General features: G+C 43.1%; 40 protein-coding genes (2 of these 40 cut by a window edge). 13 read left to right on the forward strand and 27 right to left on the reverse strand.

The window, feature by feature from the left end:
• The 3 genes from AHMF7605_RS06475 to AHMF7605_RS06485 form a co-directional block, all read right to left on the reverse strand.
• Positions 1-1,967, reverse strand: the 5' portion of a protein-coding gene (locus AHMF7605_RS06475) for a glycoside hydrolase family 31 protein (protein ID WP_106927579.1). The gene continues 181 nt to the left of window position 1, outside the view; 1,967 of the gene's 2,148 nt are visible here — the first part of the coding sequence; its start codon is at positions 1,965-1,967; the stop codon falls past the left edge of the window.
• Positions 1,968-2,187: 220 nt separating this feature from the next.
• On the reverse strand, positions 2,188-3,546 hold the full coding sequence (locus AHMF7605_RS06480; RefSeq protein WP_106927581.1) for a Gfo/Idh/MocA family protein: 1,359 nt from the start codon (positions 3,544-3,546) through the stop codon (positions 2,188-2,190).
• A gap of 185 nt (positions 3,547-3,731) precedes the next feature.
• Entirely contained in the window at positions 3,732-4,829 is a 1,098-nt protein-coding gene (locus tag AHMF7605_RS06485) for a mevalonate kinase family protein (protein ID WP_106927583.1), read from the reverse strand.
• A gap of 293 nt (positions 4,830-5,122) precedes the next feature.
• Between AHMF7605_RS06485 and AHMF7605_RS06495 the strand changes: the two genes are divergently transcribed.
• Both AHMF7605_RS06495 and AHMF7605_RS06500 read left to right on the forward strand, forming a co-directional pair.
• Positions 5,123-6,127: a LacI family DNA-binding transcriptional regulator gene (locus AHMF7605_RS06495; RefSeq protein ID WP_106927587.1), complete on the forward strand. Its 1,005-nt coding sequence runs from the start codon at positions 5,123-5,125 to the stop codon at positions 6,125-6,127.
• A 244-nt stretch (positions 6,128-6,371) separates the two neighbouring features.
• Positions 6,372-7,337, forward strand: a complete 966-nt coding sequence (locus tag AHMF7605_RS06500) for an NADP-dependent oxidoreductase (protein WP_106927589.1) — start codon at positions 6,372-6,374, stop codon at positions 7,335-7,337.
• Between the two features lie 128 nt (positions 7,338-7,465).
• Here AHMF7605_RS06500 and AHMF7605_RS06505 read toward each other — a convergent pair whose 3' ends face one another.
• From AHMF7605_RS06505 to AHMF7605_RS06540, 8 genes are all read right to left on the reverse strand, one after another.
• Positions 7,466-8,110 (reverse strand): NAD(P)H-dependent oxidoreductase, encoded by a 645-nt coding sequence (locus tag AHMF7605_RS06505; RefSeq protein ID WP_106927591.1) that lies wholly within the window; start codon positions 8,108-8,110, stop codon positions 7,466-7,468.
• 210 nt (positions 8,111-8,320) lie between these two features.
• Positions 8,321-9,154 carry an FkbM family methyltransferase gene (locus tag AHMF7605_RS06510; protein WP_106927593.1) on the reverse strand — a complete coding sequence of 278 codons (834 nt, stop codon included), beginning with the start codon at positions 9,152-9,154 and terminating at the stop codon, positions 8,321-8,323.
• A gap of 542 nt (positions 9,155-9,696) precedes the next feature.
• The gene (locus AHMF7605_RS06515; RefSeq protein ID WP_106927595.1) at positions 9,697-11,229 is read right to left on the reverse strand and encodes a sodium:solute symporter; all 1,533 of its coding nucleotides are present in this window, start codon (positions 11,227-11,229) and stop codon (positions 9,697-9,699) included.
• Positions 11,226-12,167 (reverse strand): dihydrodipicolinate synthase family protein, encoded by a 942-nt coding sequence (locus tag AHMF7605_RS06520; protein ID WP_106927597.1) that lies wholly within the window; start codon positions 12,165-12,167, stop codon positions 11,226-11,228. Before AHMF7605_RS06520 ends, AHMF7605_RS06515 begins: the two co-directional genes overlap by 4 nt.
• Positions 12,168-12,233: 66 nt before the next feature.
• Entirely contained in the window at positions 12,234-13,274 is a 1,041-nt protein-coding gene (locus AHMF7605_RS06525) for a sialidase family protein (protein ID WP_106927599.1), read from the reverse strand.
• Between the two features lie 117 nt (positions 13,275-13,391).
• Positions 13,392-14,867 (reverse strand): IPT/TIG domain-containing protein, encoded by a 1,476-nt coding sequence (locus tag AHMF7605_RS06530; protein WP_158267460.1) that lies wholly within the window; start codon positions 14,865-14,867, stop codon positions 13,392-13,394.
• Positions 14,868-14,990: 123 nt separating this feature from the next.
• Entirely contained in the window at positions 14,991-15,590 is a 600-nt protein-coding gene (locus tag AHMF7605_RS06535) for a hypothetical protein (RefSeq protein WP_106927603.1), read from the reverse strand.
• On the reverse strand, positions 15,587-16,864 hold the full coding sequence (locus AHMF7605_RS06540) for a hypothetical protein (RefSeq protein ID WP_158267461.1): 1,278 nt from the start codon (positions 16,862-16,864) through the stop codon (positions 15,587-15,589). The genes AHMF7605_RS06535 and AHMF7605_RS06540 overlap by 4 nt, the downstream gene beginning before the upstream one ends.
• Before the next feature lie 351 nt (positions 16,865-17,215).
• Between AHMF7605_RS06540 and AHMF7605_RS06545 the strand changes: the two genes are divergently transcribed.
• A complete protein-coding gene (locus AHMF7605_RS06545) occupies positions 17,216-18,853 on the forward strand; it encodes a M28 family peptidase (RefSeq protein WP_106933370.1) in 1,638 nt (545 codons plus the stop codon).
• A gap of 361 nt (positions 18,854-19,214) precedes the next feature.
• Here the strand turns inward: AHMF7605_RS06545 and AHMF7605_RS06550 are convergent, their stop codons facing one another.
• Positions 19,215-19,874 (reverse strand): PepSY-like domain-containing protein, encoded by a 660-nt coding sequence (locus AHMF7605_RS06550; RefSeq protein WP_106927607.1) that lies wholly within the window; start codon positions 19,872-19,874, stop codon positions 19,215-19,217.
• Between the two features lie 636 nt (positions 19,875-20,510).
• On the opposite strand from AHMF7605_RS06550, the gene AHMF7605_RS06555 reads away from it, so the two are divergent.
• From AHMF7605_RS06555 to AHMF7605_RS06565, 3 genes are read left to right on the forward strand one after another with little or no spacing between them, the layout of a single operon-like run.
• Positions 20,511-21,104 carry an RNA polymerase sigma factor gene (locus AHMF7605_RS06555; RefSeq protein ID WP_106927609.1) on the forward strand — a complete coding sequence of 198 codons (594 nt, stop codon included), beginning with the start codon at positions 20,511-20,513 and terminating at the stop codon, positions 21,102-21,104.
• The gene (locus AHMF7605_RS06560) at positions 21,085-22,449 is read left to right on the forward strand and encodes a porin family protein (RefSeq protein WP_106927611.1); all 1,365 of its coding nucleotides are present in this window, start codon (positions 21,085-21,087) and stop codon (positions 22,447-22,449) included. The genes AHMF7605_RS06555 and AHMF7605_RS06560 overlap by 20 nt, the downstream gene beginning before the upstream one ends.
• A 47-nt stretch (positions 22,450-22,496) precedes the next feature.
• Positions 22,497-23,252 (forward strand): DUF6503 family protein, encoded by a 756-nt coding sequence (locus AHMF7605_RS06565; protein WP_106927613.1) that lies wholly within the window; start codon positions 22,497-22,499, stop codon positions 23,250-23,252.
• A gap of 467 nt (positions 23,253-23,719) precedes the next feature.
• On the opposite strand, the gene AHMF7605_RS06575 is transcribed toward AHMF7605_RS06565, so the two are convergent.
• Complete coding sequence (locus tag AHMF7605_RS06575) at positions 23,720-26,473, reverse strand: TonB-dependent receptor (protein ID WP_106927617.1); 2,754 nt, start codon at positions 26,471-26,473, stop codon at positions 23,720-23,722.
• A 64-nt stretch (positions 26,474-26,537) separates the two neighbouring features.
• Positions 26,538-26,891: a winged helix-turn-helix domain-containing protein gene (locus tag AHMF7605_RS06580; RefSeq protein ID WP_106927619.1), complete on the reverse strand. Its 354-nt coding sequence runs from the start codon at positions 26,889-26,891 to the stop codon at positions 26,538-26,540.
• 508 nt (positions 26,892-27,399) lie between these two features.
• Here AHMF7605_RS06580 and AHMF7605_RS06585 point away from each other — a divergent pair.
• Together AHMF7605_RS06585 and AHMF7605_RS06590 are read left to right on the forward strand one after the other, a co-directional pair.
• Positions 27,400-29,166, forward strand: coding sequence for a chloride channel protein (locus AHMF7605_RS06585; protein WP_106927621.1), 1,767 nt, complete (start codon positions 27,400-27,402; stop codon positions 29,164-29,166).
• Between the two features lie 437 nt (positions 29,167-29,603).
• Positions 29,604-30,347, forward strand: coding sequence for an endonuclease (locus tag AHMF7605_RS06590; protein ID WP_106927623.1), 744 nt, complete (start codon positions 29,604-29,606; stop codon positions 30,345-30,347).
• Between the two features lie 140 nt (positions 30,348-30,487).
• On the opposite strand, the gene AHMF7605_RS06595 is transcribed toward AHMF7605_RS06590, so the two are convergent.
• On the reverse strand, positions 30,488-30,718 hold the full coding sequence (locus AHMF7605_RS06595) for a hypothetical protein (protein WP_106927625.1): 231 nt from the start codon (positions 30,716-30,718) through the stop codon (positions 30,488-30,490).
• A 306-nt stretch (positions 30,719-31,024) separates the two neighbouring features.
• On the opposite strand from AHMF7605_RS06595, the gene AHMF7605_RS06600 reads away from it, so the two are divergent.
• The gene (locus tag AHMF7605_RS06600) at positions 31,025-31,306 is read left to right on the forward strand and encodes a hypothetical protein (protein ID WP_106927627.1); all 282 of its coding nucleotides are present in this window, start codon (positions 31,025-31,027) and stop codon (positions 31,304-31,306) included.
• A gap of 256 nt (positions 31,307-31,562) precedes the next feature.
• On the opposite strand, the gene AHMF7605_RS06605 is transcribed toward AHMF7605_RS06600, so the two are convergent.
• On the reverse strand, positions 31,563-33,386 hold the full coding sequence (locus tag AHMF7605_RS06605; RefSeq protein ID WP_106927629.1) for a glycoside hydrolase family 2 protein: 1,824 nt from the start codon (positions 33,384-33,386) through the stop codon (positions 31,563-31,565).
• 233 nt (positions 33,387-33,619) lie between these two features.
• Positions 33,620-34,006 (reverse strand): methionine-R-sulfoxide reductase, encoded by a 387-nt coding sequence (locus AHMF7605_RS06610; RefSeq protein WP_106927631.1) that lies wholly within the window; start codon positions 34,004-34,006, stop codon positions 33,620-33,622.
• A gap of 341 nt (positions 34,007-34,347) precedes the next feature.
• On the opposite strand from AHMF7605_RS06610, the gene AHMF7605_RS06615 reads away from it, so the two are divergent.
• Positions 34,348-35,607 (forward strand): peroxiredoxin family protein, encoded by a 1,260-nt coding sequence (locus AHMF7605_RS06615; RefSeq protein ID WP_106927633.1) that lies wholly within the window; start codon positions 34,348-34,350, stop codon positions 35,605-35,607.
• 72 nt (positions 35,608-35,679) lie between these two features.
• Positions 35,680-36,780, forward strand: coding sequence for an acyltransferase family protein (locus AHMF7605_RS06620; RefSeq protein WP_106927635.1), 1,101 nt, complete (start codon positions 35,680-35,682; stop codon positions 36,778-36,780).
• Positions 36,781-36,875: 95 nt separating this feature from the next.
• Here AHMF7605_RS06620 and AHMF7605_RS06625 read toward each other — a convergent pair whose 3' ends face one another.
• Both AHMF7605_RS06625 and AHMF7605_RS06630 read right to left on the reverse strand, forming a co-directional pair.
• Complete coding sequence (locus tag AHMF7605_RS06625) at positions 36,876-37,853, reverse strand: polyprenyl synthetase family protein (protein ID WP_106927637.1); 978 nt, start codon at positions 37,851-37,853, stop codon at positions 36,876-36,878.
• 278 nt (positions 37,854-38,131) lie between these two features.
• Positions 38,132-39,484: a PQQ-dependent sugar dehydrogenase gene (locus tag AHMF7605_RS06630; RefSeq protein WP_106927639.1), complete on the reverse strand. Its 1,353-nt coding sequence runs from the start codon at positions 39,482-39,484 to the stop codon at positions 38,132-38,134.
• A 481-nt stretch (positions 39,485-39,965) separates the two neighbouring features.
• On the opposite strand from AHMF7605_RS06630, the gene AHMF7605_RS06635 reads away from it, so the two are divergent.
• A complete protein-coding gene (locus AHMF7605_RS06635; RefSeq protein ID WP_317046504.1) occupies positions 39,966-41,399 on the forward strand; it encodes a glycerol-3-phosphate dehydrogenase/oxidase in 1,434 nt (477 codons plus the stop codon).
• 201 nt (positions 41,400-41,600) lie between these two features.
• On the opposite strand, the gene AHMF7605_RS06640 is transcribed toward AHMF7605_RS06635, so the two are convergent.
• The 8 genes from AHMF7605_RS06640 to dnaB form a co-directional block, all read right to left on the reverse strand.
• Positions 41,601-42,308 (reverse strand): 3-keto-disaccharide hydrolase, encoded by a 708-nt coding sequence (locus AHMF7605_RS06640; protein WP_106927641.1) that lies wholly within the window; start codon positions 42,306-42,308, stop codon positions 41,601-41,603.
• A gap of 283 nt (positions 42,309-42,591) precedes the next feature.
• Positions 42,592-43,356 (reverse strand): formylglycine-generating enzyme family protein, encoded by a 765-nt coding sequence (locus AHMF7605_RS06645; protein ID WP_106933371.1) that lies wholly within the window; start codon positions 43,354-43,356, stop codon positions 42,592-42,594.
• Between the two features lie 552 nt (positions 43,357-43,908).
• Positions 43,909-46,164: a DUF7133 domain-containing protein gene (locus AHMF7605_RS06655; protein WP_233218965.1), complete on the reverse strand. Its 2,256-nt coding sequence runs from the start codon at positions 46,162-46,164 to the stop codon at positions 43,909-43,911.
• A 538-nt stretch (positions 46,165-46,702) separates the two neighbouring features.
• Positions 46,703-48,052: a glucoamylase family protein gene (locus tag AHMF7605_RS06660; RefSeq protein ID WP_106927647.1), complete on the reverse strand. Its 1,350-nt coding sequence runs from the start codon at positions 48,050-48,052 to the stop codon at positions 46,703-46,705.
• Between the two features lie 18 nt (positions 48,053-48,070).
• Positions 48,071-49,681: a glucoamylase family protein gene (locus AHMF7605_RS06665; protein ID WP_106927648.1), complete on the reverse strand. Its 1,611-nt coding sequence runs from the start codon at positions 49,679-49,681 to the stop codon at positions 48,071-48,073.
• Positions 49,682-49,751: 70 nt separating this feature from the next.
• Positions 49,752-51,218 carry a RagB/SusD family nutrient uptake outer membrane protein gene (locus tag AHMF7605_RS06670; protein ID WP_106927650.1) on the reverse strand — a complete coding sequence of 489 codons (1,467 nt, stop codon included), beginning with the start codon at positions 51,216-51,218 and terminating at the stop codon, positions 49,752-49,754.
• Positions 51,219-51,235: 17 nt separating this feature from the next.
• Positions 51,236-54,208 carry a SusC/RagA family TonB-linked outer membrane protein gene (locus tag AHMF7605_RS06675; RefSeq protein ID WP_106927652.1) on the reverse strand — a complete coding sequence of 991 codons (2,973 nt, stop codon included), beginning with the start codon at positions 54,206-54,208 and terminating at the stop codon, positions 51,236-51,238.
• A 452-nt stretch (positions 54,209-54,660) separates the two neighbouring features.
• Positions 54,661-56,232, reverse strand: a complete 1,572-nt coding sequence (gene dnaB / locus AHMF7605_RS06680; RefSeq protein ID WP_106927654.1) for a replicative DNA helicase — start codon at positions 56,230-56,232, stop codon at positions 54,661-54,663.
• A 199-nt stretch (positions 56,233-56,431) separates the two neighbouring features.
• Between dnaB and AHMF7605_RS06685 the strand changes: the two genes are divergently transcribed.
• Positions 56,432-57,671: the 5' portion of a UDP-N-acetylmuramate--L-alanine ligase gene (locus AHMF7605_RS06685; protein WP_106927656.1), read on the forward strand. It continues 140 nt past the right edge of the window; only the first 1,240 of its 1,380 coding nucleotides appear in the window; it begins with the start codon at positions 56,432-56,434; the stop codon falls past the right edge of the window.

A 57,671-nucleotide genomic window follows, 5' to 3' on the forward strand; every position in this document is an offset into this window, starting at 1 on the left:
CTACCTTCCTTCTCTCCGTAATGCCGGATGGTAAGAGGTAATACCGTTGCTTTAGTGGGGCTATGTAAAGCTGGTGGAATAAGCGGGATAATGCCGCCGTCTTTTACAAAAAGCGGCATTTTATTCCTCTCCGGCGTAACTCGAATTACTTCCCCGGCACCGGCCAATTTCCCGGAGTAAAAATCAAACCATTTGCCCGGCGGTAAAATAACTTTCCGGCTTTTTTCCCCGGCAAAAAGCGGAGCCACCAGTAAATAATCACCCAACATATACTGGTCTTTCATGTCTTCTTTCAGCGCCAAACCGTAAGGATTATCGGTGGAGTTTAAGGCAGCCTTTTCCGATTTAGCGGCAAAAGAAAAACCTTCTACCAGGTTCATGGCTCGTATGGGTGGCTTTCCTTCATAGTGGTACTGCGCAAACGTGGTGTATAAATACGGTAGTAATTGCATCCGGAGTAACATTACTTGTTTTATTGGTTCGGCCACTGCCGGGTACGTCCAGGGCTTGGTACCATCCGCCCAGGCGTTTAGCATGGCCATCGGTGAAAAACATACCGTTTGCATCCGACGCAGCCATTCTTCGTCGGTTTTAGAAGAACGGGCTTCGGGAGTCCACAAAACCCCGATAAAAGAACTGTTGCACAATGCCGTAATAAAATCGCGGTGATCGTAATAATCATTATAGATAACAAAGGGTAAATTAGAAGCCCCCGCATTAGAAGCCCGCACCAAACCGTAGGTACGCGTATTCTGTTCCCGAAACCAACCATCCACCATTTTCTGAAATTTCAAGCCGTAAATCTGCCGCATTTGCTCGGCGGGTATACCCGACGGAAAAGTTGCTACATCCGGCCAAAGCCATTTATCATAGCCATCTACCTCATCTACTTTATACCCGGCTACTCCCATTTTTAAATGTTCGGCCGTAAATAGTTTTCTGTATAAGTCCTGAACGGGCTTTAAAGTAAAATCGGGTACCAAACCAACCCATACGGTATGCGAAGCAGTATAAGGTTTAATTACTTCATAAACCGGAGATTTAGAACCTGGGTAAGGGTTAATCCATAAATTAACGCGAATATTCTTTTTTAATAACTCGTTTAAGAATGGTTTAGGCTGCGGAAAACGGGTTTTATCCCACACGAAGGAATTCGGATAAGAGGTGCTTTGCCAACCCGGTTCCAAGCCTACAAAACTTAATGGATAGCCCTTGCTCTCAAAAGCAGTTACTTCTTCCAGAATTTGTTCGTCGGTAAATAAAGTAGGTGTTCGATGGGTAAAACCCAAGCCCCATTTAGGCGGCAAAGTACCTCCACCGTTGAACAAATTATAGCGCTGCACTACTTCTAAGGCGTTTTTACCGGCAAATAGGTAAACTTTCACGCCCTTAGCCGGCACCAAAACTTCTACCGCGTCCGAATACGGCTGCGCTTCCCAACCAGCCTGAGGATCGTTCCGATTTCGTTCGGGTGGAAAATCTTTGCTATCCGTCCGGACGCTAGTTCCGGCATAAACCGTAAGGTAACGCGCCGAGTTTACCAGGATGCCGTAGCCTTTATCGGACACATAAAAAGGAACCGGCGCGTGCGTGCGGCCATCGTCTTGGCCATTATAATGGTCCACGTGCAGGTTTTTGATGGTTCCTCGTTGCTGAACGGTTTTAAAATTCAACCCTAAACCAAATAATTGTTCTTCTTTCTGTAAGGGAAAGTGCAGGTAGGTCTTACCATCCGTCACTTCGGCCTTGCTTGATTTTATTTGCTCCGGAAAAAGAGGCTTACCTAACTTTTGCAGCGCATCCGTACGGGGTTTCGTTTCGGCTATCTGCAATAAGTCAATTCCTTCGGGATCACCAATAATTGATTCCCAAACGCCGGGTGTAATTTCTCGCCAATTTAATTCCTGTTTTTGGGCGTAAACGGTAGTAATGCAAAAAATAATCAGAAGGAAGACTAGTTTTTTCATGAAAGAAAGCCTAAACAGTAAAATTAAAAAGCTTTTTAGCTACGCTGAATGCAAGAAAATTAATGGATAAAGTTAGTGTAAAATAAAACTGTCCTTCCAAAAACTATACTGCTGAATGGCAATATAGATTTTTGGAAGGACAGATAATCAGCTAGTTTTAATTTTATTCTTCCGGGATGAAGAAAAATTTAATAATTAGATCAATTTCAGAAATCACAAATCAAACTGCAAAAACCGGTTTCCGGTTTTTCCATTTGCCGCGGGTAAAATCCGGAATCGGAATAGAGGCGGAATTCTGAGCAATGGATTGTTCCGATAAAGGACTAATGGCCGACCACGCCGCGGCATCGTACACATCAATGGGTGGGGCTGTCTTGTTCCGGACGGCTTCCACAAAATCCCGCATCACGAAATAATCCATTCCGCCGTGGCCGGCGCCTTCGGCTTCTTTCTCGAATTGCTGCCAAAATTTATGGTCGTATTTTTTCATGTACTCGGTATCTGGTTCCCACTCATCGTTGGTTTTGCTCACTTTCTCGATGTAAATTTTGTCGCCATCATCCATCCAGAGGCCGTTGGTGCCTTGCACCCGGAAGCCCAAAGAATACGGGCGCGGCAAGTTGGTATCGTGGGTAATTAAAATGGTTTCGCCGTTAGCGCATTTTATCATGGTTTGCACGATATCGCCCAGCTTAAATTTCACTTTGGCATTCGGGTGGTTTTCGCCGCCGTTATCGACAATGTATTTATGCAAGCCCAAACTTTTGGTAGCCATAGAAGTTAAGTACAAAAACTGGTTGCCCCGGTTAATGTTAATCATTTCGGCAACTGGTCCCAGGCCGTGGGTCGGATACAAATCGCCGTTACGGTCAACGGAGTGTTGCGTCCGCCATTTGGCTTCGCTAAAGGCTTTAGGCCCAAATTCTACCCCTACGCCGGCCGGTTGTTTTCCGTCGTTAAATTTAATACCCCGTAAGTCGTGCTGGTAACCGCATTGCAGGTGCACTATCTCCCCGAATAAGTTTTGGCGCACCATATTCAAAACGGCCATTACATCGCGACGGTAACACACATTTTCGAGAATCATACAATGCGCACCCGTTTTTTCGAAGGTATCCACCAAAGCCCATGATTCTTCTAGTTTCACCGTAGCCGACACTTCTACCCCCGCGTATTTACGGGCATTCATGGCAGCAAGCGCCATGGGCACGTGCCATTCCCAGGGAGTAGCAATAATGACCCCGTCCACATCATCGCGCTTTACTAAGTTCTCGAAATCATGATCGTTTTTACCGTAAACTTTGGCTTCTTTGTGGCCTGCTTCGCGTAATATTTTTTGAGTGGCTGCAATAGCTGCCGGATCAATATCGCAAATGGCGGTTATAGTTACTCCCGGGAAAGCCAAAGCATTATGCACATGATTGCGACCCCGCAAACCCACTCCAATAAATCCTAAACGTACTTTAGGAGCCGCTTTTTGGGCTAATAAACCCGAAGGTAAAAAACTGGTGGCCGCTGTAGCCGCTAAAACCGTGGAACTCTTCCGGATAAATTCTCGCCGGTTAACAAAATTTGTCATTTGTTTGCAGATAATTTAAGTTTAAAATTGGTCCAATGAGAGTTTAGTTTCCATTGAACCTACTTGCGGATGTATTCTGATTCTATCTGGAGCCAAGTGGAGGTTACGTACAAATTTGCTCCATTCCTTTTGGCTTCCGGCGGTCATCAAACCTGACATGGTTATACGTAATAATTAGATTTAGCTCAAACTTCCTTTACCACTGGGGCTGTAAGGGGTTCTAACCTAGTACCTTCATCAACAGTAATAATATAAGCTTTACCGCCTTGCTGCTCAATGGCTTCTACTACTGCTTCGGGTTGCTCGGGCGCGTACGCAAACATACAGCCGCCGCCGCCCGAACCATTAATTTTGGCCCCTAGGGCACCAGCCCGTAGCGCTGCTTCAATCATAGCGTTTATTTTAGGGGTAGACACTCCTTTAGCATCCCGCAAATTATCCTGGTGTTGGTTTAACAAGCTACCGAGCGCCTCCGAATCTAATTTCCCTTGTTTTAGCAATTGTTTGGCTTCGCGCAAGATATCCCGATCCGATAAATTACTTTTAAAAAGTAACATTTCGTCATCCGTCAGCACCGAATGGTACTCGGGCGCACTGCTTAAAGGAGTTACGTGCAAATCAAAACCCGGATGGTACGCTTTAATTTTCCGGAGCGCCTCTAGCATACCAAATTTTACTCTTTTTAAAATATTTAAAGTATCTTTTGGTTGTTGAGAATCGCCTAAAACAAAGGTACCGAGCGAGGGCCGGAACGTTTCGACGTAAATTTTAGGTTGCGATTCCAGGTAAATAATATTCCCCATGGCCGTGGAATAATGATCCATCATGCCGCCGGGTTCGCCAAATTCCAGCACTTCGGCCTGGTAAGCCAGCTCCCCAATTTCAGCCTGCGACTTTTGGATGGGTTGATCGGCGGTTTGTAAAAGAAAATTTATCCAGGAAACCTGTAAAGCCGAAGAACTCGAAGTACCCGAATTAATGGGAATATTCCCCCGCACCGTTACCTCCAAGCCCCGCGAAAAACTAATTTTTTCCTGTCGTTGAATAATATTTATAGCACTCCGGAAATAATCGCGCGGTTTTTCATACGTAAGCTCGGGGGCTAAATCGAAAACTTCCTGGTCATTAATATCCGGTAAATGCAGCAGTATTTTTTTATCCGGTCGATGCTGACCCGTCAAAAAAATCCGTCGGGAAATAGCGGCGGCAATAACCGGTAAGCCCAGGTAATCCTGGTGTTCTCCGAACAAGCAAATCCGGCCGGGAGTAGAAACACGGATCATATTATTTGAATCAGGAGTGAACAACAATTTCGTAGCTTTAAGATTTAGTTTAACCTAGCCAAAAACAGCCTGGCCGGTATTCTGAACGTGAATAGATTTGTTGAATATAAATATAATCCCGTATTTATTCAAGAGAAGGCTGCCGGTAAAAGCTATTCGATGAGCTTAATGAAGGCTATCGGGCTGTGCAACCGATTGCGCAAATTACGGCAAAAGGAAAGTATTTTTGATTTACTAGCTTTATTGCCCGGAAGGCTGTATTTTTAAACAATCATCCTTTTACTCCCTCTGCTATGGCCAATCATACCCCTACCATGAAAGAAATTGCCAAACATTTGGGGGTGTCGGTTACAACGGTTTCCCGGGCTTTGCAAAACCATCCGCGGATTGGCTTACGTACCCGCGAACAAGTACACGCTTGGGTACAAAAAATAGGGTACGTTCCTAACTCGACGGCCATTTATTTAAAGAAGAAGTGCACTTTTAATATTGGGGTGGTATTGCCTTTTTTAACCGAGCAGTTTTTTTCGCTGGCCATTTCCGGCATTGAAGATACCACCATGAGCCACGGCTACAGCGTATTGGTCGTGCAATCCCGGAATAATTTTGAGCGGGAACGAACCGCTATCACCTCACTCATTAAACACGGGGTAGATGGGATAATTGTATCGGTAGCTTCGGAAACGCAAACTTACCTGCACCTCGACGAAGCCCAGAAACACGGGGTTCCGGTAGTATTATTTGACAGGGTAATTAAGCGGGCTCCCAACAGCTGCGTGTATTCCGATATTGTGGTGGGAGCTTACGAGGCCATTGCTTTTCTGATTGCCCGCGGTCTTACCCGGATTGCTTTATTAAACGGCCCGAACACTTTGCAGGCCACCGAAGAACGTTTGAAAGGCTACGTGAAAGCTTTGCAGGAACACCAGATTTCAATTAACATTCACTACATTAAAAGTGTGAACCTTACTAAGGAAGATACCATCCGGAAAACGCACGAATTATTAAACTTACCCGAAGTACCACAAGCCATTTTGGCCTTTCATGATTACGTGGCGTTGGATGCCATGCAAGTTTGTAAAGAACGGGGTTTGCACATTAATAAAGATATTTCGTTCGTTAGCTTTTCTAATCTTTCTTTTTGCTCTTACCTCGACCACCCTCCTATTGCTTCCATTGAACAGTTTCCGTACGAAATGGGCGAGAAAGCCGCTCAAATTTTAATGAACGCCCTCTCGCATCCGGAAACAGCTACCCGGCAGGAAGTAGTAATTAAATCGAAGCTGGTGCAACGTTAGGAAAGCACGCACTCATTAATACGCAACAAAGCTCGCTGGCCTGAAATCAACATACGAACCCTTTGCTGCATCAGCACCTTTGATCAGAAAAAGGAATTAGCTTCACCAATAAACATTTATTTATCTTTTAGGTTAGAGTTTAAATTCTAACAACTTAGATTGGGTGTTAGAATCTATCATTTAGAAACTAATAAAATAGTGTGCTGTAACTTTGCCAAGATATTCTAAACGGAAAATTGAAACTATGAAAGCAATTATTACCACCGCTCCGGGTGGCGTCGAAAACTTAAAATTACAAGAAGTAGAAAAGCCCCAACCAGGACCCAACGAGGTGCTGATTAAGGTTTTGGCGCTAAGTGTAAATCCAGTGGATGTTAAGACCAGAAAAGGAGGTACTTTTTATAACCAGCTGAACGAAGAGCCTCCGGTAATTCTCGGATGGGACATTTCGGGTACGGTAGCTGCTATCGGCAGTGCGGTTACGGAGTGGCAAGAAGGCGACGAAGTATTTGGCATGATTAACTTTCCCGGCAAAGGCCGGGCTTACGCCGAATACGTGCTTGCTCCGGCCAATCATTTAGCGCGTAAACCGCAAAACATTACCCATGCCCAGGCCGCTGCCACCACCTTGGCGGCCCTAACGGCGTACCAGGTACTGGTGCACGAAGCAAAGCTTCAAAGCGGTCAGCATTTGCTCCTGCACGCCGCCGCCGGGGGAGTAGGTCATTTTGCGGTACAAATAGCCAAACATTTGGGAGCAACGGTAAGTGGTACAGCTTCGGCAGCAAATGCTTCTTTTATAAAAGAATTAGGCGTAGACTACCCGATTGACTACAAGGCCCAACCTCTCGAAGAAGCTGTAAAAGAAGTAGATTTAGTTTTTGACCCAGTGGGCGGTGAAACTACCGCCACATCTATTAATTTGTTAAAAAAAAGCGGTATTCTAGTCTCGATTGTGGGAGGAGTAAAAGAACATTTAACCAGCCAGATCAATGAAAAAGGCATTTCGGCCAAGAACTACCTGGTGCATTCCAGCGGTGCCGACATGGCAGCACTGGCCCGCTGGCTGGAACAAGGCATGTTAAAACCCGTGATTGAACACCAATTTAAGTTTGAAGAAATGGCAAAAGCCCACGCACAGATTGAAACCGGCCGAACCCGGGGCAAGGTGGTAGTAATTTTAACAGATGAAATTGTTCCTTCTTCTTAACTAAAGAGCAAGCACAAGGAAAAATATCTTGTTCTTGCGGAGGAAATAAGCAAGAAAGTACGCAAGAGTATCCATACTAAAGGAAAGCCTGGTCTCTCCTATCTTGATACTTATGCTTTTTTTATAACTTAAAGAAATCTGGGAGAATTTAAATCTAAGTTTCCGGTCGCCGGCCATTCTCCATCCGGAATTTTAAGGGTGACATGGGGCCAGGAAACCCATACATCAGGCGGCAAGGAGGTGGCTTTAACTAAATTTTTAAGGACAATTTCCAGGTCCTCTACCCGCCAAACATCTTCGTTGGGGTCATCCACTTGCCCTTTAGAGGCTGAAATGGCCTCCTGCCCTACTCGGGATACCACTAAAGTGGAACACGGTGGACTCCAACAACCCAACCCGGAAAAAACCGATTGTATTCTGGACGCAACATCTGCTCCTCCAACAGAATCCATACTTACGGCACAGGCAACCGGCTTACCAAAAAGGGCGGGAGAATTTTCGAATGCCGAAATAATTTCAATAAATCTTTGCAACGAAGAACCATAATTATTCCAGTAAGTGCCCGTAATTATTAAGAACCCGTGGCTGCTAGTAAGCAAATCGTAAACTTGCTGGATGCCAGGCATAGGTTCGGCGAGGGTGATTATAGAAGCAGTGGCGAAAAGTTTAGAATGTAAGTATTGCTCGGCAGCTATTGAAAGCGCCCCCGAATTGCCTTGCTTACCCCGGATAGAGCCGTTTATAATTAAAATTTTCTTTTCTTCTTTTTGCATAAACTTTCAACCCGAACAAATATTCTTTATTGCACTTTGTTTTAGATTAGTTTAGCGGGTATTTCCGGCAGAAATCAAGGTTGTATTCAGCTTCTACTAGTGCTCTTCCAGATTAAAAATTAAAAATGAAGAATTAGAAATTTAGGCTTTAAAGAGTTTCAGGCCAGAATAAATACTTATTTCCTTTCTCCGAATTGAATTGGTCGTGCACTAGGTTGCAGGTTGTAATACGTTGCTTTTTAATGACACATTAAACTTATCTAAAACATCGGGTCTAGAATGATGAATGCCTAATACATTTCCGTTGATTTTTCTAAAATTATTCACCCGAACTTTCTTTGGGTTAAACAAATTATAACCTAAGTCGTTTAATATTTGTATTACCTCATAATCATTTACCGTTACTTCAATCATTAAATTAGGTTTATACTTTTTTAAGGTTTCAGTCATTCCGGTTAAAGCAATTAATTCGGCCCCTTCAATATCCATTTTTATAAAATCGATGGTCGTATCGGGATAAAATTGCTTTAAATAGCTATCGAGCGTAACGGTTTCTACTTCTACCATTTTCTTACTTACTTTAACCCCCGAATTAGCTAAAGTAGCATTAAACCGTTGGTAATCATTGATTAATGAATTGTTTTGACCGGTTAAATTTTCTAAATAAAAGTTGGCCACTCCATTCTGATTAGATACGGCTTTCTGAACCAGTACTACATTATTTAATTTGGCAATATTTTTTTGTAGATAGGGAATGTTATTCGTACCCGGCTCAAAAATCAATATTTTACCTTTATCACCCGCCAAAAAACTAAAATACTGACTAATGTAACCGATATGCGCCCCAACTTCCACAATTGTGTTTCCGGGTGTTATAGTCTCCTGAAAAAAATTCATGGTTTCCGGCTCTCTTTTTTTACCATGATACCAATAACCTTTGTGCATGAAAGCATCTAAAAATAAAGGTTTGTGGGTATAATGATGACGGATTTTAATAGTACCCGGATTTAATAATTTCAAAAGTCTTAAAACAAGCTTTCTCATTTTATTAATTATTAGAAGTGCAACCAACAAGCAGGCTTAAAGCTATTAAGCTATAAATCCATTTAAAAAAATTTAGAAACTCCGGATGAAAACCGGCTTAGATGTGACTACAGGCACAAGGAGGGGTGGCATTCTACTATTTACAATATCCATACAGACATTCTAAATATGTACCTAGGGCGAAGGAGAACTTGTAAGGGCAAAGTAAAAACTTATCGTTCTTAAACCTAATAAATGCTTTAATTTTTGAAGAAACTTTGTACTTTTTTATAGATTTCAAAGAGTTAGGCAGATTAATCATGGTTTAATATAATCTTACCGAATACTTTTTACATTGTAGCCGTTAAAATTCAGATAGAAATATTTACACTTACATCATTCACTCATGGCCCAAAATAAATCATCTGCCACCTTTACCCATCTAGCTGGGCAGGACATTCCAAGGTCTTCCTGATTTAGCATTCGGAAGTACAAAATAGTATTAAGAAGTATGGTATACTTCATCTTCCCAGTTTTTACCAGCTGGAAAAAGTATGATATATCTAAACTTTTCGATTTAAGCTAGCTGCTTCCCGGCTTTTAGAATTAGTCTTTCCGGTGCGGTTAAAAAGTTGCGCGGTACAAAAGCCCATTACAAAAATAGCGGTTGTACCAAACACAATAGCCAAGTTAGGGTGTAAGGCGCTTTTTAAAGGTGACGCTGTTTTTTCAAAATAAGCCGGCGACAAGCTGATCCAGCAAATTACCAGTACCCCGGCAATTACACCTATTAGGGCATCCCGTTTTAAGGCTTGCCGGGAAAAATAACCGAGTAAAAACAAACCTAACATTCCCCCGCTGAAAATAGAAGATAAAGCCCACCAGGCATCTAAAGCGCTTTTCACCTGCAGCATAGCCAAAGCGGCTAATACCCCCAGTATTCCCATTAACAAAGAAGCCAGGTAAAGCACCCACATCGAAGATTTTTCGCTCGCGTTTTTTTGAAAATACCGCTGGTAGTAATCCGTAAGAATAATGGTAGCGGAGCTATTTAAACTGGTGGAAATAGTGCTCATACCCGCCGCGAAAATAGAAGCAATCAACAAACCAGTGAGGCCAGTCGGCAAGCCGTGAGCAATAAAGTAAGGAAATACCCTATCCGAAAGAGCCGGGTCCTGCAAAGCAACGGGCAGCAAATTGGGCTGCGCCTGGTAATACGCATAAAGCGCCGTACCAATAAAGAAAAACAAAGCCGACACGGGCACATACAACAAGCTCCCCAACCAGGTAGAAAATTTAGCTTCTTTCTCGGATTTAGTAGTAAGATAGCGCTGCACGTAACTCTGATCAATCCCAAAATTCTGTAAATTAATAAATAAGCCGTAAATTAAGATTACCCAAAAGGTAGAATCCGACAAACTAGTACTCAGGCTGCCGAAGCTAAACTTATTCTGCTCCGCCGCTAGGGAAAAAAGTTGGCCCGGGCCAGCGGGTAAAGAGAAAAGTAAAACCAACGCACAAGCCAAGGCCCCGGCAATAAGAATAATAGCCTGAATAGCATCCGTCCAGATTACGGCCTGAATACCACCCATTAACGAATAAAGCAATACCCCGATGCCGGTTCCGATAATAATTAGTGGGACATCCCAACCAAACAACGCGTTCATGGGCAAGGCCAACAAAAACATGATCGACCCCATCCGGGCTAATTGCGTGAGCAAGTAACACGCCGAAGCGTAGATGCGCGCCCAGGCCCCAAAACGGGTCTCTAAGTAATAATACGCCGATACACTGTTAATGCTCCGGTAAAGCGGGACAAAGAACCGCACCGCCACGTACGAAGCCAGCGGAATAGAAAGACTAAACACAAATCCGTTCCAGTTGGTCTGGTACGCTTTGCCGGGTAACGCCAGAAAACTAATGCTGCTAACATAGGTGGCGAAAATAGATAAACCTACTACCCAGGCCGGCAAATTGCCGCTACCCACCGTAAAAGCATCCGCCGATTTGTTCCGGAAATAAAAAGAACAGCCGTACAGTACAATGCCTGCCATGTACCCCAAAAAAACCAGCAGATCAATTAGAGGCAGTTTCATACTGGTACTTTTGTATTCAAAGCGGCCTGAATTTCTTGCAAATGTTGCCGGATTATTTTTTGTTCTTTTTCCCCAAATGGTTGCAAAGGCTCGGCTAAAATATTTCGGCAGATACCCATCAGAGAAAGGGCGCATTTTACTCCCTGCAGATAACTGGCCTGGGAATTTCCTACCGAATACAAGTGCGTGCTTATTTGTAGTACCCGTTGGTGCAAGGGTAGTAAACGATCTAAATCCCGGTTTACGGCTGCCTCGTATAAATCGACATACAGCCTTGGAAACAGATTAGCTCCACCGTTTATACCGCCGTGGGCACCCAGCAATACAACTTCGGCCGTTAATTCCTCCGGCCCAACGAGCAGCGAAAAATCCGGCTCATCTTTTAATTGGTAGTGCAATAACTGAAAATTCACCCCGTTACCCGAACTATCTTTAATGCCTACAATATGGGGGTGCTGCGCCAATATTTTCACCGATTTTGGTGCCAGCGAAATTTTGGTGTGCGAAGGCATGTTGTACAAAAACAAAGGCAGCGGCAACTGATCGGCGAGGTGTTGGTAATAGCTCGTTAACTCGGCCTGATTTAAACTGAAGTAATAAGGCGCGGCGGCTACTACTGCCGCAGCGCCGCATTTTTCGGCGGTTTGGGCTAATTGTATACTTTCGGGTAAAGCCGTATCCGTAATTCCTACTAACACCGGCACTCTCCCGGCCACCCACTCGCAGGTGCTTTCTACCATTTCGTGGCGGACGCGGTAACTTAAACTACTCAGTTCGCCGGTAGTACCTAAAATAAAAATTCCGTGTACACCCCCGCCCAAAATATGCTCTACCAGCTTTGCCAAACCTGCCTTATCTAAAGTATCACGGGCGAGTAAAGGAGTGATAATGGGCGGGATGATGCCGCGTAAAGGTTGCGGAAGTTCAGCTTTTTTCATGGCAGAAAAGAGATTAAAGTAATCAGACTTCTTATTTACAAAAATTTTTAAAATGAAGCGGAATTTCTACCTCTTACTTTTTTCGCTGAGCACCACGTGTTTTATATTTTTCCGGTCGTAGGTATAGGTAAGGTGTACTTTCCCATCTTGGGTTTGTATTACGGCCGGATAGCTAAATTCACCCTCTGGTTTATCTTCCAAAGTAATAATGTCGTTCCACTGCTGGCCATCTTTCGAAATGGCTACGCTTAGTTTAGCCCGGCCTTTCGACCATTCGCTGCCCCGGATGGTCGGATTATACACCAACATTTGTAAGCCACTTTTTAGAGTAACGGCATCGGTGCCGGAGTTTGGATTGAGTAAATTGGTTTTAGTTAGCGGCCCCCAGGATTTACCATTGTCGTTTGACCAAGCTTCCACAATCCGGTCGTGCTTACTCCGGCACAAGAGCTGTAAACGGTTGTTCGGGTAAAACAAAATACTGGGCTGAATAACGTCTAGTGAAGTAGTGGGATCAACAGAGATTATTTGCCAGGTTTTACCTAAGTCCGTGGATTTTTCCAAGTGTACCCGCCACTTATCGTTGGTTTCGGTGCTGGTGGGAGATAATATGGTACCATCGGCCAGTTGCACGGGTTTGTTTTTGATGGGTCCTAATGTACCCTCCGGTAATCGTTCCGGTTTGGACCAGGTTTGGCCGTTATTGGTGGAAGTTTTAACCATCCCCCACCACTCGCTCGGCGACGGACCTACTTTGTAAAACAGGAAAAGCTTGCCTTCTTTCGCTTTAAAAAGTACCGGATTCCAACAAGGATAGCGTAAAGTATCGTTTATTATACCATCGGCCATTAAAGTAGGTTTGCTCCACTTCCCGTTTTCCTGAACGGCCAGCCAGATTTTTACGTCCGGGTGCCGCTCGTGGGTGCCGCCAAACCAGGCGACCAATAATTTGCCGGGTTTAATTTCTACTAAGCTAGAAGCGTGGCACTGAGCAAAAGGCGGATTTTGAAAAATTAACTCTTCTTTTTCCTTTTGCCAGGCGCTTTGCCCCAAAACGGTGGCAGCAGTAGAAAATAATATTCCGAAAATGGCCGATAGAAGCTTCATAGTGGCTCCAAGTTATTCGGATAATTTAGAAAATTTAGAATAATTTCAATTTTTCACCTCAACCAGGCAAAAAGGCGCGTACTAATTGCTGTTTTACTTTTCTTCATTTTAAAATTGCTATTCTATACAAACGCCTAAAAAACTAAAATTTTCCCCGGATTGAGTGATAATACCGTTTACTTCAACGGTAATAGGACCACTGCCGGCGCTAAATGGAACTTCCACCTCAAGCTCAGTGGACGACGCAGATCTTACTAAAGCTTGTACACCATTAAACCGGACTATATTCTCCGTTGCATTAGCGCTAAATCCATACCCGGTAATACTAACAGGTGTAAAGCACGTTCCTTCATTGGGTGAGAAATTGGTTATGGCAAGATAGGTAAAAAGCCTGCTGTTGCTGATTTTAGATTTAACCTGAACCGTAACGTTCACGGGACCGCCACCTTGGGGTTCAGGTGGCACAACTACTATCAACTGGTTGGCGGAAGCAGCTTGTACATTGGCCGGAACTTTCCCAAAAAACACATTATTTTCATTTAGTACTTCGCTAAAACCAGATCCGTTTAGAGTAATAATTATTCCGGATGGCCCACTGGAAGCAGATAAATCAGAAATAATGACATCTGGCTGCAAATAATCAAACGGAACACTGTTACTTTTTTTGGCCTTTACCTGAACCGTTACCGCAACCTGGCCGCCTAAGCTTGGTCCCGGCGGTACTATTACTGTGAGTTGCGTAGTAGTAGCCGTTTGTACCTCAGCTGGTACGTTGGCAAACATTACCGTATTACCAGTCGCAATTCCGGCAAATCCGGAACCATTGATTGTGACAAGAGTGCCGCCAAATGCACTAGACGGCGACAAATCCGCAATAACTACGTCGGCCTGGTTCACCGGTGAATTAGTGTCTTGGAAAATTCGAATGGTGCCGGGATTGGCTACCTTGTCGTCCGGATCAGCGCCTTTTTCCAACATTATCATACATTTGGTAATATTGGTTACTTCGTCTACTTCCGGAAAATTAGAAACCGTACCGGAGATAATCCAAATAGCGTTGTATGAAATCTGGTCGAAACGAGCGGTTTGCGTTTTAAAAAAAATCGTAAAATTATTCCCTTTGCCGGTTACGTAACCCGTACCCGAGCCGGTATCCATACCTCTGGGATATTCCGGAAAGTTAGGGTCGCCCACCGAAGTATACGAAATATTTGCCGCGAAGCTGTTATCCGGGTTGCGGGTAATTTGAATAGATTGCTCGTATTTTCCGTAACTCGAACCTTGATTACCCGCATTCTTATCATCATAAATGCAGTTGTGTTCAATGGTAAAATTTAGCGCTCCGTTAGTAGAACCATTGGGTAAATATATTTCGGGCGGCTGGGTACCTTCCTGAATAACCATGCCCTTTTCTTTCATTTTATCCAACACTTTTTCGGCATCCAATTTTTCGGTAATAAATATATCATTTAAAATACCTACCGGAATATCGTACTTCGAACTGGTTAATGGCACTGGATCGGGATCATCTTCTTTGGAACAACCGTTAAACAATAAAAACACTAAGCCCAGTAGCAGGTAAGTTCGGTTCAAAATAGCGGGAGCTTGCATATATTTTTCCAGTCTGATAGAATTAACGAAAGATGAATATTTTGAAAACCTGGACTAAGAACGACCGATTCTGAAAAATGAACCGGCAGACTGGGAGTAATAAAGCTATTGGCCGGAAACCGCTTTCGTGTGTTTCATCGTGGTTCTACCATAATGCACCACCAAAACTTCGAGGAGAACGGAAATAATACCCACAAAAAATATAATGGTCAGGGAATAACTGGCTATTAACTTTAAGGTATTATCCGTGATGGATTGTTCGGTCCAGACCAGGTGTTTTTTTTTCGGGCCCCCAAATCCTTCGAAAACTAGATCCTCATCGGAGGTAATGCGTGGATTTTCATTTTTAAACTTTAGAGCCTGAGCCGTGTATTCGTACCCTTTTACATAGTAACTCACCTTGTTATTAAAATCAGAATAAGAGAAGGTTCCTTCCATGAAAAATTTGGTATGCAAATACACGGTAGTGATCAACCCTAAAAAGAACAGCACACAAACAATTTTAACAATATTTTTCATGCGGGTAGTCCATTTTCCTTTTAATAAAAAGGATACTAAGAGATTAACCACTAACCCAATAAGACTGGCTAAGGCGGTGTAATACCAGGTCATTTCATCAATTACCAATAACTTAGAAAGGGCATTGCCAAATAGCCCAAAAAGGATGCTCATGAACAAGGCCCGGTATTGTAATAACTTAATCATTTGGTTACATAAATCACGACTTTAATCAAGTCATTTATTCGTTCTTCCCGGCTGTTCTGGAAAGCCTCTCTAAAATCGATTAAGGGATGCTGCAAAGGAACTACTTTATTGTTGCTATCTTTTACCACAAAGTAAAACTTAGCCGGTGGTAACAAAGCCGTAGCGTACGTAGCCGGCTCCGATAAATGATGGTATGCTTCCGGGTCGCTTCTTAAAGCCGGGAGAGCATATTGAATAAAGTATTGCTTCTCTACTTCCGGGCCCTTAACAATTGGCTTTCCCGTTTCATTCAGCTTATAAATCGCAAAAGCAAATCCTTGCAGCATGTTAGTTTTAGTAGGGTTGTCGGGGCGAGCAGCGGCGGAAATGGAACTCTCCGGCAGTAAGGTATTGCTGGGAGGGAGAAGAAGATTTGAAGCCGCAAAATTGACGGAATTGGAATCCCGGGAAGCATATAACTTTCTCTCCTTTTCGGGTAAGTTATTAAAATAAAGGCGGCCACTTTTTTCAGGAATTTGGTTTTCCTTAACCTCCGGTAAAATTAACTCCGTTAAATTCTGCAGAATTTCCCGCAGAAAATTAGAATCTACGTCGCCCCAAATTTTAGTAGAAATTGTCCGCGAAATAGTTTTGTTTAAAGCCCGGAATAAATCGGTTACTAACTGCGACTTTATCGCGTTGGTTTCTGCTTTATTTGTTTCGTGCGCGGTAATAATTCTCTCGATTTTGGTGAGAGTAGAATTAACGCTATCCAGATTAAAGTTAAATTTATTCGCATTTTTGAAGGAAATCTTGGTTTTGCGGTAAGTTTTAAGACCAGACTTATATAAATTAATTTGCTGTTTCAAATCGGCTGGAAGCGTGGTAGTGGTTTGCGCATTGGGACCACTCGTATTTATTTGCTCTTTGGGTACTTCCGGAAAATCGGGGTTATTTAATTTTTGCCGCGCCCGAATAACTTCCGACCGGTTTAAACGAGGATTAAGTTTTTGCATTAAGTCCAACGCGTCGGGGGTAGGTAAAATATTGTGCCGTAATAAATAGGTTGGCAGATAATCCCGGACTGGAATTTTAGGACCGCGTAGCTTTAACATGTACAAACTGGCTGCTCCGCCTAAGGCCACTCCACCCCCAATAAGGATAGGGGTTAAATTAGGACCTGGGGGTGAAGGATTAGGTCCGCCCGTAGGTGGCTTTTGCGCCATAACACTTACACTCTGAACCAGTAATACCAGTACCAGAAAGTAAATTTTGGCAGAATGTAACCGGGGCATATTCATAATTTTAAAAATTTAAGCTGAATACTGGAATAGCAGTTCTGCAAGACAAAACCTGCTACTTATCTAAGCCAGCTGCTTCATCAGCAGCCGTTTAGTAACTAAAGATAGGTATATAAATATAAGATATTTTTATCATCAAATCACGTTTTATCCAAAAAAATAAAATTTTAAGCCAATTTTTTAAGAAAATACCGGCTACCCGCATTAATACGGGTTCTGGACTTGTTAAAACCCTGGGGTAATAGAAGAATGGCGTCCGTCTAACGTTTAACGGATCTTTGCGTAATGCCAATAAAAATTATTTTTGCGCTTAATTTGTGTTACTTGGTTTTCTGCCCTAATTCTATGAAAGTACCTCACCTTATTTTCTATTTCTGTTTTCTCCTGACGGGCACCGGCGTGGCGCAAACTTTAAAACCAGACAAAAATATCGAACAGGTTTTGCAAGTGGTGGATCCTAAAAATATTGAAGCGCACGTCCGCTATTTGGCGGATGATCGTTTACTAGGCCGCTTACCCGGTACCCCGGGCTATAAAATGGCCATGGATTACGTGGTGAGTCAGTTTAAAGCTGCCGGGGTGGAGCCGGCCGGTGAAAATGGTAGTTACCTGCAGCTGGTTCGGTTACGCAAAGCTTTCACCGGTAAAGAAGCTAGTTTTGCCTTATCGGATAAAAACGGGAAACAAGAAACGCTTCAAAGTGGCACCGATTTTATTTTATACCCGCATTTCGAAAATCCGCAAGTTAACCTGGCGGCTTCCCTGGCTTTTGTGGGCTCCGGCATTAGTGCCCCGGAACTGGGCTACGACGATTACGCTGGCATGAATGTTACCGGTAAAGTGGTGGTAGTCCGGCGCGGCGCTCCCCGGAGTTTTCCCTCCAGCGTGGCTGCTAGCAGCATGAACCTAAATACCATTTTAAATACGGCCCTTCAACACGGAGCCGTAGGGGTTATTATGGCATCCGCCAGTAACCAGTTGCGGGAATTACACGGGGTAAACAGTGTCCGTTTTCCGGATGGCAAAATTGCGGCAGCGGGTAGTTACGTTTCCGATAAAATAAAACTGTTGAGTCTCTTTAGCCGGCGGCGCTTTAACCAACTTTTACTCAATGCCGGTTTAGATACCAGTCAAGTTTACGCTTCCTTAACCGCCGGAAAACCAGCATCAGCCAACTTGCCCAACCAGATAAAGGTATCGTACCAAAACACGTATCAGGATTTCGACAGCTACAACGTAATCGGAAAAATTACCGGCTCCGATGCTACCCTAAAAAGTGAATACGTGTTGCACACCGCTCACCTGGACCACATGGGCATTAGTACCCCGGTAAAAGGCGATTCAATTTATAACGGCGCCCACGACAATGCTTCGGGCGTGGCTTGTTTGCTCGAGATTTCAAAAATGTACGCTAAACTGAAAGTAAAACCCAAGCGTTCTATTTTAATTGCGTTGGTAACCGGCGAAGAAATGGGTTTACTCGGCTCTTCCTACTTAGCGGTAAGACCCGTAGTACCAGCTAAAAACATAGTAGCCAACATTAATACCGATATGCCTACGCTTATTGCCCCGTTACTCTCGGTGGTAGCCCTAGGCGCCGAACATTCCACGCTTTACAATCCGGTAAAAGAAGCGGCAGCTTACCTGAATTTAGCCGTAGAACCTGACCCGGAACCCGAGCAAAACCGGTTTGTGCGCAGCGATCAGTACAGCTTTGTGCGGCAAGGCATACCGGCTCTGCACATTAAATACGGCAACAAAACTACTGATGGCGCCAATAATTTAAACAAAACCGTGCAGCAATGGCGCGCAACTTATTACCACAAACCCCAGGACGATAGCAATGGCATTTTTGATTTTAACGCGGGGAAAGTTTACACGCAGCTTAATTTTTTAATTAGCTACCAGGTAGCTCAAAATTCCTCCCGGCCCGCTTGGAACCCCGCTAGTTTCTTTTCTAAAAATGCTGCCTCAGACAAATAATTTACCAGTAATTTTGGCATTAGAAAAATTAAGGAAAGTTGCTTAGGAGCAGTAAGGTTAGTCGGTAAAAGTTGATGAATCAGTAAAACTTATTTTGAAGAGATAGCTTATTGGATAAATAATTATTTGTTTTTGAAGCCTGTACCATTCATTAAACATTATTGCTGATTCGGATTGATCCGTAACTGGATTACGTCTCGTCTTGATGTTTACTTTTTAAATCAATTTGATTTTAGACTAAAAAATAAAAGGGTAGTAAAACCACCCTTTATTTTCGAAAAATAATCACATTAGAAATGTAAGCTTTACTTTTATTCAAACAGGTTCTTTTATACTAACCAGAAATTAACCGGAATATTTATTAATGGCGCCCTTTGCCATGACCGCGCGGCAGGTCTTTTACGGTTACTTCGCTGGTAAATGCACCGGCCGCATCAAATACTAACCCGGCTACGGTAGCATCCGATTTTTTGATTAATACCAGCGTGTTACCCTGAGCATCTTTAATGGCTTTTTCGATGGTGGCACCGGCGTAATTCGTACTGATGTAAGTAGTTACTTCCGTTGGCAATTCACTTATTGTTACCGGGGTGCCGTGGGTAGCGCGGTGGCTTTTTTCGCTCACAAAAGTACCATTAGCATCAAAGAACAAACCAACCAAGGTACCGTCCGATTTTTTCACGTGCAAAATATACCCCCTATTGTTGGCTTTACCCGCTCTTTCAACGGTAGCTCCCGCGTAATTTTCTGCTACGTAAGCCGTAATGGCGGCAGGCAAATCGGTTACTTCTACCTCCTCCACCTGGCAATTCTTCCCGCTACCCCCGTGGTGATGGCCGCGACCGTAATGGGTACTATCCGGCGCCGTAGAATCGGCAACGGCGCTGGTAGCTAACAAAGCAAATTCCAGAGAGGAGGTATCGTCGTTCGGAATACTAGTGGAGTCAGCCTCATTTTTTTCGCATCCAGACAAAGCAATCGTGCATCCTACCAGGACGGCAAATAGTGATCTTAATTTCATTTTTTTAAATTAATTAGTTAGAGATAATTTACAGATAGTAGGGCGGCCGGCAATACTGGTAAAGGTTAATGCATAAAAAAATTTACGTTGTTATTAGTCCCGAAAGATTATTCTGACCGGGTTTATTTAAGATTACGCCGAGTCTTTAACTGGGCGTTGCCTGCTATTTTTATTTTTTTGAAAAAATTTTTAGAGTCTGGAAAAAAGATGAAATAAAAAACGCAAATCTTAATTCTAGCGCCTTGATTATTAATAAGTAACCTTATCCATATATTTTTAAATTTAATTTATTGAAAATATAAATTAGTGCTGTTCCATTTACCTTGCTGGTCCGAGCACTTATTAACCCAATTTGTCATCCAAGCTTAATACAAGAATTTGTTCTGGTTTTTAATTTTATTTTAACTAAAGGCAGCGAATTGCCCCTGCACTTGCGTAAGGTTAACAAAGGCAGCAAGACTGATTCGGTTAAAACAAGGAACAGATCATTAAAAAATTGTTGGCTTGAACTAGTTGGGTAACAATAATTATATCCGGAAAGTGTTTCATTAAAAAATATCTTCCCAAAATTGATCAGACTAAAAGTTAAGCAATGTTATTAGCCTGATTCGTTGATTTTCACTAGCTTATTGCCCCGTGTTTTTTAGAAAAAACAGCAAGACATTTGATTTACAGGATGCGCTGGATGGTTGCCTGAAAGGTAAACAAAAGGCGCAAAAGAAATTGTATGAGCAATACTATTCTTTTGCCAAAGGAATTTGTCTGCGCTATGCGGCCAACCAGGAAGAAGCCGAAGAAATGGTGAACGATGGCTTTTTAAGAGTATTTGCCAAACTGGAGCTTTACGATCGTTCCCAAACCTTCGAGGCCTGGTTCCGAACGGTAGTGGTACGAACCAGTATTGATTACTTCCGGCGCAATCATAGCAAAATAGTTTTAATGGATATTCAGGAGGCGCCCGAGGTAGAATTTGAGGATGCTTTACTCGAGAAATTATCTGCTGCCGAAATCATGGAACTGGTACAAAAATTACCTCCGGCTTACCGGACCGTATTTTCGCTTTTTGTGGTGGAAGGGTATAATCACGCCGAAATAGGAGAAATGTTAGACATTAACGAAGGTACTTCCCGGTCTAACCTGGCGAAAGCCCGCGGGAAGTTACAGGATTGGATCCAAGTTTATCTATCCGAATCTAAAAAACAAGCTAACTATGTCCAGCGAGCAATTTGATAAAAAAATCAAAAGCAAACTCGAGGAGGTGCAGCCACCTTACCGGGAACAAGCCTGGAAGAATTTTAAAAGTTTACTTCCGGCCCCGTGGTACGTTGCCTTATTTCAGCAATATGGTAGCTGGTTGTATTCCGCAGTGGGTACCGTAGCCATTGTAACCACCTCGTATTTGTACTATCAGGAAAACAAAGAAAACAAACAATTGCATGCAAAAATTAGTACCCTTCAATCTCAAATAGCACAATCCGAAACAACTTCTACGCTTCCATCAGCCAAAATACCTTGGGATACTGTACCAGCTGTTCCACCTAAACAACCAGCGCAACTCGTGCAAACGGAAATACAAGAAGTGCCCGCGGTTGAAAGATTAGATATAAAAACTAAGGCGAAGGCTAATAGATTTTCTCCTCTTGCTCCTTCTAACCAAACTACTGATAAAGGTAAACTTATCGGTAATGCAACAAAAAGAATATCAGCGCCTAAAATAACCCCTAATAAGGTAGCCGAATCATTCGGCCCAGCTAAATCAAACCAGGGAAGTGCGGTAAAAGGAAATGCTGAAATAACTGTACCAGCCGCTACGGACAGTATTCAAACTCCTGCTTTAGATGGAACTACGGTAACCCAGCAAAAAGATCCGGCGGTTTTACCTAAATCTCCACCCGATAGTAGCGCCACTACAGCAAAAACGGATTCCACGCATTCTCCTCCTGCTCCGGAAACTATAAAGCCGGAAAAGTCTTCTCGCATTAGTTTGGTGCAGGCCCGTGTGGGCCTGCATTCCGATTTTAACGGTTTTCGTAAAGTTGCTGTGGGTCCGGTCTTCGAAGTTTTTTTGGGTAGGAATATAAGTTTAAATGCCGGTCTATTATTTAGTTCTCCCGAAGAAAGAAGATTGCCTTTGCCCCGCGATTTTAACATGGCTACGGGCCGGCGCTTCGAAGATCAGTACCGCAAACACATTCCGCGCAACGATCGCTTACAAGGCATTGTCGTAAATACCTCCGTAGTGCAGCTGCCCCTTACTTTTCATTATTATGTGCCGGTTAACGAAAGATTATCCTTTATGGCCTTGGCTGGAACTCAGTTAAATGTATCGGTTTATCAAACGGTAGAGTTTCGAAGCTTTTTTGCCGGCGAAGAACAATTAAATAAATTTGAAACCAGGTACAAGACCCAAACTTTTAACAATTTATATTACGGCGTAGGCTTGCAGTACAAATTTGGCCGGTTAGTAGGCCAGCTTAATCCTTATTTGCAGACGTTTTACCGGGAGCCGGATTACTTTAATCAAAGCAAGAAGTTCGGCCTTAATGCTGCTTTGAAATTTAATTTAAAAAAGTAGCTTTGTTGAAACTTAAAAGTAAGCTGAATAGGAAATAATCAGGAAACATGCGCTTCAATCCATTCATTTTACTTATTTTTCTTTTATTCATAGCTTGTCAATCCCGCCAAAACAAACCGGGAACCTCCACCGACAAGGCGCAGGAAATACTAGATAAAGCCATTAAAGTACACGGCGGTAGTAAATTCGAAAACTTAGATTTAGCGTTCGATTTCCGGGAAAGGCACTACGAAGCGCAACGACGGAATGGTCTCTTTACTTATACCCGTGCTTTCACCGATTCTACCGGCCAGGTAAAAGATATTTTAAAGAACAATAGCTTTACCCGCTACATCAACGGACAGGTAAAAACTTTGCCCGACGAACGGGTGAAAGCATTTACTGCTTCCATCAATTCCGTCATTTATTTTGCTTTATTGCCCTATGGTTTAAACGATCCGGCGGTAAATAAAGAGTTGTTAGATACAGTTATAATCCGGAATATTCCTTATTATAAAATCAAAGTTACTTTTAACCAAGAAGGGGGCGGTGCCGATTTTCAAGATAAATTCTTGTATTATATCAACCAGAATACCAGCACAATGGATTATTTCGCCTACACCTACGCTACCGAAGGCGGCGGTATCCGCTTTCGACAAGCCATAAATCCGCGCGAAATAGGTAGCATTCGTTTTCAGGATTATATTAATTATGAATCGGTGGGAAAAATTAATTTCTGGCAGATTGAAAAATTATTCGAAACCGGCCAGTTAAAAGAATTCTCCCGCATTGAGCTAAAAAACATTCAAGTGTCTAATCCATAGTCCACAGACGATAGTCCGTAGTTGTTTAACTATTAGCTTTGGAGCACTGTTAAGCCTTCAGTGTTTTAGCACCACTATGGCGCGGAAGTTACTTCCGTGTTTTTCTATTTAAAGCAAGTCCTTGGTAGGCTAACAACTAAAAGAGTGCTTTACAAAGCAGCGAAGGTAGTGGTGGGGCAAGGCCCGGAAGTAACTTCCGCGCCATAATGAGCCATCTTAAAAGAATTCAGAAGGCTAAGAGTAAACTTCACCAGTTTGACTATGGAGGGCCTTTTAGCGTTCCGGTGCTGCGGAGCAGCATGGCGCAACGCAGTGAGCCAAGGTTCGCTAAACCGCCCGAGAGAGTGAAACGAGGTCCGCCGGTAAGGAGGCTAACAAGGACTGATGAACCGTATCCGCACCTAGAAATGGAGATTGGAACAGGCTCCATCAAAAATTAATTAATAAACTGTATTCAATTATTACGTTTACAACAATTCATCAAACACCACCGAAACGTAATACAAACCGCCAATAGATGGACCCGCTACCATCTGGTTATAATACTGATTCAAGATGTTAGTGCCCCCTACTTTCCATTGTAGCTTTAATTGGGGAACTCTAAAACTAACCTGGGCATCCAAGTTGTGGTAAGCGGGCACCGGACCAGTTCCGAGGGAAGATTGCCACAGAAAAGCATCTTGCCAGTGCCAGTTCACCTGAAAACCTACATTTTTAAAAATCTTCGGGTTGCCCAAGCTCACATTAGAAATCCATTGCGGCGTATTAAAAGCCTCTTCCAAACCATCATTAAATTTTTTCCGGTAAAGTTTGGCGTAGCTCAGGTTTCCGCTAAAGGTAAACTGGCGCCAGAAGTTGTATTTTACCCCTAACGAAGAACCATAATTATACACCGTGCCCGAAGAGTTCGTCCAAAGCCGATAGCGATCTTGTTTGCTTTTATCGTAGAAGTAAAACGGAATCGAATCAGGAGTAACCGTGCGGCGGGAAATTTGATTTACTTCGACCTGGGCAATAAAATGGTTATAAAAATTAAAATAAAAATCACCGTCCACCAACAAGCGATCATTCCAATAAAGACCTTTGTAGCCTAGTTCCAGTGAATTAATTCTTTCCGGCTGAATGTAATCGTAGGGTGATTTCTTCAATAAACTGGCCCGGTTAGTAATAGCCTGCGCCAAAGGCACACTCTTCTGATTAACGTCCTGGTTAACCGCCGCTTGAAAAGCATCGATGGAAGAGCGAATGTAACTGTCTTCAAAAATACCGTTCGACATTAAACGCAGGCCACCAACCCGTTTCACGCCGCCGCTGTTTACGTTAGAAAAAGCTTCGAACAACGACGGAAAACGATAACCGTTTTGGTAGGAAATCCGCCAGAAATGTTTTTGCTGCAAATTATAAACCGCCGAAAACCTCGGGTTGAAAATACCCTTAAAGTACTCGTTCTTATCGTAACGCAGGGCCACGTTCAGTTGCAGATTATCGTTTAATAATTTTTTGGAAAGCTGGGCAAAGCCGCCGCCTTTGCGATACAATACGTTTTCACCTGACTCCACGGGATTAATAAAATAATTACCATCCGGAAAAACCGAGTATAAGCGGTAATCAAAACCCACCAGTAAATTCACCCACTTTACCGCCGAAGTAAAATCATATTGCCCTTCCGCGTGAAACAAACTAGCTTTAGTCCGCAGTGCCGCTCCCATATCCCAGTTATTGATGTTTGTAATTTGCGCCACCGCACTATCGTAGCGCACGGTTCCCGGCTGAAATCTTCCTTGGTCGGCAAAAGAACGAGCCAGTTGGTGGCTTTCGGGCAAACTGATACCTTGCTGTTGGCTGTTCAGGAAACGGGTACTATAATCCTTAAACCACGTATTATCACTTTTAAATTGCTTGTCCAGATTTTCGGCCAGCGAACGGATGTTGTACGATTTACCCGAAACTTCTCGGGTATAATACGTTCGCAATTGAAAAACCGGACTTTTGAGTTGCAGTACTTGTTGCGAAATACGGTAATCATTTAGTTTAAACCGGTTGGTTCGCTGGTAAACGTTATCTAATTGGCCAATTTTATATTGGTACGACGCTTCTAATTTATCCGTGAACCGGTAATGTAAAGCCAAATCGGCTTTTAGATTTTGCAGTTGGTAATCGGTAATATCTTTTTCGTAATAACCCGTGCGGGCCACCACGTAATTTTTTCCGTTTAAAGATAAGGTTCGCCGGTTAGAGCTTTCGTTGCCGTACGAACTAACGGGGTCGAGCGCCGGGTTTTGGTCGCCGAGTAAATTAACCGAAGCATTTGCCTTCGGATTTAAATCTTGCTGCTGATTGGCTATCCAGTCGAAGCCTTTAAAATAAGCTAAGTTTACTTTAAAAGCAAGTTTGGAATGAATGACCTTGGCATAACGCAAAGCAGTTTCGGAAAGTACGTGCGGTTTGGTCTGTGAATCGTTCAGGTGATTCAGGCCGGTACGTTGGTACACGCTCAAACCTTGAAAATCGAAGGGATTTTTGGTAAAAAAACTGACTAGTCCGTTTAAAGAATTTATGCCGTACAATGCCGAAGCCGTACCCGGAATAACTTCTAAACGTTCTACATCCAGTTCCGTAGGGCCAACGGCATTGGCAATGGAAGCCCCAATTACCGGAGCCTGGTTGTCCACGCCGTCCACCAATTGTAAAAACCGTACGTTGGTGGGATTGGTAAAACCGCGGGTATTAGGCACTTTAAACCCCAGACTGGCAGTAGTCATTTGCAGGCCTTTGACGCTTTCCAGGGCATCAAAAAAAGTAGGAGCAGGACTTTCGCGAAGAGCTTTGGCATCTAGTTGTTCGATGGTAATCGGTGATTCCAGGCGGCGCTCTTCGCGCCGCGAAGCCGAAATTACCACTTCGTTGGCCAAAACAGATTGCGGATTTAAATAAAATACCTGGTTGGTTTCGGCCGTAATAATTTGTTCCAAGGTCTGATATCCTACCGAACTTACCAGTAAAGTAACCGGAAATTCAATGACTGCTTTTAAAACAAAATTACCTTTTGCACTGGTACTTACACCTACTCGGGTTTCTTTTAGCCGGATGCTGGCAAATGGAATAGGTTTCTGGGTGGTGTAGTCGAGCACATTGCCTGATAAAGTAACCTGAGTCTGCGCCAGGCTCCCAAAAGAGATAAATAAAAACAAAGAACATAAACCACGGTAAAAATAGACCATATATAAAGTTTTTAAATAGCGTTATATTTGTAAATATATAACGCTATTTAAAAAACCCCAATTTTTACAGCAATTCTGTTTCTTTTTGCAAGAATTCCCGAAAGCGTTGTTGCAAATTTCGGTAGGTTTGCATGGCGTTTTTACCTTCTTCGGTAACTAAGGCCCCTCCCCCTTTCTTTCCTCCGGTTTGGGTAATTACCAAGGGTTGTTTGGCCTGGGTGTTCATGGAAGCAACTAAATCCCAGGCTTTTTTATAAGACATTTGCATGGCGCCAGCAGCTTTGGCAATAGAACCGAATTCGATTATTTTTTCCATTAATTCTACCCGGCCGGGACCTAAAAAACGATCCTGTTCACTTTCAACCCATAAGCGGCCACTTACCCGAAAAGCTAAATTATCGTTAAACAACTCTTTCATAAATTTTCTTTTAACAAGAGAGCGGTAAGTTAAGTATTTTCGTTTAACCCTAGGTTTCCTCCTGAAAACTTCATCGAAACTAATACATGAGAGCTTGCAGCTAATTATCCCTGCACGTCATTCTGCGAAAAACCACGCTTACGGATCAAAGATAATCTTACTATTAACGGAGTATTCTTACCGAAATGAGCCTAAAAAAAGACTTAGCATAAATACGATTAGTCGTACAGGTGATCATTAAAGTTACCCGTTAAAGCTGGCTACCAGGCAATACTTAGCTCAAACATCTAAGCCTTCTAAAAAAGAAGTAAGCCTAAAACAATAGAAATATAAATTATCGGCACCCTCTGGATACCAAAACTTCAATTGATTTGCTGTAAATATGAACGCCATAGCAATAAAAAAACTAGATTAGAGCCTAGGGTTTCTTACCTATTATTTTTAATTCTACATTTAGTAAATCCGCCAACCTACCAGAAGAAGGTTTAGAATTTAGTAATGGCTTAAAATGAGTAAACTCAACAAGTACCAAATTTTATTTTTTAAATGGCGTAAGCGGCAACAAAACAACCGCATGTTGCCTTTTTTGTTGAGTATTGTTACCGGTCTGGTGGTGGGCTTATCGGCCATTCTTATTAAAACCATTATTTCGTACATTGAAATTTACGCGGTTTATTTTTCGCCGAAAGTATTGTTCTTTTTCTTTCCGCTCATTGGTTTTTTTCTGGTTACTTTCCTGAATAAAACAATATTTAAAAACATAGCCTATTTCCAGGGTTCCCGGAACGCCATTGAAGCCATCGAACAAAAATCATCTATCATCAACTTTCGCCTGATTTATTCTAAGTTTCTGACCACGGGTTTAACCATTGGCTTTGGGGGGAGTTCCGGCGTGGAAGCCGCTATTATTACCACCGGATCGGCCATTGGCTCCAACATCGGCCAGTTTTTGGGCTTAGGGTATCGATTGCGTACTTTACTAATCGGGTGCGGGATTGCTGCCGGTATTTCGGCGGTATATAATGCTCCCACCGGTGGATTTATCTTTGCTCTCGAAACGGTACTGCCGGCTTTTACTCCTACTCTTTTAATACCCTTGCTGATTTCGGCGGCTACCGGTAAAATTTTGTTTGAATTTATAATGGGCGAACATTTGCGCTTCGAGTCGAAAATAACTTCGTTCCCGTATGATCAAATTCCGCTGATAATTATATTAGGAATTTTGGCTATGCTGATGGCCAGTTATTTGAGCAGTACTTATAGAGCTTGCGCCCGCTACTTTACCAAAATAAAAAACGATTATCTGCGGGCATTAACCGGAGGATTAGCTTTAGGTACGCTCATATTCTTTATTCCGCCCATGTACGGTGAAGGGTATATTAGTATTAATGCTTTGTTAAAGCAAGAGGAACAATCGCTTTTCTTAAATTCACCTTTTACTCAATTTTCAAATTTTGTTCCTTTCCGGCTGGTATTTTTTCTTTTCCTGACGCTCTTAAAACCGGTTAGTACGGGCATTTGCGTTAATTCTGGTGGCGAAGGCGGCTACTTTGCGCCTTCGTTAATTACCGGCGGATTTTTGGGTTATACTTTTTACAAAGTGGTGCTTTTACTATTTCCCACCCTCAACATAAATGCCGATACGTATATATTTATGGGAATGGCGGCCACTTTTGCCTGCGTGATGAATGCTCCGGTTACGGCTATTTTTCTCATTGCCGAAATTACCCAAAGCTATCAACTCTTTGTACCCTTAATGCTAATTTGTGCGGTATCATATTTCCTTAAATATTACAAAGAAAACCTGCGGCCGAAAGATGACCCGATAAGCGAAAAACAGAAATCATCCCGGTTAGACCGTATTATTTTAAATGAGTTAGATCTGGAACCCTTAATTGATAAGAATTACATTGAGGTAAAACCCACCGATACGCTCCGGACCATTGTTGAGAAATTTACGAGTGCCCAACGGAATATTCTGCTCGTTTTAAATCAAGCCGGCAACTTAGAAGGCATTATTACCTTAAACGAAATCCGGAAACAGCTGCAAAATACTTCTGGTTATGATTCTGTTTTCGCTCAAGATATCATGCAGCCGCCTACCTTATTGGTTGAAGCAGATGAATCCATTGCTGGTATAATGGAGAAGTTTGAAAAAAATAATATTTTTTATTTACCAGTGGTAAAGAAAGGGGTGTTTAAAGGCTTCATTTCTAAAAGTCAATTACTGGCGCAATACCGGGATGAACTTATGCGTAACAACCGCTTTTTCTAAAAAAGTGCTTAAATTTTTTCCCTTGCCAGTAGATAAAATTATAGATTTAGCGGTTTAGTTGCGGGTTTATCTGAGTAATCTAATACTAAATTTCAGTATAAAAAAGACGAACTAAGGGCAGTTTAACTTTGGAGCCTTTTCAAGTCTCCAGGCAATGGTGCTATCTTATTTGAGAAGTACCCTGTTTGCCTCATGGCCGGCGAGCCTCGTTTAACTCTCTCGGGCGGTTTAGCGAACCTTGGCTCGTTGCACTACGCCATGCTGCTGGGCAGCACCGTAACGCTAAAAGGCCCTCCATAGTCAAACTGGTGGCAATTCTATTTAGCTAACTAATTCAAATTAAAACCAGTTAATATGTCTTATGTGTTTCAATTCGGTATAAATACAAACTTAACAATGAAAGTCATATTTGTATTTTTTATTCTCTATAAGTTAAGATGCCTGAAGGTCCGCAAATAATTTTCCTGAAAGAACAGCTAGAACCTTTTATTGAGCAGGAAATCCTGGCAGCAAAGGGAACAGCTAAGAATATTCCTTATAGTGACTTACGGGGTAAGGTATTAACAGAAATTAAAACCTTTGGCAAAGAACTTCTATTGTGCTTTCCGGCTTTTACCCTGCGCCTACATCTAATGCTTTTTGGTAAATACGCCATTAACCATCAATCAAAACGGGAACTACAATTGGGGCTGGAATTTGTTACCGGCGAAGTTAATTTTTATGCCTGCGATTGCCGGCTTATTCATGAATCCTTAGATAAGGTATACGATTGGAGCACCGATGTCCTGCATCCTACTTTTGATTCGGACAAAGCTTTAGAGAAATTGTTTCGCCAACCCAAACGCCTAATCTGCGACGCCTTATTAGATCAAAAAATTTTAGCGGGAGTGGGAAACGGCATTAAAAATGAAATTTTGTTCCGCCGGCATATTCACCCGGCTAGTCTGGTTGGCCAAATTCCGGAGGCTGATTTAATATACTTAGTTCGAGATTGTGCTTCGTTTAGTGCCGAATACCTTTCCTGGAAACAAGAAGGTACTGAAAAAGAAAGCTGGCAAGTATACCGGCAAAATACCTGTCCGCGGGATCAGGTTCCTTTACGGAAAGAGAAAATTGGAAAGTCGGGCCGCTCGTGTTATTACTGCGAGAAGTGTCAGATTCTCTATTTATCTAATTCCTAGAAATTAACTATTAAAAGTAATCCTTTTTAAAACTTGGGACAGCTTGTTTAAAAGCTGTCCCAAGTTTTAAATCTAAAATTGTTTCTTAGCCTAGTAACAGGGCTACTTGTTCCAGTTAGGACAACTTTATTTTAAGCGGTTTACGCGCCACCCACTTTCTCCTGATCCGGTAATTCGTTGTAACCAGTCATTTCTTCTTTCGTGGTTTCCGTATTAGGGGTATATTCTTGTTCTTCTTTTTGGGCGTCCGGAGTACTGGCTTCTTCGGCGTTTTCTGCCTGGTTAGCCTCGGTACCACCCGTTACATTTTCACCTTCTTTCTCCACGTCTGGGGCCGGTATGTTATCGGTTTCTTGCGGGTTTGTGCTCATAGTTTTAAGTGTAGTTTAATTCTTTTATGGATATATAAGCGTAAACGGCACTTTAAGGTTTTCGTAAAGCAGGCAAATACTTTAGAATAAGTAGCCTTTAAAAAGTTTATCCGTAAAAATGAAGCTACAGTCAAAATTAAAGTTATTGTACAATTCTAATTTAAGCAGAGCAACTAAGCAAGGTGAATAACAAAATATAACAATTGCACATTTCTTCTCAGTAGATAATAAAAGCATTTATTACTTTTACAGTATCAAAACACAAACAAGAGATTAATTCCTAAACAAATAAAACAAAATCAATCCATGAAGAAATTAATACGAAAAGTTATTAACCCTTTTTTACCTTCTTACGAAGTAGTATGCACCAACTACCAACTAATTCCTGGTATGCCAGTTAATAAAAATCAATCTCGTCATTCTTTCGGAAAAGGTGCTTCGCAGGAAGCGGCGGCCTTTTACAGCAAAGTAATTTCGTCGGATTTAACAAAAATGATGGCTCCCGTAGAAATTGAATTAACCAAAAGAGGCAAGACTATTCAACAAGCCAAATTTGGGCCGGTTGAAAATTTCAAAAGAGCCGCTTAGTACTTTTCGTAAAAATTAATCAATCCAATCTAACCCTTCCGTTTCCGGCTAAACCGGAACGGAAGGGTTTATTATTTTACCCGCTTTTAGTTATTGTTTTTTCTCTTCTGTAATTTAATAATTACAAGAATACGTATACCCATTCCGGCACTTTTGCGTTTTTTAACATTATAAAAATATGGCAAAAACAACAACCACAAATATTTATTTTTGCGTGGTTAGTATTCGGAAACGAGTAATACTTTAAATAAATTAATCAGGAAGAGGCTAAAAGTCCCGGTGGAACAGTTAACGCACCGGTATGGGCATCAATTAAACCATTCCGTTCGTCTTCAATGTTGGTCGCTTGGGTATACACATCGCCGGCAATGGGCCGCTGCCGTAGTTCGTGTTTAAATTGCCGGATTCGTTGGGTTCGCTCCTCGGCATCTTTAGGTCCGCCATAATCCGGAAAACCAAATCCGCCCCATTCACTCACGATTAAAGGTACTTGCCGACGGTAAAAAAACGGATCGCCCACCACCAGTGGAAAGGCAGCTACGCCTTCTATTTCACCGTTTATCAACCGATCCAACAATTCCTGCCAATGATCCAGATTTGGCGTGTACAAATGAGCCGTAAGCAAGTCTGATTTTAGTTTGCCTTCCCAGGAAATATGGTGCCAGCCATCATTATCTACCACTAAATACTGCGGATGTTTAATCAGCATATAATGATACATATCCACAATGTATTGCCGGGTTTCGGGATTAGTGGCAATATCCTGCGCTCCCCAATCTTCGTTGTACAAACTCCAGATAATAACCGAAGGATTGGTCTCCAGTAGCGCTAACATCCGGATTAGTTCAGCCCGGTGGTTTTGCCGGCTGAGTGCCGTGGAACTATGCGGACTCGGTACTTCGACCCACAAGAGTAAACCAATTTCGTCGGCCAAATTATAAATGCGAGGATCCACTCCGGCAATATGTACCCGCACTAGGTTACAACCCAAGGCTTTCATGGCGTAAAAGTGCCGCTGCATTTCTTCGTAAGTTGCCGTACCGGGTTGATACAAAATGCCATCCAGATATATTTGCTGATTATTTAAATAAACGTAGCGGCCCCGGGCTTCAATTTTTCTTAAGCCGAACTGCGCTTCAATTTCCGCTATGTATCCATTCGGATCAATGAGCTGCGCCGTTACACAATACAGATTAGGCGTTTCCGGCGACCATAATTTAGCATCCGGCACTTCTACCACTAGACGTTGTTCTTTTTGGCCCGCTTCTAGGGATAATACAAAGTCAGAAGTGGCGAGTGGTTCCGCTTCTTTATTTTGCGAGTACACTTTCAACCGGATCGTATACTTTCCGGGATCGTGGATGCGGGTAGTTAAGTTAAACCGGACCAGGTAATCTTCCACTACACTTATTACCCCAATGCGCGATCGTAACCGGTTGCGCTCCACGGTTTCCATCCAAACACTGCGAACGGCCCCCGTATTGGTTTGGTACCAGATTCCCCCGCGCTTGTAAACGTGCGACTCTTGCTTTCCGCGGGGAATTTCGGCATCCATGGTATCGGCAATGCGCACGTTGAGCCGGTTAACGGGTAGTAAATCCTCTTCTTCAATTTCGTAGGAAAAAGAAGAATATTCCCCGTAATGTACTTCTTCGCCTTCAATGGTACGCAATAAACGGCCATTCAGCCAAACCCGCGTTTCGTAACCACAGGCTCCAAAGGTAAGCTGAAACATAGAAGGGGTTGGATCGCCGTTGTGCTCCGGCCGGGGAAATTCCCGTTCGTACCAAACTACTACTTTATCCTGCCAGGTAACCGGATCTTTTAACCCTTTCGCCGCGGCTAAGTGCATTTCTACACTGCCGGGCCAATGGGCGGTGGTAGTGCAATGCTGCCCCAGGTGCCACTCTTCGCTTAAGCCTTTATCCTCGGGGTCGTAACAAAATTTCCATTCTCCGTCGAGCAGTAAGTAAGTATTCGGGCGTAATACCACGCGGGGCAAAGGGTTCTTAAATTCTTCCGGAGCAGGTGCCGCGGTAGTACTTTTCGTTATCCCTAAATTAGGGCTGGGAACAGACATAGGCGATTTAGTTTTACATACATTACGAACAAGTGCTACTCGCGGATATTAATTTTTTGGTCGCTTTTATTTATTGTAAGGTATTCTAATAACCTAACTTACTATTTCTGCTTCTCTTAAATAAATCCTAAAGTACTAATTAAATAACGTTCGAGATTTAGTTTGGTATAGGTCTACTTGTACAAACAAAAAAGGATGACCATTGGCCATCCTTCTTACATCAACTTTCAGTATTATTGTTGTTCCGGAATAAAATTCATGGATATAGAATTGACGCAATGCCGGGTATTTTTAGGTGTAAACCGCTCTCCTTCGAACACGTGACCCAAATGAGCTTGGCAATTCGCGCAAACGATTTCTTCGCGGTAACCATCTGCATCCAGCACCCGTTCTACGGCTCCAGGTATTTCATCGTCGAAGCTGGGCCAGCCGCAATGGGAATCGAACTTATCCGCAGAGCGGTAGAGCGGGGCATTGCAGCGGCGGCAGATGTACGTACCCGGTTGCTTGTTTTTGTTATACTTACCGGTAAACGGCATTTCGGTACCTTTGTACACAATAACGCGTTCTTCTTCGGGAGTTAGCTTATTATAATTAGTTGTTTTTTCCGGATTATTCATGATCGGTTTAGTTAAGGGTAGTATATATTCATAACTAATTTAAGTTGTCTTTGGTTTGCGAATTAACTTATCGGATAAAATATGTTATCGTAATTAATTAGAAGTACAGGTTTAATAATGAAAGTTTAAACAAAAGTTAAATAATCTTACCCAACTATTTTGAGAAAACCAGCTAATTTCATATTTACTTAATTCTATATTTTCTAAGAAAACCTACTTAAAACCAAAAAATTACTAACCAAAATCGATAGTATAGGTAAACATTACAAAAAATCAACTGTTTCTTTTGTAATTTTGTCTGAAAGCAGGTTGTTTTTCAACGTTTTACTTAATTACTGTATATGAAATTATTTTCTGTTTCTATATTCCTCCGGAGCTTTGTATTGGTGGCGAGTTTATTTTTCGCTCTGAGTTGTAAAAGAGAGCCTAAAGAATTAAAATCGGGTATGTGGCGCGGGGTGCTTACCGTATCGAACCAGGAACTTCCTTTTTTGATGCAAGTTGCCAAACAGGACAACGGTAAAACGGTAGCTTATTTAATTAATGGCGAAGAAAAAATTCTGCTCGACGAAATTTCTATAACCGGCGATTCAATTAAAATACTGCTCCATATTTTTGATGCGGACCTAAAAGCCCACATTGATGACCAGCAGGATGGCTTGAAAGGCAAATGGATTCGGTATAATTTAAAGGAGCCCTACGCCGTACCATTTAGCGCGAAATTAGGGCAAGATTATCGTTTCTCCGAAAAACCCAGTCCGGCTACTTTTAACTATACCGGCAAATGGGATGTACTTTTTAAATACAGTGATGGAACCGAAGAAAAAGTTGTGGGGATATTTGAACAGCAAGGCAACAAACTAAAAGGCACTTTTTTGAGTACTACCGGCGATTACCGTTACCTGGACGGCGAAGTAAACAAAGAAGAATTAAGCCTTTCTACTTTCGATGGCTCGCACGCGTATTTATTTAAGGCCAAACCCAATGGGGAAGGTACGAATAATATTAAAGGCGATTATTGGGCGGGTAAATCCGGTTACGCTTCCTGGACGGGAGTGCGCAACGAAAAGGCGGTATTGCCTGCTGCCGACACCTTAACGTATTTGAAAAAAGGCTACAGCAAGATGAGTTTTTCTTTCCCCAATTTGAGCGGGGAGAAAATATCGCTCAATGACGAAAAATACCGCAATAAAGTAGTAGTGGTGCAATTATTAGGTTCTTGGTGCCCCAACTGCATGGACGAAACTAAATTTTTGGCTCCTTATTACGAAAAAAATAAAAATCGCGGAGTGGAAATTATAGGCTTAGCTTATGAGCAAAGCCCGGAGTTTAACCAAGCCAAAGTGCGGGTAGAAAGAATGCGTGACCGCCTGGAGGTGGGCTACGATTTACTCATTGCCGGCACCCGCGACAAAGAAGCCGCCGCCAAAACTTTACCCATGCTTAATCACGTTCTAGGTTTCCCGACCACTATTTTTATCGATAAAAAAGGGGATGTCCGGAAAATTCACACGGGTTTTTCTGGGCCGGGTACAGGTAAATACTACGAAGAATTTGTGCAGGATTTTAACCAGACAATCGATAAGTTGGTAAAAGAATAGCATTTTTTAAATTTGCCATTAAACAGTGTATTACATTCCGTTTTTTAGTACACGTAAACTTTCGTTACCCGTTTGGCAACTACAACTGCTGTTTCTCCCGTTAAAAACATTTATTTTCCGGCACTTACCGGCATTCGGGCAATAGCGGCTTACCTGGTTTTTAGCGGCCACGTTGATTTAGGAAAATCTATCCTCTCACCGGATTTATTTTTAGCTGTAAAAATGGCCGGGCATTCCAGCCTGGCCGTTTTTTACGTGCTAAGTAGCTTTGTAATTACAACCCGCTACTCCGAAATACTTACTTTCGCGAAGCACAGTTTTTTACCTTTTTACTTGAAACGTTTTGCACGGATTTATCCGGCTTTTTTTATTTTAACTTTAATAATATTATGCTGGCAAAAAGATTTTAACGGCTGGCATTGGTTTTTAAATCTTACTTTTCTGAAAGGATATTTTATCCAAGAAAAATTTACCGGTATTGGACAAGCCTGGTCGATTTCGGTGGAAGAATTTTTTTATTTACTCGCGCCGCTGCTTTTTATAGGCTTTCGGAAATATTCCTGGCAAACCATTATTAGTTTGTATGCCATTGGCTTAGCTATAGTTTACCTGGCCCAGTTACTAGGAAGCAAATCTTTTATGCCAAATCCGGAATTTATGCTGGAGTATACTTTTTTTGGGCGTTGTTTTGAATTTTATTGCGGGTACTGGCTGGCTAAATATTATAAAAACCAACGCTTGAATGGAGTACCTGCTTTTAAATATTTTACTTTATCGGGGTTGATTTTATTAGGTGTTTGTTTAATTTTAATAACGTTTGCGGCGGGCAAGCATTTTCTACTTTTTAATAGCTTACCCGTTTCCATACTCCTGAATAACTTCTTACTCCCCCCGGCCATTGTAGTGTTTTTTTACGGCTTACTTACCGAAAGCACTTTCATTAACCAGGTATTGGGCAGCCGGCTTTTTCAAATTCTAGGCCGCCAATCTTACGCCTTCGCGCTGCTGCACGCCGGGTTATTTTACGAATTTTTGTACTTTCATGTAAGCCCGAACAAGTTTGTTATTTTTCTGTTGCTCAACTTACTGGCAGCGGGTATGTATTACTTCGTAGAAGCTCCGATTTACCATTCGGTAAAACAAAAAATGCGGCTTACATTAATGAACAAGTAGTTGATTTTGTAAAATATCAAAGTATTAAGTCCGAACCATCAGAAATCTTAAGTTGTATTTTTGAGGTCTGTGGACTATGGAACTCCAACTCTGGCTTATTTATCGCGTTCAATTGTGAACCGGATCAGCTGTTCGAGCGAAGTACGGGAAGGCGAAGGTTCGAAGGTGTGCAGAATTTCCAAGGCTTCGTTGGCAAACCGGTGCATGAGTGCAATAGCGTATTCCAGCCCTCCGGAATTTTTTACAAAATCAATTACCTTGGCTACTACCTGGTTTTTGCCGTTGTTATTTTTAACGTTATAAATCATTTGCCGCTTCGTAAGCCAGCTTGCCTGCTGCAACGCATAAATGAGGGGCAGGGTCATTTTTTTTTCTTTAATATCAATCCCTACTGGTTTACCAATTTCAGCGGTACCATAATCAAATAAATCATCTTTAATCTGAAAGGCAATACCCACTTTTTCGCCGAATAAACGGGCTTTCTCAATGTGAGCCAAATCGGCACCGGCCGAGGCCGCTCCTACTGCGCAGCAGGATGCAATAAGAGAAGCCGTTTTTTGCCGGATAATATCAAAATAAACTTCTTCGGTAATATCCAGGCGACGGGCTTTTTCAATTTGCAGTAATTCGCCTTCGCTCATTTCGCGGACGGCGTTGGATACAATCTTTAACAAATCAAAATCATTATTATGCAGCGAAAGCAAAAGTCCTTTTGAAAGCAGATAATCGCCCACTAATACAGCTATTTTATTTTTCCAGAGAGCATTTACTGAGAAAAATCCCCGGCGGTAATTAGCATCATCTACTACATCGTCGTGCACCAGGGTAGCGGTATGCAGTAGTTCAATGAGGGCGGCGCCGCGGTAGGTAGCATCGGAAATGCCGCCGGCAAACAAGTTAGCCGAAAAGAAAACGAACATTGGCCGCATTTGCTTGCCTTTTCGTTTTACAATGTAGCTCATTATCTTATCGAGCAATAACACTTTAGAACGCATCGATTGGCGAAATTTTGTTTCAAATTCGCGCATTTCCACTGCGATCGGGGCTTGTATCTCGTCTAAGGTTATATTCATTTTGCAGGCGGCACAATATTACAATGCCCACTTATTGAATCCAAGTATCTGAAGGCAAAATATCAAAACGGAAAGTTCTTCTAAGGAATAGGAGAAAATGAATGGCAAGTATATTATAGCCAGCAAAACGTTTTTAGTATTTTACTTCCCGAAACAATTTTAATAATATGCTGCCTCCCCTTACTTGTTTTTAATGAAGATTTCTGGAAGGTGTAAAAAATATATTTGCATAAAAAAAGCCTCCGGTTGGAGGCCTTTTTATGAATGAAATTTAAATTTTATTTCGGACGAACTTGCCACAGGGTGTTGGCGGCGTCATCGGCTACTAATAAAGCTCCGCTTGGCAGAACCGCTAAACCTACTGGTCGGCCATATACTTCGCTTTTATCCGCATCGGCAATAAAGCCGGTTAAAAAGCTTTCGGGCTTACCGGCAGGTTTTCCATCTTTAAACGGAACATAAACAACTTTATAACCGGCAAATTTAGAACGGTTCCAGGAACCATGCTGACCCACAAAGGCCCCGTTGCGGTACTTCTCCGGAAATAGTTTACCGTCGTAAAAAGTAAGGCCTAAGCTAGCCGTATGGGAGCCCAGCGGAACATCAGGCACCAACGTTTTTTTCACCATTTCGGGTTGTTGTTCTTTTTCCATGCGAGGGTCCGGGTGCGGGCCCCAGTAGGCAAATGGCCAACCGTAAAAGCCGCCTTCGCGCACGCTGGTTAAATAATCGGGTACCAAATCATCGCCTAGGTTATCACGTTCGTTTACTACGGTGTATAAGGTTTTGGTACCCGGCGCCCAGTCCATACCTACGGGGTTACGCAAACCGCTGCCGAAAACCCGTTCCCCAGAGCCATCCGGGTTTATTTCCAGAATATTAGCGCGCCGTTTTTCGTTATCCAAGCCGTTTTCGGCCACATTACTGCCCGATCCTACCGAAATATAAATCTTCGAGCCATCGGCATTCGCCACTATGTTACGGGTCCAGTGATTATTGTATCCGCCGGCGGGTAGGTCCAGGATTTTCTTACCCTCACCGGTGATGTGGTCTTGCCCGGTTTTATAAGGATATTTCCAGAGGCCGTCGGTATTTGCTACGTAAAAAGCATCGTTCAAAACCAGCATGCCTAAGGGCTGGTGCAGGTCTTCCAGAAAAGTAGTATGCACTTCTGGCTTGCCGTCTTGGTTCGTATCCCGGAATAAGGTAATACGGTTAGCGCTACCGCCGGTATTTACCTTGGTACTTTTGCCGGTGCCCACATTTTGCACTTTTTTAAAAATACTTTCTTCGGTACTGGATTCCGCTACTAAAATATCGCCGTTGGGGGCCACGTAAATCCAGCGGGGATTGCGCAATTTTTCGGCAAATTTAGTAACCGTAAAACCAGCCGGAGCTGTGGGTGTTTTACCCGCAGGCCAACCAATTACTTTACTGTTTTTAGCCGTAGGAGGCGTGGCAAACGGCTTAGGCAAGGTGTCGTTTTCAGCGCTGGTGGCAGTGGCCGCAGTACTATCGCTGGAAGCAGCAGAGTCGGTATTGGTAATGGATTCGGTTTTCTGGTTAGAATTGCAAGCGGTAAAAGCAAGAGCAAACAAAATACTACAAAGGTTTAACGGAAATTTTCTCATAGCAGGCATTTAAGTTTAAATTCATAATCATTTTTTGTACAAAATAAGCTTTAGAAGTACATAGCAATATATAGCTCATTTTGTTTGAAATTAAATACGAGTAACCCGACAAGTCGTTAAAATAAATTCCCGAAGTTTTATTATTTTTTTACATCAAGCCTCTTTCCATAGCATTAATGAGGAGATTAGTATGTCTTTAAACTTATTATCCATTATTTGGCATTGATTTTTGATTTTATTTGTAAATAGCTGTTAATAAGGTAAGGCGCTGTTAAACTCCTTAGATTAAAAATTTTTACTAATACCGATAACTCATAATTATCTTTCAGTGCTCTATCGGACAGAAAAATCCTAAAATGAACAGAAATTCGGTCTTAGAAATAATACAAAAAGATATTACCTGGGATGTAATTATAATTGGGGGGGAGCTACCGGCATCGGCGCAGCCTTAGAGTCATCAACCCGCGGATACAAAACTTTATTGCTCGAGCAATCGGATTTTACCAAGTCTACTTCCAGTAAAAGTACTAAACTGGTGCACGGTGGGGTACGTTACCTGGCGCAAGGTGATATTAAACTAGTACGGGAGGCAAGTTTAGAACGGGGGTTACTTTGCCGCAATGCGCCCCATCTGGTCAAAAATCAAACTTTTATTATTCCGAGCTATAGTTGGTGGGAGCGTCCTTGGTTTACCATAGGTTTAAAATTATACGATTTACTAGCTGGCAAGCTCAGTCTGGGCCCATCGGTGGCCATTTCTGCTAAAGAAACTATTGCCTATATACCTACCATTAAAACGCAAAAACTACGGGGGGGTGTACTATACCACGACGGGCAATTTGACGATTCAAGACTGGCGATTAATGTCCTACAAACTGTTTTTGAACAAGGTGGTTACGCTATCAATTACCTGCTGGTAACAAATTTGCTAAAAGATGAAAAAGGTAAATTAATCGGGTTGCAGGCTTACGATGCAGAAAATAACCAGCCGTATACGATACGCGGTAAAATAATTTTAAATGCTACCGGCGTTTTTACCGACCAAATCCTGAAAATGGACAATCCGGGTAATGCAACTTCTATTCGCCCGAGCCAAGGCGTGCATTTGGTATTAGATAAAGAGTTTTTACCCGGCGACCACGCGCTTATGGTTCCCAAAACGGACGATGGCCGGGTCTTGTTTTTAGTACCCTGGCACGGCAAAGTGATTGTGGGTACTACCGATACGCCTATTACCGAATCTTCCCTGGAACCACGGGCCTTGGAAAGTGAAATTGATTTTATTTTAACTACCGCCGGACGCTATTTAACCCGACCTCCGCAAAGGGCGGATGTACGCAGTGTATTTGCCGGCTTACGCCCGCTAGCCGCAGTAAACGGGAATTCTCAACGCACCAAAGAAGTATCGCGCAGTCATAAAATTATGGTTGCCCCATCCGGATTAGTATCTATCTTAGGCGGCAAATGGACTACTTTCCGGAAAATGGCCGAAGAGGTAATGGACGTGGTAGAAACAACCGCCAACTGGCCACCTAAACCTTCGGTAACCCGGGAGTTAAAAGTACACGGGGCTGCTACTCCCGATCCTTTGAATATATTAAGTAATTATGGCACCGATGCGACTCGTATTCAGGCATTAATAGCCGAGCGGCCGGAATTAGAAGAATATCTAAGCAGTCATTTAAAAATTATAAAAGCGCAAGTAATTTGGGCGGTACGCGAAGAAATGGCCCGCACCGTAGAAGATGTGCTCGCCCGCCGAGCACGGGCCTTGTTGTTAGATGCCCGCGAAAGCATACGGTTAGCGCCCGAAACGGCTCGCTTAATGGCGCAGGAACTAGGCTATTCTGAAAAATGGCAACAGCAGCAAGTACAACAATTTACGCAGGTAGCACAAGGTTATTTATTAACATAACCGTTCGTTGCCGGTAGCACCCGTATGCAATCAGGAACCACTTTACTTATATTTCAGCTGCCTTTAGTGGGTACTTTCAGGATAGAAAGTAATGATAATAAGTTTATGTCAGGCTTATCCGGCGGAAAGTACTAATTAACCAACCTTGAGAGGCATACTTTTTCAGCCTAACCTACTTTTCTCTCCTTCGAATCTAGTTTATCATTCTTTTAAATTATCCGGCAACTCTTTTATGGCGATATTACGGAAACGGTGCATAGCGCCAGGGGCCCAGGAATCCAGAATATTCCAGCCTACAACCGTGGACGAATACAAAGCCGTCCAATGAGATTGAAAACCAATCATACCTTTGGTAGCGCCGGCCATAAAATCGTTTTTAGGTTGAGTTATGTCCCACATTTCCACGTTGTTTATCCATAAAGTAATACGCGGCACCTCGCCTACCATCCTGATCCGGAAAGAATTCCAATCGTTGGCTCGCCAAACTTTGTTCCGGCCATTTGTTTTGGCTTCCCGGCCTACCGGCATGCGTTCGCCGAGCAAGTTACCGGTACTGCCGGCAGCTTCGTCCAACTCAATCTGGTAAGCAATGCCGCTTTCGGAAGATCGGATAAAAATACCACCGTTGGTGAAAGAATCTATTCTGGCTTCGAGATAAAGCTCAAAATTTTTAAATTTTTTGTAGCTCAACAGCACTCCTCCCTGCCCGTAAGGATTCTGTCGGAGTACAATAGTACCCTTCTCAACCCGCACATCAGGGGTGGTACCCTGGTGGGTGGTGCGGCTAATGTGCCAGCCTTGCAAGTTTTTCCCGTTAAAAATAGATTTAAATCCAGCCGGTATTTGCGCCCAAGCCGGAGAAATTAATAGATTAGAAAGAAGTAGAATCAGAATTTTTTTTATTTGCATGTGCTGAATTGGATTGGTAGAACGAACCTTGTAAATTTCTACTAATTGCGGCCGCTAATACTCAGAATAGCTACCTCCTATTAGTTTAAAGGCTACTTTTGTTAGTTACAAACTGGTTACTATGGTTAGACACCAGATACGCTTTGCTATACCGGCGCCAGAGGAAGCTAGAAGTATCAACAGAACTAAAATTTTAAATATAGACAACAATACCACAAAACTTTAGCCCAACCCAGGAAAACATGCCCGATTATATAGCAACGCATAACTTTCAACTCTTAACTCACTTGTTTGCTTTCATCACTAGCCTAACACCGATATCAAAACCATTCCCAGGGCCAGCGGCATGGGTCAGGTACGTGGCATTTTTTACGTCGCCGGTGAAAGAAGCGCCTTTTAAAACGTGTTCTTTACCGGTACGGGGCGGTACCGGATCGGCAAATATTTTTTCGTTATAATAATCCTGCACCCATTCCCATACGTTGCCCAACATGTCGTAAATACCCCAGGAATTCGGCTTTTTCTGTCCAATCGGGCTGGTTGTTGTACCACCCAAAACGGCTACTTCGTTTATTTCGGACCAAGGAATGTCTTCTGTGGCACCGGCTCGGGCGGCGTACTCCCATTCAAATTCGGTAGGTAAGCGGTAAGTGTGTTGTTTATCTTGTGCATTTAATTTTTTCACAAAAGCTTGTGCCTCCTCCCAGGTTATATTTTCGACGGGGTGTTTAGCGGCGTTATCTTTCACCTTATTTTTTTGAAATAAAGCCGGATTGCTGCCCATAATTTTTTGCCATTGTTCCTGGGTTACTTCGAATTTACCAATGTAATAAGGCTGATTCAGGTTCACCGTAAAACCCGGTCTAGCCGATTTTTGCGCCATTGCAGCGGCAGTTTTGTAAGCGCTCGGGGGTAAAGTTGGTCGGTCTAGTTTCTCTTTGGGCGGCTCTCCTACTCCCGGCTGAAACTTCCCCACCACCATACTGCCCGGTTTTACTAGCACGAACTCCATCCCGAACTTATTGGTGAAGGTGGCGGGTTGAGCCAAGAGTTTTAATGGTAACAGCAAGAGGATGAAACCAATTTTTATTACTGGTTTGATGGAAAACGTATGATAACATATTAAAGCTAAATCGAACATTTTTGGTTTACAATAAGATTTAATCCGAAGCTTCCCTCCTATAGATTAGGAGGGGCAGGGGTGATTGTCTTTATCATTATGTTTTTACTTGGAGCCTTTTCCAGTCTCCAGGCACGGGTGCTATCTAGTTTGATGAGTAACCAGCTTGCCTCCTGGCCGGTGGGCCCCGTTTGGCTCTTCCGGGCTGGTCTAAGCTTCCTTCTCTCCTGCGTCGAGGTGCCTCGGCACCGGAACCTTAGAAGGCCCTCCACAGCCAAACGGGTATTAGTTATTCTTAGCAAAAGTTTATACAATTATTAATACCCTAATTTTAAATTATTCTAAATTTATTAAGCGCGAAAGTAAGTTTAAGCTGTTGTATTCCACTTTTGAGCCGAGTTCAATTAACTATTCAACCAATTTTTAGTGAATAATAGCTATTGAAAACCGTGTTTCAGGTTGAAATCTGCAACCTCCTACTTATTTTGCCCAGTTGGTGTTTTCGTTGCGGCCTAATTTAAAAATCTCGAGCATTTGCAGGGTCATGCCTTCGGGGATTTTTGGGGTATTGGCCCGGACATTCTTCACTTCTTCCGCGGTTACCACCGAGGCATTATTCCCGATTTCGCCGCTGTTGCGCACGTAACTTAGCACCGAAGCAATCCATTCATCGTCGTTGTGGCCCATGGCCGGCATGATATCCGGATACGTTTTACCGTCAACTGGTCCCCTTAATCCGTTTAAAAGTAATTGGGTTAATAGAACCTTGTCTCCTTTTACCCGCGGCGAACCGGCTAATGGCGGAGCCGGCATTTCGCCACCACCCAATGACCGCCCCTTTCCATCCGGACCGTGACAACTCGCGCAAAGTTGTTTAAAAATTACCGCTCCTTTAGAGACCAGTTGGCGATCTGCCGGACTTAAATTCTTAGACCGAGCTTTTTCGGCGGCTAATGCTTTTTGCGTTTCCACGAAAGTAGTGTTGGAATATTGCAGCAGCTCGTTATTAGGATTGGCCGCAATTAAGTCTTTTACGGTGGCTTGGGCTGCTTCACTTTTATTCGTCCGTAACGATAAAGCCAGTTGAATCCGAACATCGGCGCTTGGGTCATTTTTTAAGGTGCTTAACTTTTGGATAACTTCCGGATCGTTTTTCGCCAGAAAATTTTCGCTAATCCAAACGGCCGTTTTTCTTACTTGTGGTTCTTCGTCGGCTAAAGCTTGAAATAACGTGACTTTATCTATCGCATTTAAACCTTCTAAAGTCCACAATGCGTGAATACGGGCCAAGTGATTGGGTTGCTCTTGGGCAGAAGTCATTTTCTTTAAAGCCGGAATTACCGATTGATCGTTACGCACAATCAGCAAAATCTGGGCATTGTCGCGCCACCAGCCGTTCGGGTGATTTAAATATTTTACTAACTGGCTGCTGGGTTCGTTCAACATGTTGGGACGGCGGTTATCGGGTTTAAAATCTTTGTGTACAACCCGGTAAATGCGGCCCATACCCCGGTTTTTGTCTAAGCCTTTTTCGGCTATAACCCCTCCTAGGTAGGAACCCGGCCCCGACCATTCGCTTTCCTGAATAATACCGTGGTACATATCTACAAGGTAAAAACAACCGTCCGGGCCCGTATTGGTATTAATGGGCCGGAAGTTCATATCGGCGGAAGCCAGCCAATCCTTTTTCTCGTAAGCATCTTTAATGTAAATCTTGCCTTCTTTATTCGTGACTTTACCGCGTTTGATTACCCGGCCTACGGGTTCCGGAATAAAATAATCCCCCTGCATATCGGCGGGTAAGCGGTCGCCGCGAAAAATCGATTGGCCGCAGCCGGATGTAAAATGGTTGAGCGTATTATCTTCGGAGCGCAAAGCTTCTTTTCCGCCTTGGGCATCCACGGTACCAATAATCGGCCACGGAATCGCAAACTCGGGCGTGTACTGATCTTTAAAATTTAAAGCGCCATAAGCCGGCATCTGCTGAATTTGCACCGCGGGCAAACCCGGACCCGCTTCCGAATAAAATAACCGGCCGTAATTATCAGCGGTTAGTCCCCACTGGCCAATCATATTATCGACCAAGGTATCAGCGATTAACTTACCGTTCTGGTATTTGTAGCGCAGATTATCGCGCGTTGGATAGATCCAGTTGTCGAGGTTCCAGAGTAAGCCACCGTTTTGGTGCTCCAGGTTCCGTACATCCTGCACATCATTCCGGAACACAATCTTCTTCTCGTCGGCTTTGCCATCGTTATTCGTATCGCGGTAACTCCAGATATGCTGCACATTGGTTTCCTGCACCAATAATTGGTCACCCACTGGTAGCACCACCCGGGGTAAAAGTAAGCTATCGATAAAAATGGTGTATTTATCCATTTTGCCGTCGCCGTTGGTATCTTCCAGGCGCTTAATGCGGCTGGTTCGTTCGTACTCGCCGGTGCCTACGGCATCCTTCATGTACGTATTCATTTCAGCCACGTACAAACGGCCGTTACCGTCCCAAGCCATAGCTACCGGTTCCTGCACCATGGGTTCACTAGCGACTAAATCTAGGCTATACCCCGGCGGTAACTGCACTTTTTTCATGCTTTCTTCCGGCGACAAGGGTGCCACCGGCGGATCTTTATCCACTACCACGCGCTCAAACGGTGGCTCGGCAGCAGTTTGAGTTTGGGCTACCGATTCCTTCTTGGCTGAAGAACAAGCACTCGCCAATAGACTCGCTGCTATCACAACAGCTAGAATTGGTTTAGAAATAAGATTTTTTTTAAATTTTAGATAGACGAACATGAAAATTCAAGTTTTTAGTATTCTACTAACGATTTAATACTTTAGCCTTATACGGATGGAATATTATTTTAGAAATTTAAAAACCGATCGACTAAAAATAGTAACCATAATTAGAGCTTTAAAGGACAACCTGAATCAGAGATAAATATCTAAACTCCTGAAAATACCCGTTTTATGGCTAATCTTGTTAAGTTATTTTCGATTTTACTAGTTCTGCCGCATCTATTTTTCATTCCTTTAGCACCTTAATAGTCAGATTTATTATGCTCTTTTTAATTTAAAGCTGGCGCGAGCGTCCTCGGTCGTGTCTACTATTGGGTAGGCCTCCGGCCGGGCGAACCGATAGCCTAATTTATATGTAATTAAGATAAATTTTTACCGACCAGAGGCCGGACCATATTACTCCCGAACGAGGACGCTCGCGAGAGGAAAACTTATTGCTTGAAATGTGGTCTGTGGACTATCGTCCAGGGACTAAATACTACTTTAACTCCGGGCTTTGAAAACCTAACTTTTTCAAACCTTGCTGCACATCCGGCGAACTCATAAATAGCTTCCAGATTAAACCGGTACGGTAATTTTCAATCATCACGATAATGGGTCCCTGATCGATGGCGAGGTGCGATTGGGCGTACCAGTTTTCGGTTTCGTTAAAAGCATCCACAAAGCCGTATTTGCTCCAGATTTTATCTCCCAGATCGTTATAAAAATGTTTTAGCGCTTGCATGGAATACTCCGGTGTGTACGGGAAGGCAGAAAGGGCCGCAGTAGGAGTGATTACGCCTAAATCTTCGGCGGGGGAATGCGCACCGTAACCTTGGTGGTTATCGCTGGCGGTTAAACCCCAGCAGTTGGGTCCGTAGCCTTTAAACTTTTTCGGATTTTGGAGGCAATAAGCCCGGTTAATTAAGGTATGATTTACATTTTGCTGCCAGTAATCGGCGTACTGGTCTTTTAAACCTTTCGGGTTGAGCCCTAAAAACGAATAATGCGAAAAAAACAAAGGTCCGCCGTAATCAAACCCTAAAGGCAGCTTTATTTTAAAAAAATCCCGGTCGTTGCGAAAAAAATTACTGTTGGTCCAGCCCTGGTGGTAAACGTTGGGATCAATGGCAAATTTAGGCGAAGAGGCCGCTAACACGTAGGTAATCAAACATTCGTTCCAGCCCCGGATCTGGTGGTTCATGCTCCAGCCATTATTGGGGCTCCAGTGCCAGTACAATACATTTTGGCCGCCCTGGGTGTGCCAGTTCCATTCCACGCCTTCCCACATCCACAATATTTTGTTACGCAGCTGGCTTTCGGTAGGATTGTTCTGGGTGAAATATTGCCGGGCACAAATCAGACCTTGAAACAAAAACGACGTTTCTACCAAATCACCCCCGTCATCCTTCGGGCTAAACCGAATAACTTTGCCGGTAGCCCCATCGAGCCAATGCGGAAACACGCCGTGAAACTGATCGGCTTTCCAAAGAAAGTTGACAATTTTTAACGTGCGCTCGGCGGCTTGCTGGCGCGTAATCCAGCCCCGCTCGGCGGCCACAATAATACCCATTAAGCCAAACCCGGTACCCCCAGTAGTTACCACTTCGTCGCCGTAATCAAAAGATTGGTTGCTGCGTTCGCGAGCCATGCCGCTAATTGGGTGGGCAAAATCCCAGAAATAAGCAAACGTTTGTTTTTGCACCAAGTCCAGCAACTGCTCGTCCGACAGGTTTTTAGGTCGCGAACTATCAAAAACATTCGTGTTTTTTTGGAACTTCGTTTTTTGTGCCTGCAGTAATCCGGGCGTTAGAACAAGGCCGATTAAAATAAGAAGAACGTTTTTCATAGGCGGATTTTTTTAAATTTAATGCAAGTAAACGGCTAATTTCTTCTCCCCAGCTGCGCTGCCTAAGTGCAAAGTATATTTCCCAGGCGGTACATTTTCGCCGAATGTTACCGGGTACAAGCCAGGCGCTTTGGGCTCTTGCGGCCAGATATTTTCCGCTACGGTACCATCTTCCTTTTCCAAGTTTAAGGTAAAGCTTCCGGCTGTTTGTATGGCTACATCTAACGGGTATTTATTTTGGTCAGGGTGTTTTAGTAAATCGTATAAACCAGATCTAATTTCGGGTATGGCCAAGTAAAAACCCGTTTCCGGTTTGGGTTGTTGAATGTTGGCTATTAGTAAACCATTCTGCACTTCGGGTATTTTAGTAAATAATTCCCAAAGTAACCTACTACGGTAATTTTCGATCATTATAATAATAGGTCCTTGGTCAATGGCCAGATAATCTTTAGCCACCCAACCTTTCGATCGGTTATAAGCATCGTAAAAGCCGTATTTGCCATAAAGCTGTTTACCTAAAGTAGTATACAAATGTCGCAGCACCTGCATGGAGTAATAAGGTGTATAAGGCATGGAACTAATAGCTGCCGTGGGAGCTATGGTGCCATTATCGTCGGTTGGCTGATGCGCTTTGTAGCCATCCGGATCATCAGAAGCAGTAAGTCCCCATAAACTGGTATGATAGCCGTAAGCTTTGGGGGCTTCGTACAAGCAATAAGCGCGGTCAATGAGGGTATGTTTCACGTTTTGTTCCCAGTAAAAGGTGTACTGGTCTTGCATTTGGCGGGGATCCAGACTCAAAAAAGAATAATGGGCGAAAAATAAGGGGCCGCCGAAGCCAGGACCAATGTTAAGAGTATATCCCTCAGAAGGCAATCCATTGGTAAAACCCGGTGAGTGAAAAGTATTCTGATAAACTGTCGGCGAGATGGCATACGTGGGAGAACTTAAAGCTAGAATATAGGTAATCAGGCATTCGTTCCAGCCCCGGATGGGCATATTCATTTCCCAATTATAATCCGGACTCCAGTGCCAGTATAAAAGATTATCTCCGCGCGAGGCGTACCAATTCCATTCTACGGTTTCCCACAATTGGGTTATTTTACTGCGTAATTCAGTTTCTTTGGCATCGGCATTATTAAAATAAGCCCGGGCCGTTAACAAGCCATTTATCAGGAAAGAAGTTTCTACCAAATCGCCGCCGTTATCTTTCGAGCTAAATGCAATTACTTTACCGGTACTCCCATCGAGCCAATGACTCCAGGCCCCGTGAAACCTATCTGCCGAATTTAAGAAATCGCACATTTTGGTAAGACGCTCAACGGCCTCCGACCGGGTAATCCAACTGCGGTTTACGCCCACAATAATAGCCGAAATCCCAAAGCCAGTGCCGCCACTAGTAACTAAATCGCCGGAACCGGAACGTTCCCGGGCCATACCCGAAACAGGATGGCCATATTCCCAGAAATATTGGAGAGTAGCTTGCTGAACCTTATCTAAAATTTCTTTGTCGGGCGTAATTGGGATTACATCGGGCGTGATTACCGGCGGAGTAGGATTTTCTTCTTCTGCCTTACAGGAAATGAAGGTAATAAGTATTAAAAGGTAAAGCAGGCGAGAGTAGATCATTCATTAACAACTCAAAAACAATTAAAATAAAAGCAGGAAGCCCGATATTCTGGCTTCCTGCTTTTAATACCTAGTAACCAGGATTTTGAGTGAGTTTTCCGCCGCTCAGTTCAATTTGATTTTGCGGAATGGCGTAAACTTCGTTTTTGCCGGGAGTAAAGCTTTTACCTTGCGCCCGCAATACTTCGGCCGCCCGTCCTTGCCGTACCAAATCAAAGAAGCGATCCCCATTTTCTAAAGCTAATTCCACCCGGCGTTCGTGCCAGATTGTATTTCTTAGTTGGGCCTGATCCGTTGTAGTAACTGGATCTAAACCGGCGCGTTCGCGAACGCGGTTTAAAGAACTTAATGCCTTATCGGTTTGACCTAACTCGTTAGCTGCTTCGGCGTGCATTAATAATACTTCGGCTAAGCGCAAAATCCGGATATTCTGGCCATGTCCGTAACCGCATTCTTTCGCCACGGAGCCGGGCACATAGGCTTTTTGATTATAACGAGGATTATCAGCTGTTTCGAGAATTTTATCACCTTCCGGAGTAACTTCCCCGCGGTATAAAATGGTGGCTTCTTTTCGAACATCTCCGGGTTCGAAGGCATTTTCTAAATCGGTGGTAGGAATACTAAAACCCCAGCCAAAAGTAGGCCGGGCACCTTGTACTTCCGCCCATTGACTGTTAGAAGCATCGCAGTTACCCGATATTACTTCCGCCTGAACTTCAAAAATAGACTCGGCATTGTTCTCCCCCGCAAATCGGAAAATCTGGTAATAATCAGACGTTAAAGAATAAGGCAAAGCCATTACCTGCTCAGTCAGGCTTAAAACCTCGGTCCAGGACTTTTGGTACATTTTTACTTTCGCCAGCATGCCTAAAGCGGCTCCTTTCGTAGCCCGTCCCACATTAGCAGCATCGTAACTTACCGGCAGTACCGCCGATGCATCGGTCAGATCGCTAATAATTAGGGCGTATACCTCTTCCGCAGATGCTCGGGTGGGATTTAACTCTTCTGTTGTTTCCGGAATTTTAGTTACCAGTGGAACGCCGCCGAATGCCCGTACTAAGTTAAAATAATAAAAGGCTCGCAGAAATTTAGCTTCGGCCAGCAAGCGAGCCTTTAAGCTTTCATCCATGGTAATGGCCGGTACTCTGGTGAGCACCTGGTTTGTTAGGTTTATGCCCGCGTATTGTCCGCTCCAGTAATCATTCAGCGTAAATTGGGTGGAGGTAAACGTGAAATTATCAAAATCATTCATAAAGGAAGCATCACCCGGCGTACTCCCTTTTTCTGCATCATCAGACGCAATAGTGGTTAGCGCCAGGTGGGCAAAGGCAGCAACCGGCCAAGACCGCAAGTGCGCGTAAATGGAATTCACTCCCATTACGGCTTGTTCCTGATTCACAAAAAATTCTGATTCTTCTGGCTTACCCTGCGGGTCTACATCTAGGAATTCTTCCTTACAGGAATAAAATCCTCCTAAAGCCAGAATACTAAAACTGATCAGAACTTTACATTTAGTTTTATAAAATATATTTTTCATTTGAAAATAATGCTAGATTAAAAATTAACGTTGACACCGAAATTATAGGTTGCCGAAAGAGGATAAACGTTTAAATCTATCCCGGCATTGGTTGGCGGCCCGCCCACTTCGGGAGTAAAGCCGTTATACTTGAAAAAGGTCACGGGATTCTGGGCATTCGCGTAAAAACGAATGGATTGTATTTTCCATTTACCGGTAAGATTAGTTGGCAGGGTATAACCCACTTGTAAATTTCTAATCCGGATATAATCGCCATTCTCTATGTACCAACTATTCGGATCTAAATTAACCCCGCTCAAATCGGCCGAAGGATAAGAGTTAGAGGTACCTGCCCCGTGCCAGCGATTCTCAAAGAAATCTTTGGTATAATTCTCATTACCAAATCGATTTCCTTTATTAGCATTGTAAATTTCTACTCCGGCCACTCCCTGAATATCTAGTTGCAAGTCGAAATTATAAAAATTAAAGCCCGAATTAATGCCGTAAATAAAACGGGGATTAGGATTACCGATAATGGTTCTGTCCCGGTTATCTATTACCTTATCATTATTTAAATCGCGGTATCTGAAATCGCCCGGTTTAGCAGCAGGTTGAGCGGAACCCGTAACTTCCTGTTCGGTTTGATAAACACCATCCACGACAAACCCATAGAAAGAACCAATAGGATCTCCTAGCCGGGAAATAGTGGTTAAATTACCGGCAACTCCGCCGCTACCGCCATATTGGGGAATGGAAGTATCGATATTAGTAACTTCGTTTCGGTTATAAGCTACGTTAAAGCCCACATTGTACCTAAAGTTGGAAGTTGCTTCGGTATTCCAATTAGCAGCAAATTCAACCCCAGTATTTTTAAAACTGGCAAAATTTCCATTAATAGAACCTCCCAAACCAGATGAGCTTAAAAAAGGAACTCTAAAAATAGCATCTTCGGTTCTTTTATCGTACCAATCTGCTTCTACTGTTAAGCGGTTATTAAGGGTAACCATTTCAAATCCTAAATCAGTTTCCTTTACCACTTCCCACAAAAGAGTAGGTGGAACTGCCTGATCAAAATTACCTCCGGTGTAAGGTATTCCTCCGAAGAAAGCAATATAACCAGGAATTAAACTAGCCGTTTGGTTAAAAACATTTGAAGGTATATTACTATTACCTAATTTACCCCAACTGGCCCGCACTTTCAGGTTATTGATGGCCGTCTGATTTTTCATAAAGGATTCTTCGGTTACCATCCAGCCTAATCCTACAGAAGGAAAAATATCGAACCGGTTGCCTTCCGGAAATTTAGAAGAACCATCGTAGCGCAGACTAGTAGTTAATAAGTATTTATCCTTAAAAGCATAGTTGATTCGCCCGAAATACGAAGCAAAAGTATACAAGTCGCCGGTATTCTGGATTCGGGCCGTTGCCTGATCGCCTAAAGAAAAATAATAAGAAGCTTCCGAATTATTAGGCACATCGTTGATGGTACCAATAACTTCTTCCCAGCGATCTCTTTGAGAGGATATCCCTAATAAAACCGTGAACCGGTTTGCGCCAATTTCTTTACTATACGTTAAGGTATTTTCCCAAAGCCAGCTGTTACTTTTTAGGTTTCCTTTAGTTAAAAGGCTTCTTTCGGCAAATTGAATGGAAGTTAAAGAATCGCGAGATTTATAATTCCGGTAATCACTTACGCCATAGTTTAAACCCAAACTGGTCCGGAAAGTAAAATCTTTTAAGAAAGTTAATTCGCCGAATACATTACCCGTTAACCGTTGGGAGCGATTGACTTGGTTAAACCAATCTAAACTGGCTTGTGGGTTAGAAAAATTACCTAAATTAATACTGGCCGGGTCTCCGTAGCGGCCATTTGCTTCTCTAACCGGTAAAATGGGGGGAGCAACATACGCCTGGTATAAAACTCCGGAAGGAATAGTATCGGTTTTGATGTTCGTGAATATTGCATTATATCCCACCTTAATATTGTTGGTTACTTTAAAATCGGTTTGCAACCGGGCGGTTATCCGTTCAAAATCGTTCTTTTTAACAATACCTTGTTGGTTCAGGTAACTACCACTAAAATTATACGTAATCCGCTCCGTTCCGCCCGACATACTCAACTGATGGTTATGAACCTGGGCAGTACGTAATACCTGATCGTACCAATCCGTAGAAGGAGTAGTTAATGGTAAGGTGCGGGGCTCTTCAATAATGGCAAATTTCTCGTTGATAAGAGTAGCGTATTCCTGGGCATTCGCCATTTCTAAACGGTTGGTTACCTTCTGAATACCCGCAAAACCATTGTAATTAATTCGAGGCGCTCCCGCTTTTCCTTTCCGGGTAGTAACTAACACCACCCCATTCGCGGCCCGCACCCCGTAAATAGAGGCGCTGGAAGCATCTTTTAAAACTTCCATCGACTCAATATCGGCAGGGTTCAAAAAGCTTAAATCCGGCACAAAAGTACCGTCTACCACATAAAGCGGCTCTACTCCACCCTGCGCGGAGCCCACTCCCCGTATCCGGACCTGGGGAGAAGCGCCCGGTGTACCGGTGTTGGTAATTTGCACCCCGGCTACCCGGCCCTGGATAGAGCTCACCGGATTTTGAGAAGATTGTTTTATCAGTTCATCGCCTTTAACCGACGTAATAGAACCGGTTACGTCGCGCTTTTGCTGGGTACCATATCCCACTACTACTACTTCGTTTAACTGGGTAGCATCGGTAGCTAATTGTACGTTAATGGTAGTGCGGTTATTTACCGGCACTTCTTGTTGCTGATAACCAATGTAGCTAAAAACGAGAGTGGCATTGGCGGGAGCATTTACGGTAAAATTACCCTCCACGTCTGTTTGGGCGCCCGAAGTAGTACCTTTAACGAGCACGCTTACTGCAATCAGGGCTTCACCGGTTTTGGCGTCGGTAACCCGGCCCGAGATTGGCACGGCATCCTGGGCATAAAGTAAACGAACAGTAAACAGACACAATAATAGTAAAAGGTGTTTTTTCATATTTGTGCTATAAGAATGAAAGTATAAAATGACATCATCTTTATACGCCCATTTTTAAATTTGATGCTTGCAGAAGGGCTATTTTTTACAGAATATCTAAATACAAAAACCTGATGCGCTGAAAAACAGGAACTTTATTTGAATATTTTTATAATATCTACCTTAAAAAAGGCTTGTAGCAATTCTCATTTAAAACCAAAAGCCTCCCGTAGGAGGCTTTTGGCTAATTATAGATTTATTTTTACTACTTTATAGCTTAGCTTCTAATCATACTTGTGCTTCACCTAATTACAAATTAGAAATTTAGGCTTAAAAGGGTCTCAAGCTGGAATAAATGCTAATTTTTGTTTCTATAAATTAAATGGGACAAACATTAGTAGATACGAACTTTATATTTCATAACAGAATCTAACTTTCAAACTTTTTAACTTTCTAACCTTTCAACCAGCAACTTAAAAAGGTGGCTCTTCGGTATCAAAGCTGGATTTAGGTAAAGAATCGCCGTTCATTTTGCTGGGTAAACGTACGGCATTGCCGCCGCCAAACGGATCGTCAAAATTACTGGGTGGTAAAGCATTGCCGCCACCAAACGGATCGCTGCCGAAGTCGCCTTCCAGGTCGCCGAACTTAGTAAACTTACCAATAAATTTCAGGTTAACGCTGCCGATAGAACCGTTCCGGTGTTTGGCAATAATTACCTCTCCCACACCTTGGGTAGGGTTGCCGAGTTCGTCTTCGGTAATGCCGTAATACTCCGGGCGATACAAAAAGATTACCATGTCGGCATCCTGCTCAATGGAGCCGGATTCCCGTAAGTCGGAAAGCTGCGGTTTTTTATCGCCCCCGCGGGTTTCTACGGCCCGGCTGAGCTGCGACAGAGCAATGACCGGCACGCTTAATTCTTTGGCTAACATTTTTAAAGCCCGCGAAATAGACGCAATTTCTTGTTCCCGGTTACCGCCTACCCCTTTGCCTTCGTTCCCGGTCATCAGCTGCAAGTAGTCGATGATGATCATTTGAATATCGTGCTGGGCTTTCAGGCGGCGGCATTTGGTGCGCAATTCCCGGATAGATAACCCCGGTGTATCATCAATGTAAATGGGGGCTTCAGATAACCGGGAAATTTTGTGGTTGAGCTGCGCCCATTCGTAATCGGCGAGATTTCCTTTTTTAATTTTTTCCCCTTCCAGTTCCGCTTCCGCCGAAATTAAACGGTTAACCAACTGCAACGAAGACATTTCTAACGAAAAAATTGCTACCGGTTTCCGGAAGTCTACGGCCGCGTTCCGCATGGCAGATACGACAAACGCGGTTTTACCCATCGCTGGCCTGGCTGCAAGTATCACTAAATCAGACGGTTGCCAGCCCGAAGTAACCCGGTCCAAAGCCGTAAAACCGCTGGGTACCCCGGTTAAGCCTTCTTTCTGGTTTTTCTTTTCCTCGAGTTCCTTAATGGCTTTGTGCATCAAGGAGCGCATATCGTCGAAGTTTTTGCGGATATTGGCTTCGGATACTTCAAACAACGATTTTTCGGCGTAATCGAGTAAATCAAACACGTCGGTAGTATCTTCAAAAGCTCGTTTTTCTACTTCGCTGGAAATTGAGATAAGGTCCCGCTTAATGGAATTTTCGGTAATAATGCGCGCGTGAAATTCCACGTTAGCCGCCGAGTGGATGCGCGTCGTCAGGTTCATGATGTAGTACGGCCCACCCACAAACTCCAATTCCCCGTCTTCCCGCAATTGCTGCGTAACCGTTAAAATATCAATGGGTTCTGATTTATCAAAAAGCGCCAGGATTGCCTTAAAAATTTTCTGGTGCGCATCTTTGTAAAAACTTTGCGGTTTTAAAATATCAATAACCGTAGTTAAGGCGTCTTTTTCGAGCATTAACGCTCCTAATACCGCTTCCTCTAAATCCAGGGATTGGGGCGGTATTTTACCTAAACCGGCAGTTATAGAACTCTTGCCATTCCAACGGGCATTTTTTCCATCACGGGAAAACTTTACTTTACTCTCCTCCATACACAAATCTAACAAAGTTCTCGATTGGCTTATTAACAATTTATAAACCTTTTCGTCCACAAATCCTTTCGTGCTGGTACTGAACCAAGTAAAACATTTTATACTCTTTTTTCAAAGTAAGCGCCAATAGCCATAAGTGTTTTCGCGTGTCCGAGAGTAAAAAAAATTTGTACATTTGTCGTCTTACTCACTCGATTACATGCAAACAACGCAATTGCAACGCATTCATCTTATTGCTGTGGGCGGCAGCATCATGCATAACCTGGCGCTGGCGCTCCACCAAAAAGGCCTGCAAATTAGCGGCTCCGACGATGAAATATTTAATCCGGCGTACGACCGCTTACAGGCAGCGGGGATTTTACCCGCCTCAATGGGTTGGTTTCCCGAAAAAATTACGCCGGAGCTGGATGCGGTTATTCTGGGAATGCATGCCCGGTCCGACAACCCGGAATTGCAGCGAGCCCAGGAATTAAATCTTCCTATTTATTCTTTCCCGGAGTTTATTTACCAGCAATCAGTAAATAAACAACGCATTGTTATTGGGGGTAGCCACGGTAAAACGTCTATTACTTCTATTATCCTCCACGTGTTGCAATACCACAACCGCTTGTTTGATTACGCTGTGGGAGCGCAGTTAGAGGGTTTTGATAATATGGTAAAGCTTACCGAAGAGGCTCCCATTATTATTATTGAAGGCGATGAATATTTAGCTTCGCCCATTCAAAGAGTACCAAAATTTCATTTGTATCACCATCACATTGGCGTTATTAGCGGTATTAGTTGGGATCATATCAATGTATTTCCGGACCCTAAAGTTTACCGGGAACAGTTTCGGCTATTCGCCGACATGACTCCTAAGGCAGGTACTATTATTTATAACCAGGACGATGAACAAGTGCTGCACATTTGCGTGCCCCGCAACGATTTAGTTAAATATATTGGCTATACCGCACACGAACACCAGGTGCATAACGGCATTACTTATTTACGAACCAAAAAAGACGATATTCCGCTCCAGATTTTTGGCGAGCATAATCTGCGTAATATTTCAGCGGCTAAAGAAGTTTGTCGGCAGGTAGGAATTAAACCCCAGGCATTTTACGAAGCCCTTAAAACGTTTAAAGGCGCGGCCCGCCGGCTGGAGTTTTTAGGGGGAAATAATTTTACCCGCATTTACAAGGATTTTGCCCACGCTCCTTCTAAAGTAAAAGCTACCACCGAAGCCTTAAAAAAACAGTTTCCGGACCGAGCCTTAGTGGCTTGCCTGGAACTGCACACTTTCAGCAGTTTAAACAAAAATTTTCTACCGCAGTACAAAGGGGCTTTGGGTAATGCCGATCTGCCTATTGTTTACTTTAATCCTAAAACCTTGGAACACAAACGCCTGCCCGCCCTGCAGCCCGAGGACATAAAACAAGCTTTTGCCAACGATACTATCC

It is taken from the genome of Adhaeribacter arboris (genome assembly GCF_003023845.1).
GTDB lineage: Bacteria > Bacteroidota > Bacteroidia > Cytophagales > Hymenobacteraceae > Adhaeribacter > Adhaeribacter arboris.

Excerpts from the sequence above, each read along its gene's own strand:
- AHMF7605_RS06480 (WP_106927581.1), bottom strand. The coding sequence starts at position 3,546 with ATGACAAATTTTGTTAACCGGCGAGAATTTATCCGGAAGAGTTCCACG.
- AHMF7605_RS06485 (WP_106927583.1), bottom strand. The coding sequence starts at position 4,829 with ATGATCCGTGTTTCTACTCCCGGCCGGATTTGCTTGTTCGGAGAACAC.
- AHMF7605_RS06495 (WP_106927587.1), top strand. The coding sequence starts at position 5,123 with ATGGCCAATCATACCCCTACCATGAAAGAAATTGCCAAACATTTGGGG.
- AHMF7605_RS06500 (WP_106927589.1), top strand. The coding sequence starts at position 6,372 with ATGAAAGCAATTATTACCACCGCTCCGGGTGGCGTCGAAAACTTAAAA.
- AHMF7605_RS06505 (WP_106927591.1), bottom strand. The coding sequence starts at position 8,110 with ATGCAAAAAGAAGAAAAGAAAATTTTAATTATAAACGGCTCTATCCGG.
- AHMF7605_RS06510 (WP_106927593.1), bottom strand. The coding sequence starts at position 9,154 with ATGAGAAAGCTTGTTTTAAGACTTTTGAAATTATTAAATCCGGGTACT.
- AHMF7605_RS06515 (WP_106927595.1), bottom strand. The coding sequence starts at position 11,229 with ATGAAACTGCCTCTAATTGATCTGCTGGTTTTTTTGGGGTACATGGCA.
- AHMF7605_RS06520 (WP_106927597.1), bottom strand. The coding sequence starts at position 12,167 with ATGAAAAAAGCTGAACTTCCGCAACCTTTACGCGGCATCATCCCGCCC.
- AHMF7605_RS06525 (WP_106927599.1), bottom strand. The coding sequence starts at position 13,274 with ATGAAGCTTCTATCGGCCATTTTCGGAATATTATTTTCTACTGCTGCC.
- AHMF7605_RS06535 (WP_106927603.1), bottom strand. The coding sequence starts at position 15,590 with ATGATTAAGTTATTACAATACCGGGCCTTGTTCATGAGCATCCTTTTT.
- AHMF7605_RS06540 (WP_158267461.1), bottom strand. The coding sequence starts at position 16,864 with ATGCCCCGGTTACATTCTGCCAAAATTTACTTTCTGGTACTGGTATTA.
- AHMF7605_RS06545 (WP_106933370.1), top strand. The coding sequence starts at position 17,216 with ATGAAAGTACCTCACCTTATTTTCTATTTCTGTTTTCTCCTGACGGGC.
- AHMF7605_RS06550 (WP_106927607.1), bottom strand. The coding sequence starts at position 19,874 with ATGAAATTAAGATCACTATTTGCCGTCCTGGTAGGATGCACGATTGCT.
- AHMF7605_RS06560 (WP_106927611.1), top strand. The coding sequence starts at position 21,085 with ATGTCCAGCGAGCAATTTGATAAAAAAATCAAAAGCAAACTCGAGGAG.
- AHMF7605_RS06565 (WP_106927613.1), top strand. The coding sequence starts at position 22,497 with ATGCGCTTCAATCCATTCATTTTACTTATTTTTCTTTTATTCATAGCT.
- AHMF7605_RS06575 (WP_106927617.1), bottom strand. The coding sequence starts at position 26,473 with ATGGTCTATTTTTACCGTGGTTTATGTTCTTTGTTTTTATTTATCTCT.
- AHMF7605_RS06580 (WP_106927619.1), bottom strand. The coding sequence starts at position 26,891 with ATGAAAGAGTTGTTTAACGATAATTTAGCTTTTCGGGTAAGTGGCCGC.
- AHMF7605_RS06585 (WP_106927621.1), top strand. The coding sequence starts at position 27,400 with ATGAGTAAACTCAACAAGTACCAAATTTTATTTTTTAAATGGCGTAAG.
- AHMF7605_RS06590 (WP_106927623.1), top strand. The coding sequence starts at position 29,604 with ATGCCTGAAGGTCCGCAAATAATTTTCCTGAAAGAACAGCTAGAACCT.
- AHMF7605_RS06595 (WP_106927625.1), bottom strand. The coding sequence starts at position 30,718 with ATGAGCACAAACCCGCAAGAAACCGATAACATACCGGCCCCAGACGTG.
- AHMF7605_RS06600 (WP_106927627.1), top strand. The coding sequence starts at position 31,025 with ATGAAGAAATTAATACGAAAAGTTATTAACCCTTTTTTACCTTCTTAC.
- AHMF7605_RS06605 (WP_106927629.1), bottom strand. The coding sequence starts at position 33,386 with ATGTCTGTTCCCAGCCCTAATTTAGGGATAACGAAAAGTACTACCGCG.
- AHMF7605_RS06610 (WP_106927631.1), bottom strand. The coding sequence starts at position 34,006 with ATGAATAATCCGGAAAAAACAACTAATTATAATAAGCTAACTCCCGAA.
- AHMF7605_RS06615 (WP_106927633.1), top strand. The coding sequence starts at position 34,348 with ATGAAATTATTTTCTGTTTCTATATTCCTCCGGAGCTTTGTATTGGTG.
- AHMF7605_RS06625 (WP_106927637.1), bottom strand. The coding sequence starts at position 37,853 with ATGAATATAACCTTAGACGAGATACAAGCCCCGATCGCAGTGGAAATG.
- AHMF7605_RS06630 (WP_106927639.1), bottom strand. The coding sequence starts at position 39,484 with ATGAGAAAATTTCCGTTAAACCTTTGTAGTATTTTGTTTGCTCTTGCT.
- AHMF7605_RS06640 (WP_106927641.1), bottom strand. The coding sequence starts at position 42,308 with ATGCAAATAAAAAAAATTCTGATTCTACTTCTTTCTAATCTATTAATT.
- AHMF7605_RS06660 (WP_106927647.1), bottom strand. The coding sequence starts at position 48,052 with ATGAAAAACGTTCTTCTTATTTTAATCGGCCTTGTTCTAACGCCCGGA.
- AHMF7605_RS06665 (WP_106927648.1), bottom strand. The coding sequence starts at position 49,681 with ATGATCTACTCTCGCCTGCTTTACCTTTTAATACTTATTACCTTCATT.
- AHMF7605_RS06670 (WP_106927650.1), bottom strand. The coding sequence starts at position 51,218 with ATGAAAAATATATTTTATAAAACTAAATGTAAAGTTCTGATCAGTTTT.
- AHMF7605_RS06675 (WP_106927652.1), bottom strand. The coding sequence starts at position 54,208 with ATGAAAAAACACCTTTTACTATTATTGTGTCTGTTTACTGTTCGTTTA.
- dnaB (WP_106927654.1), bottom strand. The coding sequence starts at position 56,232 with ATGGAGGAGAGTAAAGTAAAGTTTTCCCGTGATGGAAAAAATGCCCGT.